We start from the raw sequence: 57,671 nt of genomic DNA on the forward strand, positions 1-57,671 counted from the left end.
TGGTGCTGCCGACCGAGCGGCTGATCGTCGACAGCGCGGTGATCGCCGAGTTCATCGAGCGCAGCGCCATCACGCACTGCTTCCTGAGCACCCCGCTCGCCGAGCAACTGTTCGCCCTCCCGGCCCCGCCCGTCGGCCTGGCCGTCCTGCTGACCGGCGGGGACCGCCTTCGGGTGAGCCCGCCGCCCGGCTTCCCCGCCGCGGTCTTCAACCACTACGGGCCGACCGAGGCCACCGTGGTGACCACCGCCGGCGCGGACCTGCGCCGTTGCCCCACCGAGGGCGCGCCGGCGATCGGACGCCCCATCACCGGCGCGAAGGTCCGGCTGGTGGATGCCGACGGGGCCGAGGTCGCCGAGCCCGGCGTACCCGGGGAACTGCTGATCGGAGGCGATGTCCTGGCCTTCGGCTACCGGGGCGACCCGGAGCTCACCGGCCGCAAGTTCCTCGCCGACCAGGACGGGAACCGCTGGTACGCCTCCGGCGACCTCTGCCGCTGGACGGCCGACGGCGAGCTGGAGTTCGTCGAGCGGCGGGACGCCCAGGTCAGCATCCGCGGTCACCGGGTGGAGCCGGCCGAGGTCGAGCAGGAGATCCTGGCTGTTCCCGGGGTGGACCAGGCGGCCGTCCTCCACGTGCCGGACCAGGACGGCGGATCGTTGCACGCCTTCTTCTGCGGCGAGGCCGAGCCGGGCGACATCCGCGCCGCACTGGCCGGTCGGCTGCCCGCGTACATGCTCCCCACCGGGCTGCACCGGCTCGCCGCGATGCCGCTGACACCCAACGGCAAGATCGACCGGAAGGCCCTGCCGGACACGCCGGTCGCAGCCGTGGCCGAGCCCTCCCCCCTCGGCGCCACCGAGGCGCGGATCGCCGAGATCTGGTCCGATCTGACCGGGAACCTCCCCCGCTCCGGGGACAGCTTCTTCGAGATCGGGGGCCACTCGCTGATCGCCGCCCGGGCGGTGTCCCGGACGCGGGCGCAGTTCGGCATCAAGATCGGGCTGCAGGTCATCTTCGACCATCCGGTCCTCGCGGACTTCTCCGCCGTGGTCGACGAAGCCGTCAGGAGTGCAGCGTGACGCAGGACCAACGGCCTCTCGTGATACTTGAGTTCGGGAACGAGGTGCCCCGGAGGAGCTTCGCCGGCATCCTGCCCGACGGTTGGCGCGAGCGGACCCTCAGGATCGACCCGCTGCACTACCCCGGCCTCGCCGACGGAGTCGTCGGGACGGCTGAGCAGGCCGCCCACTGGGCCGGGCGGATCACCGCCGCCGGGCCGCTCCCGGTCGCGGTGCTGGCCTACTGTTCGGCCACCGGCCTGGCCTCGGCGCTGGTGGAGGCGCTGCCCGGGCCGGACGTCCCGCTCATCGTGCTCGACCCGGCGCCGGCCGACCCCAAGGCTCCTCAGGTACTGCTGGACGACCTCGCCCTGGCCATGGACGAGTCCGCCGAGGTGCCCACGATCACCGGCCTGCCGCCCGGTGACGCGCTCACCCTGGCCGGCTCCTTCCTGCTCTCGGTGATCGACGGCTGCTCGCCCGGGCTCGACGAGGAGATCCTGGTCGAACTGACCGAGGGGCAGCGGGCCTGGCTCAGCTTCACCCTGACCGCGGCGGTGCCCCCCGAAGTCCCACCGGCTCCCACCCACGTCCTGCTGAGCGAGGCGCTCGACTGGCCGGGATCCGGGGTGGTGCACCGGGTCGATGCGACGGCGGAGGAGCTGTTCCACGCGCCCGCCGCGAAGGTCCTGCTCACCGACCTGCTGAGGTCTCTGTGAACCGGCCGCATCCGGTCCGGGCGTTCTGTCAACCGTCGATGTGAAGATTGGCTGGCCAAGTGGAAGACCCCTACGATCTCGAGGGTGACGGGGCCTGGTTCGAACTGTGGAACGGTCAGAGGGGGTTGTGGCTCCAGCACCAGCTGGACGAGGGCCGGGCGGACTCCAACCTCCCGTACTGTCAGCACGTGTACGAGGCGGTGGACATCGTCGCCGTGCGCCGTGCCGCGGCCTTCCTGGTGGACCGGCACCAGGCGCTGCGGCTGTCCTTCCGGGACACTTCGGAGGGTCCGCGCCAGCGTGTCCTGCCGGAGTTCGACCTGGACGTGCCGCTGGTCGACCTGACCGGCGCGGCTGATCCGGCGGTCGAACTGGACCGGTGCGTCCGGGTCGAGAACGCGACCCCCTTCGACGACCTCGCCACCCCGCCGGTGCGGCTCAAGGTGTTCAAGCTGGCCGCCGACCACCACTGCCTCTACGTGAACGTGCACCACATCCTCACGGACGGCACCAGCATGGGCATCTTCCTCCGCGAACTGCTGCTCTGCTACCGGGCTTTCGCCGCGGGCGCAGAGCCCGAGCTGCCCCCGCTCCCGACGACCTACGACGCCTTCGTGCGGGGCCGGCGGGAGTGGCTGGCGAGCGACCAGAGCAAGGCCATGGAGGCGTACTGGCTCGACCAGCTGGCCGCCCCGCTGCCGCGGCTGCGCATCGGGGACTACGACGCGCCCGCCGACGAGGTGGTGAACGAGACGCTGGAGTTCGACGTCGAGGCCGACACGGCCGCAGGGCTGGCGGCACTGGCCAGGAAGCTGCACGTCACGCCGCACATCCTGTTGCTCAGCGCCTACGCGGTCGCGCTGCGGGACATCAGCGCCGACGACGACATCGTGGTCTGCGTTCCGTTCTCCGGCCGGGACACCAAGGAGTTGGACGGGATGTTCGGCAGTTTCGTCAACCCGCTCTCCGTCCGGGTGCGGATGTCGGGCGCGGACCCCTTCGACGAGGTCGTGCGCCGGACCAGGGCCGCGAGCGTCGGCGCCTACGCGCACAGCCGCTATCCGTACACCCTGCTGCTCGAGAAGCTCGACGTGGAGGCCCGACCCGGCCGGAACCCGGTCTTCTCGACCTCCTTCCAGTTCGCGGACTTCCTGCCCCCGGCCCGGCAGACCTCGCAGCTCGACCTCTGCCTGTTCGGCAGGCCGGACGGCGACCGGCTCAGGATGCGGCTCAACTACAACTCCCGACGGCTGGCGAAGTCCGAGGCCGAGGAGGTCCGGACGGCCTTCCTGGCTGTCCTGCGGACGGTCGTCGAGGACGTGACGGTCTCGCTGGCCGCCCTGGCGGAGCCGCTGGCGCGGGCCCGGCGGGCGGCGCGGACCGTACCCGCCGGCCGTCGTCGGCTGGGGGCCCTGCGAGCCTCCCGCCCCGGGACGCCGGGCGCCTGAACCGGTATCCCGCCATCTCACCGAAAGGAAGGGCCCCATGGACGGACAGCGCGACGACGACGGCTATGTCGTGGTGATCAACTCCGAGGAGCAGTACTCCATCTGGCCGCAGGGCCGCGAGCTGCCCGCCGGCTGGCGGGAGACGGGCGCGCGGGGCTCGAAGGAGGCCTGTCTCGCGCACGTCGACGAGGTGTGGACGGACATGCGTCCGCTGACCCTGCGCCGGGAGCTGGCGGGCGGGACCGGCCGATGAGGGTGACGGTCAGGCCGCTCGCCGAGCGGCCACAGGCGGCCACCCGGCTGTTCTGCTTCCCGTACGCCGGCGGCGGTGCCTCGGTGTTCCGCGGCTGGGCCGCCGGCCTGCCCGCCGACATCGAGCCGTGGTCGGTACAGCTTCCGGGCAGGGAGGACCAGTTGGGCGCTCCGCTGTTCGACCGGATGGGCGCGGTGCTCAACGACCTGGTGCCCTCGGTCATCCAGCACCTGGACCGTCCGTTCGCGTTCTTCGGGCACAGCATGGGCGCCCTGGTGGCCTGGAACCTCACCCGTACCCTGCAGCGGATGGAGATCGGCTCGCCCGCCCGGCTGTTCGTCTCGGGGTGCGTACCGCCCCAGGCCCGGCAGGAGACCGCGTACCACGCGGGTTCGGAGGAGGAGCTGGTCGGGAGACTGCGTTCCTGGTCCGCGACACCGGAAGCGGTGCTGGCGGACCCGGAACTGATGCGCCTGACGCTCCCGGTGATCCGGGCCGACCTCGCGGTGGTGGAGACCTACCGGTTCACCGGCGGGCCGCTTCTGACCTGCCCGGTCACGGCGTTCGGCGGGACCGAGGACGATCCCGCGGGCGTCGCGGCGATGCCGCGCTGGGGCGAGCTCACAGCAGGCGGCTTCGACCTGCGGATGTTTCCCGGCGGCCACTTCTTCCTGCACTCCGCCCGGCCGGCCGTGCTCGCCGAGATCGCCGGGCGACTCGCCGCCGTGCCCCGGCAGAACGGTCACTGACCCGAAGCCCTTCAAGACGACCATCCTCTCGATCGACGGATTCAGGTGGAACGACATGTCGCAGCGGTCCGTGATGGACGTGGTCTCGGATGTGTGGGCGGCCGTCCTGCACACCGAGATCTCCGGTCCTGACGCCAATTTCTTCGCGTTGGGCGGGAATTCACTGAAAGGCGCCAGAGCGATCAGCCGGCTGCGCGAGGAGCTGGGCATCCGGATCCCGCTCGGCGTGATCTTCGACGCGCAGACCCTCGTCGAGCTGACCGCGGCCATCGAGGCGATGCGGGAGACGGAGCCCGGGGCGGAACAGACCATCGAGCCGTTCGAGGGGCGCTCGGGCGAGATCTTCCACGCGCCCACCTCGTTCACCCAGCAGCGGCTGTGGGTCGACGAGCACATCCAGGGCCCGAGCTCCCGCTACAACATCCCGATGGCGAACGAGCTCGTGGGCCCGCTCGACGTCACGGCCCTGGGGCAGGCCGTCCAGGCGCTGGTCGACCGGCACGAGGTCTTCCGCACCACCATCGAGGCGGTCGACGGCATCCCCGAGCAGGTGATCCGGGCCAGGGCCGAATCGCCGCTGACCGTGGTCGACCTCCGGGACGAGCCGGAGGAGAAGCAGGAGGAGGTCCTGGCCGGTCTGCTCCTCGACTCCGCCCAGCGGCCGTTCGACGTGGAGCGGGGGCCGCTGCTCCGGGTCGAGCTGTACCGGCTGGACGCGCAGTGGCACGTCCTGCTCATCAACCTGCACCACATCATCACCGACGTGTACTCCTTCGAACTCGCCATGGCCGAGCTGCTGGAGCTCTACGCCGCCGCCGCCGGCGGGGGGATCCCGGCGGCCGCGGAGCCGCCGGTGCAGTACGCCGACTACGCCGCCTGGCAGCGGCGCACGGTCACCGGGACCACGCTCGAACGCCAACTGGACTACTGGAAGGACCGCCTGCGCGGCCCGCTCCCCGTGCTGGACCTTCCGACCGACCTGCCGCCCCGGGAGACCGGCACGAGCCGGGGGGCGTCGGTGGACATCGAGCTGCCCCGAGCGGTGTCGCGCAGGATCCGCGAGCTGTCCAGGGAGCACAACGCCACGCCGTTCATGACCGTGTTCACGCTGCTCAACGTGCTGCTCAGCCGGTACAGCGGCCAGACGGACATCGTGGTCGGCATCCCCAGCGCCAACCGTGACCTGCCGGAACTCGAGTCCATGCTCGGGTGCTTCCTCAACACCCTCGCCGTGCGCAGCGACCTGTCCGGCGACCCGACGCTGGCCGAGCTGCTCGGCCGGGTCCGGGGCAGGGTCCTGGAGGCCTTCGCCCACCAGGACGTCCCCTACGAGCGGGTGGCCAACGCGGTCTCGACCGACCGTTCCTCCCGGCAGGGCCCGTTCCGGGTCATGCTGGCCTACCAGCACGCGGTCCCGGCGCCGGAGCTGGCCGGGATCACCGTCAACGACGTCGAGTTGGGCCTGAACCTGAAGGCGGTCAAGTTCGACCTGGTGTTCCGGGTCGTCGAGACCGAGTCGACGTACCGCCTCGCGGTCGACTACAACACCGACCTGTTCCTGGAGGACAAGGCCTGGCGCATCCTCGACCACCTGGCCGTACTCGCGGCCGACGCGGTGGCCGCCCCCGCCAAGCGCCTCTCCGAGCTCACCATCCTCCCCGAGGAGGAGCGCCGCCGGCTCGAGGAGTGGTCCACCGCCGGCTGCGGTCCCTACCCCACGGACCTCTTCCTGCACCGGCTGTTCGAGGAGCAGGCGCTCAGGACCCCGGACGCGGACGCGGTGGAGAGCCGCGACGAGCGGGTCGGCTACCGCGAACTCGACGGCAGGGCGTCCCGGCTGGCCGACGAGTTGACGGCGCGCGGCATCGGCACCGACGATCTGGTCGGCCTGTGCGCGGACCCGTCGGTGGACCTCATCGTCGGCATCCTCGGCATCCTGAAGTCCGGTGCCGCCTACGTGCCGATCGATCCGCTCGCCCCCGTCGACCGGATGTCGTACGTCGTCGCGGACAGCGGGATGAAGGTCCTGGTCACCACCCCGGAACTGCGGGACCAGCTGCCGACGGCCGTCCTGGAGTGCGTGGACGTGGTGAGCACCGCGCAGGACGGCGCGCGCGGCGGCACCCCGGGGTCCGCGCTGCATCCCTCGCAGCTGGTGTACCTGATGTACACGTCCGGGACCACCGGCCGGCCCAAGGGCGTCGGCCTGCCGCACACCGCGATCACCCCGTGGATCCAGTGGGCCCAGGACATCCGCCCGATCGGGCCCGGAACCCGGGTGGTGCACAACCTCTCCTACCACTTCGACTGGTCCGTCGAGCAGATGTTCCACGCCCTGACCGCGGGCGCCTGCCTGGTCATGCTGCCCCGTGAGGTCAAGGCCGACGGCGCGGCCACCGCCCGGTTCATCAACGAGCGGTCGATCCACATGCTGTACCTGACCCCGACCCAGATGCGCGGCATCACCGACGCCGGCCTCGACATGCCGACCCTGCGGCACGTGTCCATGGGCGGCGAGAACCTGGACGCCGACCTGGTGGCGCGGACCCGTGCGGTCGTCTCCGCCGGGTGCGAGATCTGGAACGAGTACGGGCCGACGGAGACCGCGGGCGCGGCCCTGGTCGGCCGGATGGGCGACGAACCGCTGGAGCGCAGCTCCATGCCGCTGGGTGAGCTGATCGCCAACGCCTCCTGCGCGGTGGTCGACCGCTGGGGGAACCCGCAGCCCATCGGCGTGCCCGGCGAGCTCTGGATCGGCGGTGACGGAGTCGCCCGCGGCTACCGCAACCAGCCCGCCCTGACCGCCGACCGGTTCGCCCCGGACCCGGCCCGGCCCGGCCGACGCCTCTACCGCACGGGCGACCTGGTGCGCCGCCTGCCCAACGGGGAGATGGAGTTCCTGGGCCGGGTCGACAGTCAGGTCAAGATCCGCGGCGTGCGGGTCGAGCTGGAGGAGATCGAATCGGTGCTGCGCGGTCACCCGGAGGTGGCGAACGCCGTGGTGGTCCTGGAGCCCGACCAGCGGCTGGTCGCCCACGTGGTCAGGACGCCGGGCAGCGGGCTCGACGAGGCCGCGCTCCGTGCCCACCTCGCCCCGAAGCTGCCCATCGTCATGCAGCCGGCCGTGTTCATGTGGCTCGGCGCCATGCCGCTCTCCCCGACCGGCAAGGTGGACCGCCGGCGGCTGCCCCGACCCGAGCCGGTTCCCGTGCTCCCGGCGGCCGTGACACCGCCGAGCACGGAGACGGAGCGCACCGTCGCGGCGGCCTGGGCGGAGGTGCTCGGGTTCGCCGAGGTGGACGTGCGGGCCAACTTCTTCGAGGCCGGCGGGGACTCGTTCTCCCTGCTGGCGGTCGTCAGCCGACTGCGGGCCGAGCTCGGACTGGACATCCCGGTGCGCGCCCTGGTCGACGCGCCGACCGTCGAGACGCTGGCCGCGCACATCGAGGCACTGCGCCGGGCGGCCGTCCAGCCGTCCGCAACGCCCCTTCCGTAGCCGGCCTCACGGTGCGGCGGTCTGTTCGACAACGATGGGAAGTGACGTCATGAGCGACACCGCGGCTCACGACACGGCGGCAGAGACCCTGCCCGATCTGTTCGCGGCCCAGGTGGCCCGTACCCCTGACGCCGTCGCGCTCGTCGGCGCCGGTGTGTCCCTCACGTACGCCGAGCTGGCTGCCAGGGCCGGCCGACTGGCGCGGTCGCTCATGGCGAAGGGGGTGGGGCCCGAGACGACCGTGGCGGTCGCGGTGCCGCGATCCGTGGAACTGGTGGTCGCCCTCCACGCGGTGCACAGGGCCGGGGCCGCGTACCTTCCGGTCGATCCGCTGCTGCCCGCCGAGCGCGTACGGGAGATGACCGAGGACGCGCGGCCCGTGCTGACGCTCGACAGCGAGGACGTCCGGCGGATGTCGGAGGAGGGCGCGCCCGAGGAGGACGGGACGGGGTGGCCCTCGCCGCACCCGTCGAGCACCGCCTACGTCATCTTCACCTCGGGATCCACCGGTCGGCCCAAGGGGGTGGCCGTGTCCCAGGAGGCCATCGTCAACCGCCTGCGCTGGATGCAGGCGGAGTATCCGCTGGGCCACGACGACCGCGTCCTGCAGAAGACCCCCGCCGGGTTCGACGTCTCCGTGTGGGAGTTCTTCTGGCCGCTGTGCGTCGGTGCGCGCCTCGTCCTGGCCGGGCCGGACGAGCACCGGGATCCCGCCCGGATCGCCGAGCTGATCCGGGCGGAGCGGATCACGACCGTGCACTTCGTCCCGTCCATGCTGCGTCACTTCCTCGAAGAGCCGACGACGGCCCGGTGCGATTCGCTGCGCCGGGTGTTCGCGAGCGGCGAGGCGCTCTCGGCCGATCTGCGGTCACGGTTCTTCCGCCTCCTGGGCGCCGAACTGCACAACCTCTACGGGCCCACCGAGGCCGCGGTGGACGTGTCCTACTGGCGCTGCGGCCCCGACGACCCACCCGGCCCGGTGCCGATCGGTGCCCCGGTGCGGAACACCCGGCTGTACGTGCTGGACGAGCGGCTGAACCGGGCCGCGCCCGGTGCGGCCGGCGAGCTCTACATCTCGGGTGTCCAGCTGGCCCGGGGGTACGTCAACCGGCCGGGGCTCACGGCGGAGCGGTTCGTCCCCGACCCCTACGGCCCCGAAGGCAGCCGGATGTACCGGACCGGGGATCTCGCCCGGCAGGACCCCGACGGCGTCCTGCACTACCTGGGCCGCGCCGACCACCAGGTCAAGGTGGGCGGCGTGCGCATCGAACTCGGCGAGATCGAGGCGACGCTGGCCCGGCACGCCGCGGTCGCCGACGCGGTGGTGGCCGCCAGGCCCGACGAGGCCGGCGAGACGCGGCTGACCGCCTACCTCGTACCCGACCCCGTCGAGGCCGCCGCACTGCGGAACCTGTGCCGCCTCGAGGAAGCCGGGCTCCTCGACCGGAAGGACCTGCAGACCCTGCCGAACGGCATGGCCGTGGTCGCGTCCAACCGCTCGGAGGCGGACTTCCTGTACCGCGAGATCTTCGAGGAGGGCGAGTACCTGCGGCACGGGATCACGCTGCCCGAAACCGGGGCCTGCGTCTTCGACGTGGGCGCGCACATCGGGTTCTTCTCGCTCGCGGTGGCCCGCTCCCGTCCCGGCAGCGTGGTCCATGCGTTCGAGCCGATTCCGCAGCTGTTCCGCATGCTCGAACTCAACACCCGGCTGCACGGAGTCGACGCCAGGCTGTTCCCGTGCGGCCTCGCCGAGGCGGCGGGCACGGCGTCGTTCACCTACTACCCGCAACTCTCGATCATGTCGGGGCGCTTCGGTGACACCGCCGAGGAGCGCGGCGTCCTGGAGGCCTTCGTCCGCAACGAGCAGCCGGTGCGGGAAGCCCTTCCGCGGAGCGGTTCGGCGGATCTCGACAGTCTGCTCACGGAGCGGCTGCGACACACCGACGTGACCTGCGAGCTGCGCACGCTGTCGGACGTCATCGACGAGACCGGTGTGGAACGGATCGACCTGCTCAAGATCGATGCGGAGAAGAGCGAACGGGAGGTGCTTCTGGGGCTCCGTGAGGAGCACTGGAACCTGGTCCGCCAACTGGTGATCGAAGTGCACGACGCCCCGGGCCGGATCGACTGGATCCGGGGCCGGCTGGAGGAGCGGGGGTACCGGGTCACCGTCGACGGGCTGGCGATGCTCTCGCAGACCGGTCTGGTCACCCTCTACGCGGTCCGCGGCGGGCAGCCGGCCTCCGGTGGAGGGACGGGTGCCGCACCGGCGTCCCGTGGGCCGGGTTGGTCGTCCCCGGAACTGTACGTCGAGGACGTGCGGCGGGAAGCGGGGCTCCGGCTGCCGCCGCAGATGGTTCCGGACCACTTCGTGATCGTCGACGCGCTTCCCCTGACGGCCAACGGCAAGCTCGACCGGGCGGCACTCCCCGCGCCCCGGCGCGGGCCGACCGGGAGACCGGCCGCCCCGCGCGACACGACCGAGGTGCTGCTCCGCTCCTTGTTCGCCGACGTGCTCGCGGCGCCCGACATGGGGATCCATGACGACTTCTTCCGCCTGGGCGGCAACTCGTTCGACGCGATCCGCCTGGTGGCCCGGATCCGCGAGGCGCTGGGTGTCGCGGTGAGCGTCCCGAGCCTGTTCAAGGCCCCGACCGTGGCCGCCTTCGCCGAACTGCTGGCTGATGGATCCGACGGAGCCCCGTTCCCGCCCGACGCATGACCCGTCCGGGCACCTGGACGGGAGGGGCACGCAGCACGGCGGCCCCCTGGGAAGCTGCCAGGGGGCCGCCGGCACCGGCGTACGGCGGGCACGTCAACGGGTGGTCATGCCGGAGCTTCCGAGGAGGAGCGGGGCGTGGCCGCCGGGGCGAGTTCGGCGAGTCGGCGGTCGAAGGCGCGCAGCAGATCGGGGAGCCGTTGCGACCAGGAACCGGCCAGCGGGGCCTGGACGACGCAGGTCAGGGTCCCGTCGGGCAGTTCGCACACCTGGAGCTGGACCTCGGCGACCGCGCCGACCGGCGGCACCGGAACGGCGCGCATCCTCACCGGACCGGCCGGATGCTCGACGCGCTGCCAGTTCTCGAAGGCGAACAGCGCCTGGTAGACGGGCATCCGGCCACCGGCGACGGTGTCCACGACCCGGACGATGTCGTAACGGGGCAGCGCGGAGCCCGCGATGCTCTCCCGCACGGCAGCCCAGACCCGCTCGACCACCCCGGGTGCGGACAGCTCGGGCATCCGCACCGGCAGGATGTCGATCAGGCAGCCGAGTTCGTCCTGCTGCCCGGCCGAGCGGGTGGCCACCGGCGTGCCGACGCAGAAGTCGGAGCCGCCGGTGATCTCGGCCAGGGCCCGGCCGTACGCGGCCAGCAGCACCGCGAACGGTGAGCAGGCGCTGCGCCTGGCCTGGTCGCGCACCGCCTGCCGGGTGCTGGGCGGATAGCTGGTTCGGAGCTCGGCCGACCCGCCCACGGCGAGCTCGTGCTGGTTCGGCGCCGGGCCGCCGTCCGGGGTGGGCAGGTCGGCCGCCCCCGCCAGCACGGCGCGCCAGTGGGTGGTGAGCTCGGCGTGTCGCGCCGGCGTGAGTTCTGCGGGCTCCCTGCGTTCCAGCACGGGCAGATCGGTCGCGACGCCGTCGACGGCCCGTGCGTATGCGCGTGCCAGATCGGCGGCGAACACCTCCTGGGAGAGACCGTCGAAAGCGATGTGATGGACCGCCAGGAAGACGGTGGCGCCCTGTGCGTCCGGGGCGACCGCGGCCCGGTGGACGCGGCCGGTGGCGAGATCGAAGGTGTCGGCGTTCAGCAGGGTGGCGGCCGCCTCCTCGAAGCCGGTGCCGGACCCGAGCTGCAGCAGCGGCTCCGCGACCGGCTCCGCGAGGACCCTGCGGACCACCTGCTCGTCCTCGAAGTCGAAGGCGGTGCGCAGCGCCTCCTGGCGGCGCGCCACCGCCGCCAGCGCCGCGTCGAGGGCGGAGAGGTCGAGCGGGCCGTCGACGCGGACCTGGGCGAGGATCCAGCCGGCGCGGCTCGCCGGGGCGATCTGCTCGGCGAGCCAGAGCTGCATCTCCAGGGCGGAGGCCGGCTGGACCCGCACCGTCGCGTGGTCAGTCACAGGAAAGCTCCTTGTCCGTGCCTGCGGGGTTGTCGGTGTTGAGCGGAACGTCCGTGTCGCGCGGCTCGCGGTGTTCAGGCACGTCCGCACCGTCGCAACGCGGCGCTCATGCGTTCCAGGGTCTCTGTCACGACCTGCGGGGACGTGCCGAAGTTGAGCCGTACGAATCCGTCGCCGCCGGCTCCGAAGGCCGGACCGGAGAAGAGAAGCACCTTGGCCTCGTCGCGGAAGAAGGGCATGGGGTCCGGACCGGTCCCCAGCTGCCGGCAGTCGAGCCAGGCGAGGAAGGTGGCCTCCGGAGTCCGACACCGGATCCCCTCCGGGAGCCGCTCGGCCAGCAGTCGCCGGTTCCGGCCCAGGACGGCCATGACGTCGTCCAGCCAGGCGTCGCCCGAAGTCCAGGCGGCCTTCAGGGCCTCGACCGCGAGCACTCCCACTTGGCCGAAGAGCAGCCCGCGCTGCGCGTCGACGGCGTCCCGAACGGCCCGCGGTCCCATGTGTGCCAGCGCGCAGCGGATCCCGGCGAGGTTGAACGCCTTGCTCCCCGAGGTGAGGGTGACGGTGCGGGCGGCGATCTCCGGGCTGAGCGAGGCGAACGGGATGTGCTGGTGCGGGGCATGGGCCAGATCCGCGTGCACCTCGTCGGAGACCACCAACAGGTCGAACCTGAGCACGAGTTCCGCGAGTGACTCCAGCTCGTCACGGCGGAACACCCGGCCGGTGGGGTTGTGGGGGTTGACGAGGAAGAGCACCCGGCAGCGCCCCGAGCCCCCGTCCGCCGCGGTCCGCTCCATGAGTGCGGGATCGAACTCCCACCCGCCCTCGCCCTCCTGGATCGGAACGGTCAGCGCCCTGCGGCCGATCCTCTCGATGACATCGACGAACGGCGGGCAGGCGGGGGTGTGCAGGAGTACCGCGTCGCCGGGGTCGGTGGCGATCCGGATCGTCGCGAGCATCGCCTGGTTGATGTCCGTGAACAGCCGGACGTGCGTGGGATCGGGCCTGTGGCCGTACCGGTGCCGCGTCCGCTCGGCGAACACCTCGCCGAGCGGGCCGCCGCCGCTCTGGTCGAACCACGGGGGGTAGCCGAGATCGCCGTCGACGCGGCGCAGCAGGGCCTCGCGTATCGCGGGTGCGGTCGGGAAGTCCATGTCCGCGACCCAGGAGGCCAGCATGCCGTCGCCCGCGGTGGCCCACTTCTCCCCGTCCCGCTGGGACAGGTGGCTCAGTTCGAGGGCGTCGAGAGCGGTTGACGAAGTTTCGGCGTTCATAGTCCTGTTCCGTGTCGGTTCGATGGCGCAGAGTTGCGCGGACGAATGTCGGTGCGGTGCCGCACGACGGAGAGGAGGCCGGTACGGAAAGCGTGCGGCAGTAAACCGATCGCTCGGCGGAATTCCTGCGGTTCCGCCGGTCCTCCAGTCGCATCCCCACCGTCCAGCCGGCCACTGGGGAGTTCCCCGAGTACCTCAAGGGGAGCACACAAGGTTATGCGGCAGCCTTTGGCCCATGATGTGTGATGTCGGTCACATTGCGGCGTTCGCAACCCCCCGGTAATGTCGCCAACAGCGCCTTCCTCAGCCCGGATTAGACGCTGAGGCTAGTCGCTCGCAAATCTCGGAGCCTCCTGGCCCGGCAGTCGGTGCGCACATGCGCCCATCCGATATTCACAGTCGAATTACATCTGCGATGTCGAGAATCTGTGACAGGAGTCAGGAATTGTCCTCCCGTGCTGCCCAATTCCCTGCGGACCGGCCGCGTGGCGTCGACGCACCCCGTTGCACGGGGGTGTTACGCCGAGACATTCCCGGTCTTTACGCCGGCGCCGTCAGGGATGTGGCGGCGTCCTGTGCGACCGCCCCGGAGAGTGTGCTGCTGGCCGGCTTCGCCGCGTTGCTGTACCGGTATTCCGGCCAGAACCAGGTCGAGTTCCAGGTGCACCGCGAAGGCGGTGGGGACTCGCTGCTCCGCTTCTCCGTCACCGGGGAGAGTACGCTCCGCGGGCTGACCGGTGCGGCCGGCGCCGTGGCGGGCCCCGGTAAGGAGCCCGCGCGCATCGGTGTACGGCTCGGTGCGGACCGGGCCGGCGGGGACGATCGGCCGTACGAGGTCGAGCTCGTGCTGCCGGTGGCCGAGGCGGCCTCCCGGTCGGTCGCTCTCCACTTCGACGAGCGACTCTTCGAGACGGCGACCGGCGACCGGCTGCTCGCCCACTTCCAGAACCTGCTCGAGGACGGCGCGGACCGGCCGGACCAGGCACTGGCGGACCTCGTGCTGCTCACCGGGCCCGAGGTGCACCGGATCCTCGTGGAATGGAACGACACCGCTGTCCGGCTGCCCCGTGAGGAGGGCTGCCTGCACGAGGCATTCGAGGAGCGGGCCGCGCGGTCCCCCGAGGCCGTCGCCGTGGTCCAAGGAGCGACCCGGCTGACGTTCCAGGAGGTCAACGCCGCGGCGAACCGGCTGGCACATCATCTGAGGGACCTGGGCGTCGGCCCCGACGACCGCGTCGGCCTCTACCTCGAGCACTCGCCCGACCTGCTGATCGCGATGCTCGGGGTGCTCAAGGCCGGCGGGGCCTATGTCCCACTCGACCCCGGCTATCCGCGGGCCAGGGTGTCCACCATGATCACCGGTGCCTCCTGCGTGGCTCTGATCAGCCGGAGCGAGCTCGCTGCCGCTCTGACCGGCGAGGACTCCGTGCGGCGGGAACGCCTGGTGCTGCTGGACCGCGAGTCCGCCGCCCTGTCCGCTCGGCCCGATCACGATCCGAAGGCCCAGGCGGGGCCGGACAACCTCTGCTATGTCATGCACACGTCAGGTTCTACCGGGAAGCCGAAGCCGATCGCGCTGCGCCACCGGGGCGTGGTGAACAACATCGAGGATCTCAACTCCCGCTTCGCCGTGGGCATCGGCGACAGTGTCCTCGGCCTGTCGTCCCCGAGTTTCGACATGTCGGTCTACGAGTTCCTCGGGATGACGGCGGCAGGCGGCACCCTCGTCCTTCCCGCGCCCGGCCGGGCCAAGGATCCGGCGCACTGGGCCGAACTGGCGGCGGAGCACGGCGTCACGGTGTGGAACACCGCGCCGGCACTGCTGGAACTGGTACTCGACCACGTCGAGCACGGCGGGGGTGGCGCGCCCTCACCGGTGGGCGCACTGCGACTGATCATGGTCGCCGGAGACTGGATCCCGCTGAAGCTGCCCGGACGCGCCCGCGGGGCCGCGCCCGGTGCCAGGTTCATCTCCCTCGGTGGGGCCACCGAGGCCTCGATCTATTCGACGATATTCGAGGTCGAGGCCACCGAACCCACCTGGAGGAGCATTCCGTACGGGCGCCCGATGGCCAATCAGCGCACGTACATCCTGGACGAGTCGCTTCAACCCGTTCCGCCGGGTGTGACGGGCGAGTTGTACCTCGCCGGCGTCGGCCTCGCGGTCGGCTACCTGGACCAGCCCGCCCTCACCGCCGAGCGATTCATCGAGTGGAGCTGTGGCCCGGTGGCCGACGAGCGGCTGTACCGTACCGGCGACCTGGCGAGGTTCGGTGCCGACGGACTGATCGAACTGATCGGCCGGACCGACCTCCAGGTGAAGATTCACGGACTGCGGGTGGAGCTGACCGAGATCGAGTCCGTCCTGCGCGGCCATCCCCAGGTCAAGGATGCGGCGGTGACCGCACGGACCGATGCCGTCGGCGTCCCGGTCCTGGTCGGATACGCCGTGCCGCGTGACGGCGAAGTGCTGGACCCGGAGGACGTCCGCAGGACCCTCGCGGCCAGCCTCCCGGCTCACATGGTTCCCGGCACCGTGCTCGTGCTGCCGGCCATGCCGCTGAGCCCCAACGGGAAGCTGGACCGCAAGTCGCTTCCCGCGGCCCCCTCGCTCCACGAGGAACGCCGTGGCGGCACCGTGCCCGTGGATGCCGAGCCCAGCGGTCCGTGGGAGGAGCGGATCGCCGCGGCGTGGCGGGACGTTCTGGGCATCGACGCGATCCGGCGCGACGACGACTTCTTCGCCCTGGGCGGCGATTCGATGACGGCCATGCGCAGTATGGCGCAGGTGCCCGAGCTGACGTTGGTGGCTCTGCACAGCCATCCGACGCTGCAGAGCCTGGCCGCGTATCTTCAGGCCACGGCCGCCCTGCCCGGGGCGGGGGACTCCGACCCGGGGCGGAGCGGCGCGGCGTAACGGGGCGGGCCCGGGGACGAGGCGCGGACGCCTTGCCGTCCGCCGGGCCCCGTCGGGCCTCGGCCGGTCGTCGAGCAGCGTACGGTCCGTGCCGGGGCAGGCGTCCCGGGAGTCGGCAAGCGTCCTCGCCGAGGGGCTCGCGGTGAACGGCCGGCACGCCGCGGTGGAAGCCGGGACGGTGGAGCTCCGCGGCCGGGGCGTACGCGCGGCCGGTGCGGCGGCGAACTGCTTCCGCCGCCTGCCCGGTCCGACGGGCCGGGCGGGAACCGGCCGCGACGGTCCTCGCGGCCGCCACGAACACGCCTGCTGATCGCGCCGGCCCACGGGAATCCCCGGGGCTCGGCCGGCCGGTTCGCGTGCGTTCCCGGAAACCCCGTCGGAGCCCTCGGGCCGGCCCGGACGTGAATGAATGAGAAATGATGCGGACGTGACATTTTCGAAGACACGGCCTGGTGAGGTCGAGTAAGATCACGGGTGAGTTCGAGGTCGTACCGGGGGAGCCCTCGATGGAAGAGCCGCTGGACCGCCACGGGATGAATGCGGCCAGGCTCTGGGAAGTCCCGGCCTTTTGACGGACTGGGATGGGTGTTTTCGGGGAGCAGAAGGACGGGAATGTCCATCGATGGCCCGCCGGAGTAGTTCGTCATCGATGTCCGTGTTCGGGGACAAGACCCTGGAAGACAGAATCCGGAGGACTGATGGCCACGCACGCTATTCAGAAGGTGCATTCGGGGGGTGGCGACATTCAGATGCATCGCCCGGGAGGAGTGTCCGATCCGGACGCGTTCCGGGAACGGCGTCTGACACGCAGGCGCCGGCTGTCGGCGGACCTGGCGAGTGCGAGAACGGGCACCCGCTATTTCCCCGTGCTGTCGGTACTGGCGCCCGTCATGACCCAATCCGAGGGTGAAATCACCTATCCGGGCGACCCGATGTGCCTCTACACGGCGCTGAGCGTCGCCGTGCACCGTGCGGTGGCGGACGCCGGCCCGCTGGAGGACGCCGTCCACTACAGCGACCTCGCGCCCGAGTGGACCCGGTTCCCGTCCAAGGAGTACCGGCTTTCCGTCAGTGACGACGGATACCGGGCCTACGGCACGTCACCCAACACCGACCAGACGGTGTTCGACCCCCGGGTCTGGGACGACGCGGCGCGCGCGCGATGGGTGCGGCTACTGCGCGAGGTCCAGCCCAGGGTCGTGCTCATCAGCGCCGTGTCACCCGCGCACCGCTACGCGCTCGACATCGCGAGACTGGCCAAGCGCGAGGTCCCGGACGCCTTCGTCGTACTCGGAGGCCGGCATGTGGACGAGACCGTCACCTGCACCCCCGACGGCCAGGCCCTCCTGCTCGAACCCAGCAGCACGGTGGCGGTCATCCAGGAGGGCAGGGCTCCCGGAGTGGTCGACGCCGTCGTCGGCGGCGAGGCCTACTTCGCAGTGGACCTGCTCATGCGGGCCCTCGCCCTCGCCACCGACCTCGACCGGCGTTGGGTGGACCGTGACCAGGTTCTGCCGTGCCTGCAGGGGCTGCTCGCCGAAGAGGGTCCCGTGCCCGGCGTGTCGGTCGTCGTCCTGGCGGCGGGGGAGACCTTCGACGCCGTCGCGCTCCGTGGCCGAACGCTCGACCTCGCGACCTTACCCTCGCCGTACGAGGCGTTCGCGATCCGGTCCCGGTTCCCCATCTTCACCCGCCCCGGGACGGGGGAGGTGCTGCGCACCGCGCACTTCATGGTGTCCAACGCCTGTCCGTACCGATGTAATTTCTGCTCCGAGTCGTCACAACTCACCGGGCTCAAGCGGTTCAAGGACGATGCGATAGGTGCGGCGGCGGAGCGGGTCTGCGAATACGTCGGCTATGGCGCCGAGTCGCTCTTCTTCGACGACTCCGTCTTCTGGAGCGGTCGGTACCGGGACATCGAGAACTTCTGCGAGGAGCTCAGCCGGATCCGCCGGGACGAGAGCGGTTCGCTCGAACCGCGCTACCGCAGATTCGTTCGCGGGGAAGACGACGTCCAGCGGCTGCGCGACCTCCAGTGGGGTGCCCAGCTGACCGTGGACACCCTGGTCGCGCTCCATTCGGCTGAGGAGTCGTCAAGGATCCTGCGGAAGATGAAGGATGCCGGGTGCAGCTACATCTACATCGGCATCGAGAGCATGTCGACGCAAGTCATGAACAACATCCACAAGAACCTCCGCCGGGACGAACGGAAGCCCTGGAGGGAAAAGGTCCGGGAAGCCGCGGCCCTGGTCAAGGCACAGGACCTGCAGCTGGGAACCTCCGTTCTCTTCGGCCTCGACGGTGAGACGCGGGACAGCATCGACGAGACCATCCACGAGGTGGGCCGTCTCATCGACGACGAGCTGGTCGATCTGGCCAGCCCGAACATCCTCACCTATCACCCCGCGACACCGGTCACGCGCCAGCACGGCATGCGGGACCGACTCGACTACCACTCCCCGCGCATCGACAACCGGGAGCCCTACATCTATTTCGAGGAAGCTTTCCCCGGTGTCGTCTCCGTCCTCCTCACCGAGGACGACATCTGGCACATACACCGGGAGACCGAGAAGCGCTGGGGCGGGGCCCGCAACGACGCCGCCGCGGTTCCGGTCCAGGAAGAGCCGGCCGACACCGCTTCCTAGCCGCTGTCCGGACAGCACGGCAAGGATGGCGAGCACCCGTCCGCGTGGCGCAGACTGGGGGCGATGACTCTTTCGGACCCGAGGACGGATCACATGGCCGACCGGCCGTTGACGCTGATGGCAGTGCACGCCCACCCCGACGACGAGGCCACCGGGACGGGCGGTGTCCTCGCCCGGTACGCGGCGGAGGGCATGCGCACGGTGCTCGTGACGTGTACGGACGGCAGGTGCGGCGACGGACCGGGCGGGGCCAAGCCGGGCGAGCCCGGCCACGACCCGGCGGCCGTCGCCGCCATGCGCCGGCAGGAACTGGAGGCCAGCTGCGAGGTGTTGAACGTCGGCCACCTGGAGCTGCTGGAGTACGCCGACTCCGGGATGATGGGCTGGGCGAGCAACGACGAGCCCGGCTCCTTCTGGCGCACGCCGGTGGCGGAGGGCGCCGCCCGGCTCGCCGAACTGATGCGGCACTACCGGCCCGACGTGGTCGTCACCTACGACGAGAACGGCTTCTACGGCCACCCCGACCACATCCAGGCCCACCGGATCACCATGGCGGCCCTGGAGCTGGTCGACCTGACGCCGAAGGTCTACTGGACGACGGCGCCGCGCTCGGCGATGCAGCGGTTCGGGGAGGTCATGCGCGAGTTCGGCGCGGACTTCGAGGAGCCGGACCCGGGGTCGGCGGAGGCGGTCGAGCTGCCGGAGATCGGCCTGCCCGACGAGGAGATCACCACCTGGGTGGACACCACCGCCTTCGCCGGGCAGAAGTTCGACGCCCTGGCCGCGCACGCCAGCCAGGGCGACAACATCTTCTTCCTGAAGATGGGGAAGGAACGGTTCGCCGAACTGATGGGCGTGGAGACCTTCCTGCGGGTCCGGGACACCACCGGCGCGGCCGTCCCCGAGAACGACCTCTTCGCCGGCCTGCGCTGACCCCGGCACCGGCCCGGCGCGCCGGCTGCGAGGCGGACGGGCCTCGCGGCCGGCGCGGTCACCGCCCGGCGGCCTCGTAGCCGGCGCGGTCACAGCCCGGCCAGGACGGCGAGCAGCCGGTCGACCTCCTCCGGGCTGTTGTAGACGTGCAGGCTCACCCGCACCGAGCTCTCGCTCTCCCCGGCCCGCCCCTGGCAGTGCCCGTCGGCCCGCACCATCAGGCCGTGGCTGGCCAGGACGAACCCCAGGTCGTTGGAGCCGATCCCGCGGTGCCGGAAGGTGACGATGCCCTCCCGCCGCTGGACCTCGGAGTCGGCGGCCAGGCTCCGTTGGCAGCCGAGGACCTCGTACGGGGCCAGCGTGCGCAGCCCCTCGGTGAGCCGGGCGGCCAGGGCGGTGTTCCAGAGCCGGACGCGCTCCGGCCCGGCGGCGTCGAGCCAGTCCAGGGCGGCCTCCAGGCTGGCGATCCCGCAGGTGTTGGGCGTGCCGGTCCAGCCGCCGGGGGTGAACTCCGGGCCCCGGGTGTTGCGGGCCCACACCGCGCCGGTGCCGGGCAGGGCCATCGCCTTGTGCCCGGAGAAGACCACGAAGTCGACGTCCAGGGTGCCGACGTCCACCGGCAGGTGGCCGACGCCCTGCGCGGCGTCCAGGCAGATCGGCACGTCGGGTCCGACCGCCGCCCGGATGCGGTGGACGTTCATGTCGCCGCCGTACACGTGGTGCACGTGGGTGGCGGCGACGAACGCGGTGCGCGGGGTGACGAGCCGGGCCAGCGCGCGGTGGTCGTAGTCGTGCGAGGCCGGGTCGTACGGCAGCTCGCGCACCGTGACGTGGACGCCCTGGCGGGCCAGCAGTCGCCGCGCCTCCAGCCAGGGCAGCGCGTTGGCCTGGTGGTCGGCGAACGGCACGAGGATCTCGTCGCCGTCCCGCAGGTGGCGGGGCAGCCAGTCCCGGGCCACCGTGCGCAGCCCCTCGGTGGCGCCGCTGACGAAGTGGACGCCGGAGCGCTCCTGCGGGTCCGGGTCGCCGAGGAAGCGGGCCACCCGGACGCGGGTGCGCTCGACCAGGGCGGTGGTGGCGTTGGCCCAGGTGTAGGTGCCGCGTCCGGCGTTGGCGTTGGCGGTGGTCAGGTAGCGCTGGACGGTGTCGAGCACCGCCCGGGGCTTCTGCGAGGTGGCCGCGCTGTCCAGGTACGCCTGGTCCGGGTTGCCGGTGATGATGGGGAACTGCGCCCGCAGCTCGCGGTGCCAGTCGCGGAGTCCGTCGAGGGCCCGGTCGGGGGTGGTCATGGCCGTCCCCGCTCAGTTCCGGACCAGCGGGGCGCCCGCGTCGCGCCAGGCGATGACGCCGCCGGTCAGGCTGCGGGCGTCCCGGTGGCCCATCCGGGTGAGCAGCGCGGCGTACCGGACGGACTTCTCGCCGACCGGGCAGGCCAGCAGCACCGGCTGGTGGGTGCCGAACGGCAGCCCGCCGTGCAGGAGTTCGTCGAAGACCTCGTCGACGATGTTGATCGAGCCCTCGATGTGCAGCGCCGCGTAGGCGTGGGGCCCGCGCAGGTCGACCACCAGCGGCCGCTCCTCGGCGATCCACTTGCGGGCGGCGTCGACCTCGACGGTCCGGGCGGCGGCCAGTTCGGCCGGGGTCACCGAACCCACCGAGTTCGGCCGGGCCGGCTGGTTGAACAGCTCGGGCCGCCGGTGGCGGATGTAGCTCAGGTAGCTCTCCACCCGGTCGCAGACGATGAAGACCGCCGTGTGCCGTTCGCCGGTCGCCCGTTCCGCCAACTCGGCGTCCACGGTGCGCAGGTGGCGCAGCGCGCCGTGGAAGGCGCCGCCGCCGGTCGGGCCGGCCGGCAGGCCGCAGCGGCGCACCAGGGTGAGCATGCCGTCGATGGCCTGGTCGGCGGTCACCGACTCGATGGCGTCGTAGGTGGCGGGGTCGAACAGCCCGACCTCGTGGACCTCGTCGATGGTGCGGATGCCGGGGATGAAGTCGGACTTGTGGGCGACCAGTCCGAGCACGTCGACGGCCGGGTTGTGGGCGCGCAGCACGGCCGCCACGCCGGTGGACGAGCCGGCGGTGCCGACGCAGGCGACGAAGTGGTCCGGGGCGCGGCCGTCGAGGTCCCGGACGATCTCGGGGCCGGTGCCGGTGAGGTGGGCGTCGACGTTGAGCCGGCTGTAGTACTGGTCGGTGTGCAGGTAGCCGGAGTCGGCCTCGGACAGCATCCGGTGGATGCGGGTGAGCGGGTCGTCGGTGTCGGTCGGGTCGAGGCACTCGGTGCGGCCGGGCAGTTCCTCGATCTCGGCGCCCAGCAGCAGGAGCAGGTCCTTGATCTCGGGGACCCGCATCCGGTTGGTGACGCTCCTGAACGGCAGTCCGTGCAGGCCGGCGATCAGCGCGAGCGCCTTGGCGGTGTTGCCGCTGGACAGCTCCACGACGGTGTCGCCGCGCTCGACGGCCCCGGGGAGCGCCTCGCGGGTCATGTTCCAGGCGGCGCGGTCCTTGACGGAACCGAAGGGGTTGAGCATCTCCAGCTTGGCGTACAGGTCGATGTGCCGCAGGCCGGTGACCGCCGGGTCGATCCGGAGCAGCGGGGTGTTGCCGATCGCGTCGGTGATGCTGTCGTACCTCATGCCCGTCCGTCCCCCCGGTCTCCCGCGGCCGCCGTCGCGTCGACGGGCCAGTACTGCTCGTCCAGGCGCCACCGCCAGGCGCCGTCCCGCCGGTACGCGGCGACCTTGCGCGCCACGGGCTGGCGCAGCGCCCGGCCGGCGCTGAAGTCCATCAGGTAGCCCGCGGTGTTGGCGAAGGCGAGCAGGTCGCCGGGGGCGGGCAGGCGGGGCAGGAAGACCTTCCGGCGGGTGATCAGGTCGGTCTCCAGGCAGAGGTTGCCGATCAGGTACACCCCGACCGGGTCGTCCGGTGCGTCCGAGCCGACCGGGCCGTCCGGCGCACCGGGCCGGGGGACCAGCAGCGGGTCCATCAGCACCCCGTGCTCCTCCAGGCCCACGTCCCGGGCGTTCGCCTCCAGCCGGACCAGGCGCTCGCCGGCCGGGGTGTGCCGGACCTCCAGGACCCGGGCGAGCGTCGCCCCGCACTGGTCGGCCAGCGCCCGGCCGGGCTCCACCACCAGGTCGTACAGGTTCTCCAGCAGCAGGGTGCCGAGCGGCCGCCCGAGGGTGGGCGCCGGGTGGGAGAGCAGCTCGTCCAGGTAGGCCTCGGCGGCCACCGGGCGGTGCGCCGGGTAGAGGCCGAGGGCGCCGCGCAGCCGGCCGGACTCGGCGCGCAGCCCGTAGCCGTGGCCCTGCCAGGTGAGCGGGGGCCGCCGGCCCAGGACGGCGTCGGTCAGTTCGGTGGTGTACCGCTCCCACTGGGCCGCGTCGGCCAGGTAGTCGACTCCGAACCCGCCGCCGATGTCGACGGTGTGCGGCCGCAGGCCCCGGCGCCGGCACTCGTTCAGCACGGTGACGCAGGTCTCCAGGGCGACGGCCTTCTCGGCCACGCCGGTGGTGTCCAGGTGGTAGGCGACGCCGGTGGTCTCGACGGCGTCCCGGTGGCGTTCGAGGGCGTCGAGCAGGTCGTCGAGCTCGGCGGCGTCGGTGCCGAACCGGCTCGGCCGGGTGAGCACCGTGACCCCCGGCGCCCGGAAGCCGGACAGCCGCGGCAGGACGCGCACCGGTGGCAGGGCGTGCTTGCGCACCAGGTCGGCCAGGTCGTCGAGTTCGGCGCGGGAGTCCAGGTGGACGGTGACGCCGGTGCGGGCCGCCAGCCAGAGGTACTCGCGGTTCTTCGGGCCGGTGGCGATGATCCGGTCGGGCGGGCAGCCGGCCCCGAGCACGTGCTGGAGTTCGGCGAGCGAGGCGACGTCCATCCCGGCGTCGGTGGCGGCGAGTCGGCGGACGAGGGCGCTGGAGCGGTTCGCCTTGTGGGCGAAGTGGATCCGGCCGGTGAGGCGGTGCTTGCGGTAGACGGCCTGGAAGCGCGCCAGGTTCTCCGCGATCTGCTCGGGCAGGAGCAGGTTGAGCGGGGAGCCCAGCGCGTCGGTGAGGGTGTGCAGGAGGTCGCGTTCCTCCAGGAGGGAGCGGAGCGGAGTCTCCAGCCGTGGTTCGAGATACAGCGGTAGGGGCCGCATGCGAAACCAGCTCTCCATGAGAAGTCGGCATGAGGGGGGCCGAGCCGAGGGAAACGGTAACCGTTTCCCCGGGTGATCGACAGGGCGCTTCTGTCACACCATCGCAACGACTGTGCCGATCGGGAATCCCGCGCTCCGGACGTCTTCTGACGGATCGTCAGCGAAGGGCGACCAGGACGGAGCTGGTGCCGTACTGCCACACCGGGCCGGCCTGGCGGAAGCCGGCCTCGCGCAGCAGTTCGCCGTGCCGGGCCGCCGAGAGGCCGTTGCCGGGTCCGTCGGTCGGGGGCAGCTGGCGCTCGCGGGCCGTCAGCAGGTCGGCGAACTCGGGGACCCGGCCGGCCGCGGCCCACCACTGGGACCAGTCCTCGGCGGCGGCGGTGCCCCGGCGCTGGGCGCGGCGCCGGCCGATCGCCAGGGCGAGTTCGGCGAGCGGCCGGTCGTCGGGGATGAGGTGGTCGCCGTTGACCAGGACGCCGCCGGGCCGCAGCAGGCCGGCGAGGTCGCGGTAGATCCCGAGCAGCGCGTCCGGCGGAGGGTAGTGCAGTGCCGTGGTGGACATCACGGCGTCCAGCGGGCGGTCGAGTTCGAGCGCCTCGACCCAGCCCGGGCGGCCGATCAGGGTCTCCACCCAGCGGGCGATCCGGGGGTGCCGGGCGCGGCCGAGGGCGAGCAGCAGCGGGTCGATGTCGACGGCGAGGATCTCGGCGTGCGGCAGCCGGGCCGCGACGCGCGCGGACAGCGAGCCGGGGCCGCTGCCGAGGTCCGCGACGAGCGGGCGCTCGCGGTGGCCGACGGTCTGCTCCAGTACGTCGGCGATGACGGTGAACCGCTCCTCGCGCTCCACCGCGTACCGCTCCTGCTGGCGCTCCCAGCGGTCCACCCAGGCGCCGGCCAGGGCGGCGTCCACTCGCATCCCGACTCCCGCGGTGTCCCGTGCGCGTTCGAGGCTCGACTTCCCGCCAGTGTTTGTCATGTCCATCCAGCTCTGCAACCGGTTCGGCGTGAGGTTCCCGCGAAACTTTTCCAGCGAAACGATATCCGTTTTCATCTGAAGCTTTCCACCGGGCCCCGCCCGAGCGCCGGATCGTGGTCGGGGCGGACGGTTCGGAGTCGTCCGGACGGGCGCTGCGCCGGGCCGTGCGCCGGGCGGAGCCCACCGGCGGCGCGCTGGTGGCGGTGATCGCCTGGGAGTACCCGACCTGCCACGGCGCGCGCGGCTGGTTCCCTCCGGCGGGCACCGACGAGGCGGCGCCGGAGTCCCGGGCGCGGCAGGAGGTCGCCAGGGCCGTCGAACGGGCCGCCGGGGAGGACCCGCCGGTCGAGGTGCGCACCGAGGTGCGCTACGGCACCCGGGTGGGCGCGCTGGTCGAGGCGTCCAGGGGAGCGGACCTGCCGGTGGTCGGCAGCCGCGGCCTCGGGGGCTTCGCGGGGATGCTGCCGGGCCCGGTGGCCCAGCACTGCACCCGGCACACGACCGTCCCGGTCGTGGTGGTCCGCGGTGGGGAGTGAGCGGCCGGCCGTCGCCGGGCCGGCCGCGGCCGTCAGACGAAGACGACGCTGGACGCCGCCGGGACGGCCACCGAGCCCGCCCGGCGGGGCACGCCCGTGACGGGGTCCACGTCGAACCAGGTGACGTCGCCGGAGTGCTCGTTCGCCGCGTACAGGCGGGTGCCGGACGGGCCCAGCACCAGGTCGCGCGGCCAGCGGCCGCCGCAGGGCACCGAGGCGACCACGTGCGCCCGCTCGCCCGTCCCGTCGAGGGCGAGCACCACGACGGTGTCGGTGCCGCGCTCCGCCGCCCACAGGAACCGGCCGTCGGGGGAGACCACCGGGGCCGACGGCGAGACCGGCCCTTCGACGCCGTCCGGGAACAGCGGGGCCTCCCCGACGGTGTCCAGCGCCCCGGCCGCCGCGTCCCAGCGGCAGACCGTCACGACGGGGCGCAACTCGCCGAGCACGTACGCGTGCCGGCCGGAGGGGTGGAAGGCCAGGTGCCGCGGCCCGGTGCCGGGCGGCAGCGCGGTCTCGGCGTGCACCGCCAGCTCCCCGGTCGCCGGGTCCAGGGCGCAGACCCGCACCGAGTCGGTGCCGAGGTCGACGCTGAGCACCCAGCGCCCCGACGGGTCGGGGAGCACCTGGTGGGCGTGCGGGGCGAGTTGGCGGTCCGGGTGCGGCCCGCTGCCCCGGTGGTGCAGGACGGCGCTCGGGGGCCGCGGGGTGCCGTCGGCGGCGAGCGGCAGCACGCTGACGCTGCCGGAGCCGTAGTTGGCGGTCAGCAGGTGGCCCCGGGCGAGGCTCAGATGGGTGGGGTGGTCGCCGTCCACCGGCACGGGGGCGCCCAGCGGGCGGGGGAGCGGCCCGGCGAGGTCGTGGGCGGTGACGGCGCCGGGCTCCGTCTCGGACACGGCGTAGAGCACCGGGGCGCCCGCCACCTGCCCGACGGTGAGGTAGGAGGGGTCGACGGCGTCCACGGCGCCGGTCACGGTCAGGGCCCCGGTGCCGGGATCCAGCGAGGCCAGCACGATCCCGCGCCCGCCCGTCGAGGTGAACGACCCGATGAAGGCCCGCTCCACGCCCCTGTCCACCACAGCAACCTCCGCCGTCCGCCGTTGCGTTCGGACCCTAGCAGGTGCCCGTGGGGCCGGTCGGACCGCACGGACGCCGTACCGGCCCCCGGCGTGCTCGTCGACGCGCCCCTGGAGCTGTTGTCGGGCCGGGGCGGTCCCACTCGCGGCCCATCCGACCGATTCCGTCGCGTTCCGGCACAGCCGCCCCAGCCATCCCAGTCGTCACAGCAGCCCGGGAAATCACTCGGATATTTCCGCGAATAGTTGTTCGAGTGGATGGTGAGGTCTGAACCCCATATTTTCGGCCAAAGAATTCGCACTCGGCATCGGGTTGTTCCGGGTGTGGCCGGGAGGCAACCAGGGATTTTGTGGTTCCGATTCCCGGTGGAGCCGCTTTCCGTTCAATCGGAAGGGGTTGCGAGCGACTGGGCCGCCGTGAAGACTGTTGCGCGTTCGTCGTCCGGACGTTCGGGACGGCAAGGATTCCGCGACTTCCCGGCCGTGTCGGCGCGTTCCGCGCGACGGTTGCGGGGGCGGATCGCCAATAAGGGGGATGGACATGCCGGATACGGGTAATGGGCAGGTGGCGGCCGGGAGAGCGGCCGGTCGGCGGGGCACGGGTTTCTGTCCGAGCGTTCCGGCGGGGTAAGGGTATTCGGCCGTTCCCGGTTCACCGGGCGCCGTTGCGCGGTCCGCCGTTCATCGGGCCGCGGGGAATTCCGGTCGCATTCGCACCGTCCGCTCCCGGACGCGCCGGGGCGGCCGCGGAACGGCTCCGCGAGGGCGGGTCGGATGCCCGGGGATTCCCGTTCCCGGGCCGCCCGGCCGCCGTCGCCGACCGGTCCCGCGCCGATTCCGCCTCGTTCCCGCACGTCCTGAAGCGGGCGGTGCCGAGGGCCGGGAATTCCCCGCCGTGCCGTGACCCGATCCGCGATTCCATGCGGGCGCCCGGCGCGCCCGCACCCGAGAACCAGTCGACGGGAGCTTCAGCCATGCCGTACGCCAGTCCGGCGCCCACCCGCGAGCGGGCGCCGCTCCTCCCGCGCCGCGAACTGCGGCACCGCCTCGACGTCCTCGCCCGCGCCCACCGGGTGCCCGGAGCCCAACTGGCGCTGGACACCGGCTCGGAGGCCGTCGTCCTGCACACCGGGGTGGCCGACACCGGTACCGGGGCGCCCTTCACCGGGGACACCGCCGTCCCGGTGGGATCGCTCACCAAGCCCTACACGGCGGCCCTGGTGATGCTGCTCGCCGACGACGGCGACCTCGATCTGGACGAACCGGCCGCCGAGCATCTCCCGGAGCTCCGGCAACTGCCCGCAGTAACGATTCGTCACCTGCTGGGCCACACCGGCGGACTGCCCACCGGACCGGACTCCGACGCCGCCGCCCGCACCACCGCGACGCGCTACCTGTCCGCCGTGTGCACCGCCCGGGACGCGCTGTTCCCGCCCGGGACGGACTTCTCCTACTCCAACGCCGGCTACGTCGCCGCCGGGCGCCTGGTCGAGACGGTGACCGGGATGCCCTGGCACGAGGCGGTGCGCGCCCTGCTGCTCGAACCCCTCGGCACCGGACCGGTGTTCGTCGACACGGCCGCCCCCGGCCGGCCGGTCGCCGCCGGGCACGCGCTCAACGCGGCGACCGGCCGGGCCCGGGCCGTCCGGCAGAACCTGGCCCCGCTGGAGGCCCCGGCCGGGGCCCTGCTGGCGAGCGCCGCGGACCTCGCCGCGCTCGGCGCCGCCCTGGTCGGCCGGGCCGAGGCGCTGCCCCCGGAGGTCGCCGAGCGGATGCGCCGCCCGCAGCCCGGCGCCCGGCCCGGAACGCTCGCGGACGGCTGGGGCGCCGGGGTCGCGCTCTACCGGCAGGACGGGCGGCTGTGGTGCGGCCACGACGGCAACGCCATGGGCACCTCCTGCCACCTGCGGGCCGACCCGGACAGCGGCGTGGTGGTCGCCTTCACCGGCAACGCCGGCGCCGCCACCGCCCTCTGGCGCGAACTCGCGGCCGAACTGGACGAGTTGGCCGGGATCCGGGTGCCCGCGGCGATCCCGCCGGTCGGTGCCGGCGGTCCCGTGCCGCTCGCCGGGCCCGCGACCCTCGCCGAGTGCGCGGGCGACTACCGCAACGGCGCGGTCCGCTACCGGGTCGAGTGGGCCGGCGACGGACCGGCCACCCTCGCGGTGGACGGCGACCTGCCGATACCGCTGCGCTGCCACGCCGACCTCCGCTACGACCTGATCGCCCCGGACACCGGCCGGCCCGAGCCCGGCGGCCGCTTCCACCGGGACCCGGCCACCGGCCGGATCGACCGGGTGCAGGTCTCCGGACGCACCGCCCGCCGGACCGCCGCCGGCTGAGCCGGTCGGCCCGCCGCCGCAGAACCGCCACCGCACCGCCTCGCACCACCGCCGTAGAGCCGCCACCGCACCCACCCCGCACCGCCGCCACCGCACCGTTCCCGGGCCCGAGGGCCGGCTACCGCCTGCCCCGGTGCCCGCGTCGTCGCCCCCCTCGGAAGGACCTTCCGCCATGGCCGACCGGCCTGCCCAGCCCGTGCGTCCGTCCGCTCCGCCGCAGGCCGGCGGCACCCCCGCGACCCCGGGGGACGGCGCCCCCCGGACCCTCGACGCGCTGTTCGCCGACCAGGCCGCGCGCACCCCGCACGCGCCCGCGCTGACCGACGGCCGGCGGAGCTGGACCTACCGCGAACTGGCGGAACGCGTCGAGCGGCTGGCCCGCGACCTGCACCGGCGCGGCGCCGGACCGGAACGGACGGTGGCCCTGGTGCTGCCGCGCTCCATGGAGCTGATCGCCGCCGAACTGGCCGCCGCTCGCGCCGGCGCCGCCTTCCTGCCCGTCGACCCGGCCTACCCCGCCGAGCGCCGGGCGCTGATGCTCGCCGACGCCGCCCCCGCGATCGTGCTGGACGACCCGGCCGCGGTCCGCGAGGTCCTGGAGACGCCGGAGACGCCCCCGGCGGGTGAGCCGCACGCCCCGGCCACGGCCGGCACCGACCACCCCGCGTACCTGATCTACACCTCCGGCTCCACCGGCACCCCCAAGGGCGTGGTCGTCACCCACCGCGGGATCGCCGGCTTCACCGCGGCCGCCGTCGAGAACTACGCGGTGGGCCCCGGCGACCGGGTGCTCCAGTTCTCCTCGCCCAGCTTCGACGCCTCCGTGCTGGAGCTGTTCGTCTCCGTCCTCATCGGCGCCACCCTGGTGATCCCCCCGGACGGCCCCTGGCTGAGCGAGGAACTCGCCGCCGTCCTGGACGAGCACCGGATCACCCACGCCCTGATCCCGCCCGCCGCCCTGGCCACCGTCCCCGCCGGAGCCGGCCGCCACCTGCGCACCCTGATCGTCGGCGCCGAGGCCTGCCCCGCCGAACTGGTCGACCGCTGGGCGCCCGGCCGGCGCATGGTCAACTCCTACGGCCCGACCGAGGCCACCATCGTCGCCACCTGGACCGGCCCGCTCACCGCCGGCACCGGTTCGCCCACCATCGGCGGCGCCCTGCCGCACGCCCGGGCGTACGTGCTCGACGAGGCCATGCGGCCCCTGCCGCCCGGCGCCGACGGCGAGCTGTTCCTCGGCGGCGAGGGCGTCGCCCGCGGCTACCTGGCCCGCCCCGGCCTGACCGCCGCCCGCTTCGTCGCCGACCCCTTCGGCCCGCCCGGCGCCCGGCTCTACCGCACCGGCGACCGGGCCCGCCGGAACGCCGACGGGGAGCTGGAGTTCCTCGGCCGGCTCGACCGGCAGGTCAAGGTCCGCGGCTTCCGGATCGAGCCCGGCGAGATCGAGGCCGCGCTGCGCGCCCACCCCGCCGTCGACCAGGCCGTCGTGGTGGTCCGCGAGGACGAACCCGGCCACCCCCGGCTGGTCGGCTACGCCACCCCCGCCGACCCGGAGCGCGCCCCCGACCCGGCCGAACTGCGCACCGCCCTGGCCGCCGCGCTGCCCGCCCACCTGGTGCCCGCCGCCGTCGTCGTGCTGGCCGCGTTCCCGCTCACCCCGCAGCTCAAGATCGACCAGCGGGCGCTGCCCGCACCCGCCCGCCGGGCCGGCACCGGACGGCTCGCCCCGCGCACCGAACGGGAACGCGCCCTGGCCGCCGTCTGGGCCGAGGTCCTCGGCCTCGACGCGGTCGGCGCCGAAGACGACTTCTTCGACCTCGGCGGCGACTCGATCCTCGCCGCCCGCACCCTGACCCGGACCGCCGAGCGGCTGGGCGTCCGGCTCACCCTGCGGGACGTCTTCACCGCCCGCACCGTCGCCGCCCTCGCCCCGCTGCTCGACCGGCCGGCCGCCGCCGCACCGGCCGGGCCGATCCCGCCCGCCCCGCCCGGCGAGCCGCTGCCGCTGTCCAGCGCCCAGCGCCGGCTCTGGTTCCTGGACGACCTCACCCCCGGCGGCACCGGGAACAACACCGGCGTCGCCCTGCGGCTGCACGGCCCCCTCGACCAGGACGCCCTCGGCCGGGCCCTGCGCCGGCTCACCGCCCGGCACGACTCGCTGCGCACCACCGTCGTCACCCTCGACGGGCAACTGGTGCAGCGCGTCGCCGACCAGGCGGAGCTGCCGCTGCGCACCGAGGACCTCGAAGCCCGGCCCGCCGGGGAGCGCGCCGCGGCCGCCGAACGGCTGCTGGCCGAGGAACTGGAGCGGCCGTACGACCTGACCCGGGGCCCGCTCGCCCGGGTGCTGCTGGTCCGGCTCGCCGCCGACGAGCACCTGCTGCTGCTGGCCCAGCACCACATCGTCACCGACGGCTGGTCGGTGGGCGTGCTCACCCGCGAACTGGCCGCCCTCTATCGGGCGGAGGCCACCGGCGAGCCGGACGGCCTGCCCGCCCCCGCCCTCCAGTACCCCGACTTCGCGCACTGGGAGCAGCACCACCGCACCGACCACGCGGCGGACCTCGCCTACTGGAAGCGCGCCCTGGCGGACCTGCCGACCCTGCGGCTGCCCACCGACCGCCCCCGGCCCGACCGGCGCACCGGCAACGGCGCGGCGCACCGCCACCACCTCCCGGCCGACCTGGCCGACCGGCTGCGCCACCTCGCCGCCGGCCGCGGCACCACCGTGTTCACCCTGTTCGCCGGCGCCTGCGCGCTGCTGCTCTCCCGCCACACCGGCCAGCGGGACGTCGCCTTCGGCACCGTCACCAACGGACGGGACCGCCGCGAACTGGAGGAGGTGACCGGCTTCTTCGTCAACACCGTGGTGCTGCGCGGCGACGTGGACGAGCGGGCCACCGTGGACAGCTTCGTGGAGGGCATGCGCACAACCCTGCTGGACGCCTTCGCCCACGCCGGGGTGCCCTTCGACCGGGTGGTCGAGGAGCTGGCACCGCCGCGCGACCCCAGCCGGACCCCGCTGGTCCAGGTCGTGGTCGTCCAGCAGACCTCCGCCGCCCCGGCGCCCACCGGGGGCCTGCGGTTCACCGACCACCCGCTGCCGCGCGCCGCCGCCCGCTTCGACCTGGTGCTGGAGTTCGCCCCGGACCAGGCCGGCGGCTGGGTGCTGACGGTGGAGTACAACACCGACCTGTTCGACCGGCGGACCGCGGCCGCCCTGGCGCGCCACCTCCACCGCCTGCTGGCCGGGATGGCGGACGGGCCGCAGCGCACCCTCGCCGAACTGCCGATGATCCCGGGCGACGAGCAGCGCGCGCTGCTGGACGCCGGGCGCACGCCCGTACCGCCCGAGGGCGCCGCCCGGCCCGGGTGGACCCGCGGCTACGTCCTCGACCGCGGGTTGCGCCCCCAACCCGACGGCGTCCCCGGCGAGCTGTACCTCGCCGGCGGCCTCCCCCCGCAGCCGGGGGAGAGCGCCGAGCGGTTCGTCGCCGACCCGTACGGCGCGCCGGGGGAGCAGCTGTACCGCACCGGCGAGCTGGTCCGGTGGACCGCCGACGGCGAGCTGGAGCACCTCGGCCGGGTCGAGCAGTGGGCCCGGCCCCGCCACCAGGAGACCGACCCCGAGGAGGTCGCCGAGGCGCTGCGGCGCTGCCCGGGCGTGGCCGAGGCGGCCGCCGTCCTCACCGAGGGTACCCGGCGGCTGGTCGGCTACGCGGTGCCCGTCCCCGGCGGCCGGATCGACCCCGAGGCGGTGCGCCGCACCCTCGCCCTGACCCTGCCCGACCGGCTTGTCCCCGCCGTCGTGGTGCCGCTGCCCGCCCTGCCGCTCGACCCCGACGGCACGCTCGACCGCGGCCGGCTGCCCGACCCCGGCCCGGCCGCGCCCGCCGTCCGCCACGTCGCCCCCCGCACCCCCGCCGAACGCGCGCTGGCCGGCATCTGGGCCGAGGTGCTGCGGCTGGACCGGGTCGGCGCCGACGACAACTTCTTCGACCTCGGCGGCGACTCCATCCTCGGCATCCAGGTGGTGGCCCGCTCCCGGCAGGCCGGGCTGGCGGTCACCTCCCGCGACCTCTACCGCCACCAGACGGTCGCCGCGCTGGCCCGCGCCGCGGAGGACGCCGAGGCCCCGGCCGCGCCCGCGCCGGTGGCCGCCACCGGGCAGGCCGTGCCGACCCCGATCCAGCGCTGGTGGCTCGGCCGGGCCGGCGCCCGAGCCGGCCACTTCGGCCAGGCGCTCTCCCTGCTGCTGCCCGGCGACCTGGACCGGGCGGCCCTGGAGGAGGCCCTGAACGACCTGGTCGCCCACCACGACGCGCTGCGCTCCGCCTTCACCACCCCGGACGGAACCGGGGCCGTGCACTGGCGGATCCAGGAGCCGACGCGCCGGATCACCCTTGCCCGGCACACCGGCCCGGACGACGACACCCCGCACTTCGGCCCGTACGACCTGGCCGGCGGCGCGCCGCTGCTGCGCGCCGTGCTGCACGAGCGCGCCGGGGGCCGGCCCCCGGTCCTGCACCTGGCCGTGCACCACCTGGTGGTCGACGGCGTCTCCTGGCGGGTGCTGCTGGAGGACCTCGACACCGCCTACCGCGCCCGCCGAGAGGGCCGGGACGGCGCGCGGGCCCTGCCGGCGAAGTCCTCGCCGCTGCGCCAGTGGGCCGAGCGGCTGAGCGCCTTCGCGGCCGAGGGCGGCTTCGAGGACGAGTGCGGGTACTGGGCGCGGGCGGTCCCCCCGCGGAGCGCCCCCGAGGCCTTCCCCGCCGAACTCGACGGCCCCGACACCTACGCCTCCGAACGCTCCGTCACCGTCCGGCTGAGCCCCGCCGACACCGCCGCCCTGCTGCGCACCCTGCCCGACACCTACCGCACCCAGGCCAACGACGTGCTGCTGAGCGCGCTCGGCCGGGCGCTGTGCGGGGCGAGCGGGCTGGAGCAGGTCGTGGTGGACGTCGAGGGCCACGGGCGCGAGGAGCTGTTCCCCGAGCTGGACCTCGGCCGTACGGTCGGCTGGTTCACCACCCGCCACCCCGTCGCCCTGGCCGTCCCCGCCGGAGCCGACTGGGACACCGTCCTCAAGCAGGTCAAGGAGCGGCTGCGCGCCGTCCCCCGGCGCGGCCTAGGCTTCGAGGCGCTGCGCCACCTCGGGCGCCCCGGCACCGCGCCCGACGTGCCGGCCGCCCGGATCGGCTTCAACTACCTCGGCCGCATCGCCTTGCCGGACGACCCGGACGGGCTGTTCCGCGGCACCTTCCGGCCGCTGGAGCTGGACGCCGACCCGGCCGTCGAACGCCCCCACCCGCTGGAGGTGGTCGGCCGCCTCGACGGCGACGCGCTGGAGTTCACCTGGTTCCACTCCGCCGCCGTCCACCGCCGCGCGACCGTCGAGGCGCTGGCCCGGCGTTTCGCCGAGGAGCTGGCCGACCTCGCCCGCCACGCGGCCCGGCCCGGCTCGGCCGGGCGTACCCCGTCCGACTTCCCGCTGGCCCGGCTCGACCAGGCGGCGGTGGACCGGATCACCGGCGCCGACCCGGGCGCGGTCGAGGACGTCCTGCCGCTCACCCCGACCCAGTCCGGCATGCTCTTCCACGGCCTCGCCGAGGAGGACAGCGGCGCCTACTTCCAGCAGCTGGACTTCGTCCTGGACGGGGTGCCCGACCCGGCGCGCCTCGCCGAGGCCTGGCAGTGGGTCACCGACCGCACCGCGGTGCTGCGCGCCCACGTCCGCTGGCAGGAGGTGCCCGAGCCGCTGCTGGTGGTGCACCGCCGGGTGGCGGTGCCGGTCACCCACCTGGACTGGCGCGAGCTGCCCGAGCGGGAGCGCCGGGACCGGCTGGCCGAGCTGCTGGACCGCGACCGGGCCCGCGGCCTCGACCTCGGGCGGGCCCCGCTCCAGCGGCTGCTGCTGATCCGCCTCCCGGAGGACCGCGTGCGGGTGCTCTGGTCCTTCCACCACCTGGTCCTGGACGGCTGGAGCCTGTTCCAGGTGCTCTCGGACGTCTTCGCGGCGCACGCCGCCCTGGCCCGCCCGGGAGCGGACGGCGACGTCCCGTACGGCACCGTGCCGGAGCGCCGGCCCTACCGCGACTACCTGGCCTGGCTGGCCGGGCGCGACCACGCGGAGGCCGAACGGCACTGGCGCGACCGCCTCGCCGGGCTGGCCGAGGCGACGCCGCTGCCGTACGACCGCGAGCCGGTGCAGAGCCACCGCGCGGAGTCCACCCGGGCCGTGCCGTTCGCCCTGCCCGCCGCCGCGACCAGGGCGCTGGAGGACCTGGCACGCGGCTCCGGGCTGACCCTCAACACCCTGGTGCAGGGCGCCTGGGCGGTGCTGCTGGGCCGCCAGGCCGGGCGCGCCGACGTCGTCTTCGGCACCACCTCCTCCGGGCGGCCGCCCGAGCTGCCCGGCGTCGAGACGATGACCGGCCTGTTCATCACCACCCTGCCGACCCGCACCACGGTGCCCGCCGACGGCACCCTGCTCGACTGGCTCCGGGCCCTGCAGCGGGAGCAGAGCGAGGACCGGCGGCACGGCTTCGTCCCGCTCACCCGGCTGCGGGCCGGCACCGGACTGCCCGAGCAGACCGCCCTGTTCGACAGCCTGGTGGTCTTCGAGAACTACCCGGTCGACGAGGACGCGGCCGACGCCCACGGCCTGCGGCTGCGCGAACTGGACGGCATCGAGACCACCAACTACCCGCTCGCCCTGCTGGCCTACCCGGGCCCGGAGCTGTCCCTGCGGCTCTGCTACGACCCCCGGCTGTTCGACGAGTCCACGGTGCGGAGGCTGGCCGGGCAGCTCACCGCCGCGCTGACCGCGCTGCCCGAGGGGGCCCACCGGCCGCCCGCGCGGCTGCCGCTGATGACCGCCGAGGAGCGCCGGCGCGTCCTGGTCGACTGGAACGCCACCGCCACCGGGGAACCCGCCGCCGACATCGCCGAACTGTTCGCCGCACAGGTGCTCCGCACCCCCGACGCGGTCGCCCTGGAAACCGCCGAGGAACGCCTGACCTATCGCGAACTCGACGCCCGCGCGGCTGAGTTGGCCGGACGGCTGACCGCGCGGGGAGTCCGGGTGGAGCAGCCGGTCGGGGTGCTGGCGGAGCGCTCCGTCGAGCTGGTCGTCGCCCAGCTGGCGCTGGTCCGCACCGGCGGGGTCCACGTGCCGCTGGACGGCCGGGCGCCGCGCGAGCGGCTGCACCGGATGCTGGCCGAGGCCGGCGCCGAACTGCTGCTCACCGACGCCCACCGGGCCGGGCAGGCCCTCGAACTGCTCCCCGCCGAGCGGGTGCTGCGGGTGGACCGGCCCGACGGCGCCGCGCCGGCGGCGGCCCCGGCGGCCGTCCACCCCGACAACGTCCAGTACCTGATGTTCACCTCGGGCTCCACCGGCACCCCCAAGGGCGTCGCGGTGCGCCGCCGGGACGTCGCGGCGCTCGCCCTGGACCGCGCCTTCACCGGCCACGACCGGGTGCTGGTGCACTCCCCGCACGCCTTCGACGCCGCCACCTACGAGCTGTGGGTGCCGCTGCTGCGCGGCGGCACCGCCGTCCTCGCCCCGCCGCACGACCTGGACGCCGCCGCCGTCCGGCACGCCGTCACCGAGCAGGGCGTACGCTGCCTGTGGCTGACCGCCGGCCTGTTCCGGCTGCTCGCCCAGGAGGACCCGGGCTGCCTGCGCGGCGCCCGCGAGGTGTGGACCGGCGGCGAGGCGGTGCCCGCCGCCGCCGTCCGCAAGGTCCTGGCGGCCTGCCCCGGCCTCACCGTGGTCGACGGCTACGGACCGACCGAGACCACCACCTTCGCCACCCGCCGGGCCTTCCGGGCCGGCGACGAGCTGCCCGCCGCCCTGCCGATCGGCCGCCCGCTGGACAACACCCGGGTGTACGTCCTGGACGGCGCGCTCCAACCGCAACCCCCGGGCGTCACGGGGGAGTTGTACATCGCCGGAGCCGGCCTCGCGCGCGGCTACGCGGGCCGCCCCGGTGAGACCGCCGCCCGCTACCTCGCCGACCCGTTCGGCCCGCCCGGCGAGCGGATGTACCGCACCGGCGACACCGTCCGGTGGAGCGAGGACGGCGAACTGCACTTCGTCGGCCGCGCGGACGACCAGATCAAGATCCGCGGCTTCCGGATCGAACCCGCCGAGATCGAGGCCCGGCTCACCGCCCACCCGGCCGTCGCCGAGGCCGTGGTCTCGCTGCACCAGGACGGCGGGCGCAAGCGCCTCGCCGCCCACCTGGTGCCGGCCGAGGGCGCCGAACCCCCCGGAGCCGCCGGACTGCGCGCCCACCTGGCCGCCGACCTTCCCGACTACATGCTGCCCGCGGCCTTCGTCACGCTGCCCGAACTCCCGCTCACCGCCAACGGCAAGGTGGACCGCCGGCGACTGCCCGCCCCCGACTGGTCGGCGGGCGGCGACCGCCCCCACCGCGCCCCCGGCACCGCCCGCGAGCGGCTGCTCGCCGGGATCTGGGCGGAGCTGCTCGGGGTCGAACGCGTCGGCCTGGACGACGACTTCTTCCTGCTCGGCGGCGACTCCATCCTGAGCATCCAGGTCGTCTCCCGGGCCCGCGCCGCCGGACTCGCGCTCTCCCCGCGCGACCTGTTCCGGCACCCCACCGTCGCCGCCCTGGCCGCGGCGGCCGGCAGCGCCGTCGCCGTCGCCGGGACCGGACCGGTCAGCGGCGAGGTCGGCCTGACACCGATCCAGCACTGGTTCCTCGACCCGAACCCGCCGTCCGCCAAGCACTTCGACCAGTCCCTGGTGGTGGAGGCCCCCGCCGGGGTCGACCCGCGGGCCCTGCGCCGCGCGCTGGCCGCCCTGTGGGCCCACCACGACGCGCTGCGCTCCCGCTTCGTCCGGGCCGAGGACGGCGGCTGGCGCCAGCACTGCGCCCCCGCCGAGGAGGCGGCCCCCGAGCTGCTGGAGGTCCACGACGCCGCCGACGAGGCCGCCGTGACCGGGGCCGCCCACGCCTCCTTCCGACTGGACGGCGGCCCGCTGCTCACCGCCCGGCTGTTCACCGCCGCCGACGGCACCCGGCCCGACCGGCTGCTGCTGGCCGTCCACCACCTGGTGGTCGACGGCGTCTCCTGGCGGGTGCTGCTGGAGGACCTGGAGACCGCCTACCGGCAGGCCGTCGAGGGCCGTCCGCTGCGGCTGCCCGCCCGCACCAGCTCGGTGCGGGAGTGGACCCGCCGGCTGGCCGAGCACACCGCGGCCGGCGGCTTCGCCGGGCAGCGCGCCCACTGGGCCGCCGCCGCCCGGGCCTGCGCCCGGCCGCTGCCGGTGGACGGCGACGGCGGCAACACCGCCGCCGACCTGCGCGAGGTGACCGTCCGGCTGGACCGCGAACGCACCGACGCCCTGCTGCGCGAGGTCCCCGGGGTCTACCGCACCCGGATCGACGACGTGCTGCTCACCGCCCTCGGCCGGGTGCTCGCCGAGTGGACCGGGCACGCCACCGTCGCCGTCGGCCTGGAGGGCCACGGCCGCGAGGACCGGCTGTTCGACGGCCTCGACCTGTCCCGTACGGTCGGCTGGTTCACCTCGCTGTACCCCGTCGCCCTCGACGTCCCGGCGGGGGACTGGGGCACCGCCCTGAAGGCCGTCAAGGAGCAGCTGCGGGCGGTGCCCGACCGCGGCCTCGGGTACGGCGCGCTGCGCCACCTCGCCCGGGACGAGGCGCTCGCCGACGCGCCCGCCCCCGGCATCAGCTTCAACTACCTGGGCCGCTTCGACTGGTCCGCCGACGGCGCCGCCCTGGTCCGCGCAGTCCCCGGCGGCCTCGGCGGCGCGCAGGCCCCCGGCGCCGAGCGCCCCCACCTGCTGGACGTGGTCGCCCGGGTCGAGGACGGCCGGCTGGAGATCGGCTGGTACTACAGCGCGGGCCGGCACCGTCCGGACACCGTCGAGGGGCTGGCGCGGGCCGTGCTGCGCGCGCTGGAGGAGATCGTCGCGCACTGTGCCGAGCCCGGCGCCGGCGGCCGCACCCCCTCCGACTTCCCGCTCGCCCGCCTGGACCAGGCGGCGGTGGACCGGATCGCCGGGGACGGCCGGTCGGTCGCCGACGTCCTCCCGCTCACGCCGATGCAGGCCGGGATGCTCTTCCACAGCCTGCTCGACCCGGACGGCGACACCTACGTCAACCAGGTCCAGCTGGTGCTGACCGGCGTCACCGACCCGCACGCGCTGGCCGAGGCCTGGCAGCAGACCGCCGACGCCAACGCGATCCTGCGCACCCGGCTCAGCTGGCAGGACGGCGCCGAACCGCTCCAGGTCGTCCAGCACCGGGCCGCCGTCCCGGTGACCCACCACGACTGGACCGGCCGCCCCGCCGGGCAGGTCGAGCGGGACACCGCCCGGCTGCTCGCCGAGGACCGGGCCGCCGGGATCGACCTCGGCGCCGCGCCGCTGCTGCGGCTGGCCCTGATCCGGCTGGCGCCGGGCCGGGTACGGATGGTGTGGACCTTCCACCACGTGCTGCTCGACGGCTGGAGCGCCGCCCAGGTCTTCGACGAGGTCTGCGAGCGCTACGCCGCGCTGACCGCCGGCCGCCGCCCCGCCCCGGCCGAGCGGGCCCCCTACGCCGACTACCTGCGCTGGCTGGCCGGCCAGGACCGGGCGGGTGTCGAACGGTACTGGCGGGACGTCCTGGCCGGCTTCCCCGCCCCCACCGAACTGCCCCGGGACCGCCGCCCGGCCGGCGCCCACCGCGCCTCCTCCTCGGCCTCGGTACGGGTCGCCCTCGGCCCCGAGCTGTCCGAGCGGTTGCGCGGCACCGCCCGGCAGGCCGGGCTGACCGTCAACACCGTGCTCCAGGGCGCCTGGGCGCTGCTGCTCTCCCGCTACGGCGGCGGTGACGACGTGGTGTTCGGCACCATCGTCTCCGGCCGGCCCGCCGAACTCCCCGGCGTCACCTCGATGGTGGGCCTGTTCATCAACGCCCTGCCGACCCGGGTGCGGATCGACGCCCGGCGCCCGCTGCTGGAGTGGCTGCGGGAGGTGCAGGACCACCAGTCCGAGGCCCGGCGGCACGACGCCGTCTCGCTGGCCCAGCTCCAGGGCTGGAGCGAACTGCCCGGCGGCACCGCCCTGTTCGACAGCATCGTGGTCTTCGAGAACTACCCCTTCGACGCCCGGTCGCCGGCCCGGCACGGCCTGGGCGTGGAGACCGAGCACGTCCTGGAGCCGACCAGCTACCCGCTCAGCGTGGTGGTGGCGCCCGGCGAGTCCATCGAGATCGGCCTGGACCACGACCCGGCCGCCTTCGACACCGCCACCGTCGAAGGGCTCGGGGCGAGCCTGCGCACCCTGCTCGCCGGGATGGCGGCCGGCCTCGACCGGCCGGCGGGCGAACTGCCGCTGCTGGACCCGGCCGAGGGGCGCGCCCTGCTGGAGCGCCTCGGCGGGGCGGTGCGCCCGGCGCCCCGGGACACCCTGCCGGCGGCCTTCGCCCGGCAGGCCGCCCGCACCCCCGACGCCCCGGCGGTCCGCTCCGGCGGCGAACAGCTGACCTACCGGGAACTGGACGAGCGCTCCAACCGGCTGGCCCGGCTGCTGATCGAGGCCGGGGCCGGCCCCGAGCGGTTCGTCGCCCTCGCGCTGCCCCGCACCGTCGAACTGGCCGTGGCACTGCTCGCCGTGCTCAAGAGCGGCGCCGGCTACCTGCCGGTCGACCCCGGGTACCCGGCCGAGCGGATCGCCTACCTCTTCGAGGACGTCCGGCCCGACGCCGTGGTCACCCGCGCGGCGACCGCGGAGCGGCTGCCCGACGGCCCGTCCACCCGCATCGTGCTGGACGACCCGGCCTGCCGGGAACGGCTGGCCGCCGCCCGCGCGGACGCCGTGACCGACCGGGAGCGGCACGGCGCCCTGCGGCCGGAGCACCCGGCGTACGTCATCCACACCTCGGGCTCCACCGGCCGGCCCAAGGGCGTGGTGGTCGCCCACGCCTCGGTGCTCGCCCTGACCGACTGGGCCGCCGCCGAGTTCGCCGGCCGGGGCCTGGAGCACGTGCTCGCCGCCACCTCGCTCAACTTCGACGTCTCGGTGTTCGAGATCTTCGCGCCGCTGCTGTCCGGCGGCCGCGTGGAACTCCTGCGCGACCTGCTCGCCCTGGCCGAGCACCCCGCCGGCGCCGGGCCGGAGCCGGGCCCCCGGCGGGCCGGCCTGCTCAGCGCGGTGCCCTCGGCGCTCGGCGGACTGCTCGCCGACGGCACCGTCCACCTCGGCGCCGACACCGTGGTGCTGGCCGGCGAGGGACTGCCCGCCCGCACCGTGCGCGTGGTCCGCGAGGCAGTCCCCGGCTGCCGGGTGCTGAACGTCTACGGCCCCACCGAGGCCACCGTGTACGCCACCGCCCACCTCTGCGACCCCGCCGACCCGGACCGCGACCCGCCCATCGGCCGACCGGTCGGCGGCGCCCGGGCCTACGTCCTGGACGAGCGGCTGCGCCCGGTGCCCGTCGGCGCGCCCGGCGAGCTGTACCTGGCCGGCACCGGCGTGGCGCGCGGCTACCTGCGCCGCCCCGGGCTGACCGCCGGGCGCTTCCTGTCCGACCCGTACGGCCCGCCCGGCAGCCGGATGTACCGCACCGGCGACCGGGTGCGCTGGAGCGCCGACGGCGGGCTCGACTACCTCGGCCGCGCCGACGACCAGGTCAAGGTGCGCGGCTTCCGGATCGAACTCGGCGAGGTCGAGGCCGCGCTGGCCCGCCACCCCCGGGTGTCGGCGGCGGCCGCCCGGGTGGTCGACCAGGACGGCCACCGGCGGCTGGTGGGCTACGCGGTGCCCCGCGACGGCGCCGCCCTGCCCGACCCGGCCGAGTGGCGCGCCTTCCTCGGCCGCACCCTCCCCGACCACCTGGTGCCCGCCCTGGTGGTGCCGCTGGAGCGGCTGCCGCTCGGCGCCACCGGCAAACTGGACCGGCGCGCCCTGCCCGTCCCCGCCCCCGCCGCCGGGGGCACCGGCGGCGAGCGGCCGCCGGGCACCGACACCGAGCGGGCCCTCGCGGCGATCTGGCGCGAGGTGCTCGGCGTGCCCGACGTCCACGCGGACGACAACTACTTCGCCCTCGGCGGGGACTCGATCCTCGGCATCCAGGTCGTCTCCGCGGCCCGCCGGGCCGGCCTCGCGCTGACCCCCCGGCACCTGTTCGCCCACCAGACCCTGGCCGAACTCGCGGCCGCCGCCGAGCGCTCCCCGCTCCCGGGCACCGCCGCCGAACAAGGCGCCGTCACCGGCGAGGCCCCGCTCACCCCCGTCCAGCACTGGCTGCTGGACACCCTCGACGGCGACCCGGCCCGGCTCACCCAGTCCGTCTCCTTCACCCTCGCCCCCGGCACCGACGAGGGCACCCTGCGGGCCGCACTGACGGCCGTCCTGGACCACCACGACGCGCTGCGGATGCGCTACGAACCGCTCGCCGACGGCCGGTGGCGCCAGTACGGCACCGAACCCGGCCAGGCCCCCGAACTGCACGTCCACGAGGCGGCCGCGGGCGAGGCGCGGGAGACCGTCCTGCACGACCTCGCCGAGCGGCTCGCCGAGGGCTTCGACCTGGCCGCCGGACCGCTGCTGCGGGCCGCGCTCTGCCGCTTCGCCGGCGACCCCCGCCCGGTGCTGCTGCTGGCCGCCCACCACCTGGTGGTGGACGCGGTGTCCTGGCGGATCCTGCTGGAGGACCTGGAGCGCGCCCACCGCGCGCTGGCCGCCGGCGAGCGGCCCGACCTGGGCGCCAAGAGCACCTCCTTCCGGGCCTGGGCCGAACGGCTCGCCGAGCACACCGCGGCCGGCCGCTTCGACGCCGAACTCCCGTACTGGCAGGGCCTGGTGGACGACGACCTGCCGATCGACCTGGACGGCGCCAACACCGCCGACACCGAGGAGTCGCTGACCGTCGCGCTGGGCGCCGAGGACACCCGCCGGCTGCTCCAGGACGTCCCGGACGCCTACCGCACCCGGGTCAACGACGTCCTGCTCTGCGCCCTCGGCCGGGTGCTGACCCGCTGGACCGGACGGCGCCGGGTACTGGTCGCCCTGGAGGGCCACGGCCGCGAGGACCTCTTCGACGGCCTCGACCTGTCCCGCACCGTCGGCTGGTTCACCGCCATGTTCCCCGTTGCCCTGGAGGTGCCCCGGGCTGCGGGCACCGGCACCGCCCTGAAGGCCGTCAAGGAGGCGCTGCGCGCCGTCCCGGGCGGCGGCCTCGGCCACGGCGCCCTGCGCCACCTCCGGCCGGTCCCGGGGCTGGACCTGCCGCGGATCGGCTTCAACTACCTGGGCCGTCAGGACCGCGGCGCCGCCCCCGGCAGCCTGCTGCTCGCCCCGGCCGGCCCGCTCACCGGCGGGATGGACCGCACCGCCCGCCGCCCCCACCTGCTGGACGTGCTCGGGCAGGTCGCCGACGGCCGGCTCTCCTTCACCTGGTCCTACTCCCGCGCGGTGCACCACCGCCGGACGGTCGCCCGGCTCGCCGCCGAACTCCGGGACGAACTGCGGGAGATCGTCCGCCACTGCGCCGAACCCGGCGCCGGCGGGCGCACCCCCTCCGACTTCCCGCTCGCCGGGCTCGACCAGGCCGCCGTCGACCGGCTGGCCGGCACCGGACGGGAGGTGACGGAGATCCAGCCGCTCACCCCCACCCAGACCGGCATGGTGGTGCACGGCCTGGACGAGGCCGAACACGGCCTGTACGTGGAGCAGATCACCTTCGTCCTGGACGGTGCCCGCGACCCGGGCCTGCTGGCCGCCGCCTGGCAGCACGTCGTCGACCGCACCCCGGTGCTGCGCACCTCGGTGGTGCTGCGCGACGTACCGGTGCCGCTCCAGGTGGTCCACCGGCACGCGGTGCTCCCGGTCACCGAGCACGACTGGAGCGGCCTGACCGAGGCCCGGCGCGCGGCCCGGCTGGAGGAACTGCTCGCCGACCGGCGGGCCCGGCCGCTGGACCTGGACCGCGCCCCGCTGCTGCGGCTCGACCTGATCCGGCTCGGGCCGGACGCGGTCCGCGTCGTCTGGGCCTTCCACCACGTGCTGCTGGACGGCTGGAGCGTCTTCCACGTCCTCGGGGACGTGCTCGCCGCCCACGCCGCGCTCGCCCGGGGCGAACGGCCGGCCCTGCCCGAGCGCCGGCCCTTCGCGGACTACGTCGGCTGGCTCGCCGCCCGCGACACCGGCGCCGCCGTCGAGCACTGGCGCGGCGTGCTGGCCGACCTCACCGCCCCCACCGCGCTGCCCTACGACCGCCGGCCCGCCCCGGGTGACACCGCCCGCTCCGGGCAGTGGCTCTCGCACCGGCTGGACGCGGCCGAAACCGAGCGGCTCCAGGAGTTCGCCCGCCGCCACCGCCTCACCCTCAACACCGTGGTGCAGGGCGCCTGGGCGCTGCTGCTGTCGCGCTGGAGCGGCGAGCGGCGGGTCTGCTTCGGCACCACCGTCTCCGGCCGGCCCGCCGACCTGGCCGGCTCCGACGGCATCGTCGGCCTGTTCATCACCACCCTGCCCGCCCGGGTCACCGTCGACGGTGCCCGGCCCTGCGCCGACTGGCTGCGCACCCTCCAGGAGGAGCAGGCCGAGGACCGCCGGTTCGACCACCTGCCGCTGGCGCGGATGCACGGGCTGAGCCGGGTCCCGCCGGGCACCGAGCTGTTCGACAGCCTGGTGGTCTTCGAGAACTACCCGGTCGGCGACGCCACGGCCGGCGCGCACGGCCTGCGGGTGCGCGAACTGGACGCCCGGGAGGCCACCAACTACCCGCTCACCGTGGTCGTCTCGCCCGGCGAGCGGCTCGCCGTGGAACTCGGCCACGACCCGCGCTTCCTCGACCGGGAGACCGCCGGGCGCCTCGCCGACCAGCTGCTGCACACCCTGTCCGCGCTGGCCGCCTCTGGCGGCACCACCCGGCTGGACGAGCTCGACGTGCTGCCGCCAGGCGAACGGGAGCGGCTGCTGCGCGGCCCCGCCCGACCGGCGACCGCCCCGGTGCCCCCGGCGACCCTGCCCGCCCTGGTCGAGGCCGCCGCCGACCGGTGGCCGCAGGCCGTCGCGCTGAGCGCCGCCGACCGGCAGCTGACCTACGCCGAGGCCGAGGCGCACGCCAACCGGCTGGCCCACCGGCTGATCGCGCGCGGAGCCCGCCCCGGGGAGACCGTCGCCCTGCTGCTGCCCCGCTCGGCCGACACGGTGCTCGCCGAACTCGCGGTGGCCAAGACCGGCGCCGCCTTCCTGCCCGTCGACCCGCACCACCCCGAGGAGCGCATCGAGGCGATGCTGCGCGACGCGGCGCCCGCGCTGACCCTGGACGCCAAGGAGGTCGCCGAACTCCTGGCCGCCGACCCGGCCGGCGCCCCCGGCCACCGCCCCACCGACGCCGACCGCGGCCGCCCGCTCGACCCGGACGACCCGGCCTACGTCATCTTCACCTCCGGCTCCACCGGCACCCCCAAGGGCGTCGTGGTCACCCACCGCGGCCTCGCGGCCTTCGCCGCCGCCGAGGCCGAGCACTACCGGCTCGCCCCCGGCGACCGGGTGCTGGCCTTCGCCACCCCCAGCTTCGACGCCTCGGTGCTGGAACTGTGCCTGGCCCTGCCGCACGGCGCCCGGCTGGTGGTGCCCGAGCCCGGCCCGCTGCTCGGCGCCCAACTGGCCGGGCTGCTCCGGGCGGAGCGGATCACCCACACCCTGCTGCCGCCCGCCGCCCTCGCCACGCTGCCCGCCGACACCCCCGGCAGCCTGCCCGCGCTGAAGACCCTGATCGTCGGCGCGGAGGCCTGCGGCGCCGACCTGGTCGCCCGCTGGGCCCCGCACCACCGCATGGTCAACTCCTACGGCCCCACCGAGGCCACCGTGGTCGCCACCTGGTCCGCGCCGCTGACCGCGGACGGCGCCGCCCCGCCGATCGGCCGCCCGCTGCCCGGCACCGGCGCGTACGTCCTGGACGCCCGGCTGCGGCCGGTGCCCGACGGCGTCCCCGGCGAGCTGTGGCTGAGCGGACCGGCCCTGGCCCGCGGCTACCTCGGCCGCCCCGGCCTGACCGCCGCCCGCTTCACCGCCGACCCGTACGGGCCGCCCGGCAGCCGGATGTACCGCACCGGGGACCTGGTGCGCCGCGACCGCCACGGCGAACTGCACTACCTGGGCCGCACCGACCACCAGCTGAAACTGCGCGGCCACCGGATCGAGGCGGGCGAGGTGGAGGCCGTGCTGACGCGCCACCCGGCCGTGCTGGACGCCGTGGTGAGCGTCCGGGAGGACGAGCCCGGGCTGCCCCGGCTGGTCGCCCACCTGCTGGCGGCCCCCGGCACCGAGCCGCCGACCGGCGCCGAACTGCGCGCCCTGGCCGCCCGCTCGCTGCCCGGCCACATGGTCCCCGCCGCCTTCGCGGTGCTGGAGAGCTTCCCGCTCACCGCGAGCGGCAAGACCGACCGGGCGGCCCTGCCCGCCCCCGGCCCCGGCGAGGCCGAACCGGCCGGACGGGTCGAACCCCGCACCCCCACCGAGGAGGCGGTGGCGGAGATCTGGGCCGCGGCCCTGCACACCGCCGTCGGCGCCACCGACGACTTCTTCCAGCTGGGCGGCGACTCCGTGCGCGCCCTGCTGATCGCCTCCCGGGCCAACGATGCCTTCGGCGTCACGCTCACCCCCCGCGACGTACTGGTCTCCCGCACCGTGGCCGCCCTGGCGGACCTGGTGGAGGACCTGGTGCTGAGCGAACTCGAAGCCGCCGCGCTGGGCGGACCCGACGAAGCCGCCGCCCCCGGCAGCCCCGACGATGACGAACGGTGAGGAGCCGACCATGACGCCTTCGACGCCTCCGACACCCTCGACGCCCTCGAAGCGGGACCGCGCCGCCGCGCTGCCCGCCGACCTGCGCGAGGCCCTGCGGCAACGGCTGGCCGGCCGGGCCGGCGGCACCGGGGCCGCCGCCGAGCGGGCCATCCCGCGCGCCGACCGGGACCGCCCGCTGCCGCCCTCCTTCGTCCAGCAGCGGCTCTGGTTCCTGGACCGGCTGCGCCCCGGCGACCCGCGCTACAACAGCGCCGTCGCCCTGCGGTTCACCGGACCGCTGGACCGCACGGCGCTGGCCGCGGCGCTGACCACCGTGGTCGCCCGCCACGAGGCGCTGCGCACCGTCTTCGCGGAGCACGACGGCCGGCCGGTGCAGACCGTCGAGCCGGCCGGGCCGGTGGAGCTGCCGGTCCTGGCCCCGGCCGCGGGGGAGAGCCTGGACGACGTCCTGCTCCGGGAGTACTCCCGGCCCTTCGACCTCGCCCGGGGGCCGCTGCTGCGCGCCCTGCTGGTCGCCGAGGCGGAGCACTCCCACGTGCTCCAGCTGACCGCCCACCACATCGTCACCGACGGCTGGTCGATGGGCGTCGTCCTGGACGAACTGCGCACCGCCTACGACGCCCTGGCCCGCGGCGCCGAGCCGCGGCTGCCCGAGGTCGCCACCCAGTACCCGGACTTCGCGCTCTGGCAGCGCGAACAGCTCTCCGGCGACCGGCTGGAGCGCCAACTCGCCCACTGGCGGGAGAAGCTGGCCGGCGCCGTGCCGCCCGAACTGCCGCTGGACCACCCCCGGCGCGGCGAGGAGGCCGGCCCCGGCGGCCTGCACGCCTTCACCGTCCCCGCGCCGCTCACCGCCCGGCTGCGCGAGCTCGCGGCCGAACGGCAGGGCACCCTCAACACCGCGCTGGTGGCCGGCACCCAGGCGCTGCTGGCCCGCTGGTCCGGCCGGCCGGACGTCACCGTCGGCACGCTGATGGCCGGGCGCTCCCGCACCGAGCTGGAACGGGCCGTCGGCTGCTTCGTCAACACGGTGGTGCTGCGCACCCGGGTGGAGCCCGACGGCTCCTTCCGCGACCTGCTCGCGGCCGCCACCGAGACCGGCAACGACGCCCTCGCGCACGGCGACACGCCCTTCGAACGGCTCGTCGAGGCGGTCGGCGCGCCCCGCGAGGCAGGCCGCAACCCGCTGTTCGACGTCCTGGTGCTGCTGCACCCCGCGCCGCCCGCGGCCGGCGACCCGCAGGGCCTCGCCACCGCCCCGGTCACCGTGCCCCGGCAGGCCGCCACCTTCGACCTCAGCGTGGAGTTCGTCCCCGACGGCGAGGCGCTCGCCGGCGTCCTGGAGTACCGCGCCGACCTCTTCGACGCGCCCACCGCCCGCCGGATGGCCGACCAGCTGCTGCGGCTGCTGGAGGGCGCCGCCGCCGAACCGGACCGCCCGCTCGCCACCCTGCCGCTGCTCTCCGCGAGCGGGACCGCGCAGGTCACCCGGGAGTGGAACGCCACCGAGCTGCCCGTCGAGGCCGTCAGCCTCCCCGAACTGTTCCGCCGCCGGGCCGCCCTGACCCCGCACGCCCCGGCCCTGGTCGCCGGGGACGAGCGGCTCGACCACGCCACCCTCGACGCCCGCGCCGAACGGCTCGCCCGTCACCTCGCCGCCCGCGGCGCCGGCCCCGAGCGGCTGGTCGCGCTGCGGCTGCCGCGCACCGCCGACCTGGTGGTGGCCGTCCTCGCGGTCTGGAAGGCCGGCGCCGGCTACCTGCCGCTGGACCCGGCGCTGCCCGAGGAACGCGTCCGCCGACTGCTGGAGGACGCCCGCCCGGCCCTGCTGCTGGACGAGGAGACGCTGCGGGCCCTGCCGGACACCGACCCGCAGGACGCCGGCCCGCTCGCCCCGCCTGACCTGTCGACCACCGCGTACGTGCTCTACACCTCCGGCTCCACCGGCCGCCCCAAGGGCGTCACCGTCCCCCACGGCGCCCTGACCCACCTGCTCGCCGCCCACCGGGCCGGCTTCGTCGCCGACGCCGGCGGCGGGCCGCTGAACGTCGCGCTGACCGCCTCGTTCTCCTTCGACACCTCGCTGGAGGGCGTGCTGCTGCTGGCCGACGGCCACCCGCTGCACCTGGTCGACGAGACCACCCGGATGGACCCGGCCGCCCTGGTCGGGTACGTCGTGCGCCACCGGATCGACTTCCTCGACCTCACCCCCTCCTACCTGCGCCAACTGCTGCCCGCCGGGCTGCTCGACGACCCCCGCCACCGCCCCCGGGTGCTGATGCTCGGCGGCGAGGCGGTCACGCCCCGGCTCTGGCGCGAACTCGCCGCCCGCCCCGAGGTGGCCGCCTACAACTACTACGGCCCCACCGAGTGCACCGTCGACGCGCTCGCCTGCCGGATCGACGACGGCGACCGGCCGCTGGTGGGCCGCCCGCTGCCCAACGTCCGCGCCTACGTCCTGGACGGGCGGCTCCAGCCGGTGCCGCCCGGGGTGAGCGGCGAACTCCACCTGGCCGGCGAGCAGGTCGCCCGCGGCTACGCCGGCCGCCCCGGCCTGACCGCCGCCCGCTTCACCGCCGACCCGTACGGCCCGCCCGGCAGCCGGATGTACCGCACCGGCGACCTGGCCCGCTGGACCGCCGACGGGCGCCTGGAGTACCTCGGGCGCGCCGACGACCAGGTCAAGGTGCGCGGCCACCGGATCGAACCCGGCGAGGTCGAGGCCGCCCTGCTCGACCTGCCGGAGGTCGCCGGAGCCGCCGTCCTCGCCGTACCCGACGCCCAGGGGCACCACCGGCTGGCCGCCTACCTGGTGTTCGCCGACGGCGCCGCCCGTCCCGCCGCCGACCTGCGCGCGGCCCTGCGCCGGGTGCTGCCCGACCACCTGGTGCCGTCCTCCTTCACCGTGCTGGACACGCTGCCGCTCACCACCAGCGGCAAGCTGGACCGGCGCGCCCTGCCGGCCGCCGAAGTCGACGTCCGGGATGGGGAGTTCATCGCCCCGCGGACCCCCGAGGAGGAGACCCTCGCCGCCGTCTGGGCCGAGGTGCTGGGCGTGCCGAGAGTGGGCGTCACCGACAACTTCTTCGAACTCGGCGGCGACTCGATCCTGAGCATCCAGGCCGTCTCCCGGGCCCGCGCCGCGGGCCTGCGGATCGCGTCCCAGGACGTCTTCCGCCACCAGACCGTCGCCGACCTCGCCGCCGCGGCCCGCACCACGGCGGCGCCCGCCACCGCCGAACCGCGGCACCAGGCCGGGCCCGCCCCGCTCACCCCGGTCCAGGAGTGGTTCCTCGCCGCCCACGGCCCGCTGCGCCACTTCACCATGTCGATGCTGCTCGACCTGCCGTACCGGCTCGACGAGGACGCCCTGGAACGGGCGCTGGCCGCGGTGGTAGCCGCCCACCCCGCGCTGCGCACCCGCTTCACCCGCACCGGGGCCGCCTGGCGACAGGAACCGGTCGCGGACGCCGGAGGGCTGCTCGCCGTCCTCGAACCGGGCGCGGACCGGACCGGGGCCGCCGAGGCCGCCCGCGCCGCACTGGACCCGGCCACCGGCACCCTGCTGCGCGCCGTCCTGTTCCGGCCCGCCGCCGACGCCCGGCCCCAGCTCCTCCTGACCGCCCACCACCTCGCCGTGGACAGCGTCTCCTGGCGGGTGCTGCTCGCCGACCTGGAGCGGGCCTACCGGCAGGCCGCCGAGGGCGCCGCCCCCGACCTGGCTCCCGAGCCCACCGCGTTCACCGACTGGGCCCACCGGCTCGCCGAACTGGTCCGGGCCGGCGGCCTGGACCAGGACCTGCCGTACTGGACCGCCGAGACCGGCACCCCCGCCGAGCCGCTGCCCGTCGACCTGCCCGGCACCCCCACCGCCGGCTCGGTGCGCACCCTGCGCACCCGGCTCGACCGGGCCACCACCGAGGCGCTGCTGCGCAAGGTCCCCGAGGTCTACCGCACCCAGGTCAACGACGTGCTGCTCAGCGCCCTGGGCCGGGCCCTCGCCGACTGGACCGGCACCGGGCGGGTCACCGTCGCCCTGGAGGGCCACGGCCGCGAGGAGCTGTTCGACGACCTCGACCTCTCCCGCACCGTCGGCTGGTTCACCATCCAGTACCCCGTCACCCTCGCCCCGGCCGGCCCGGCCGACGCCCCCGACTGGGCCGCCACCCTCAAGCAGACCAAGGAACGGCTGCGCGCCGTGCCCCGCCGCGGCCTCGGCTACGAGGCCCTCGCCCGGCTCGGCTCGCCCGCCCCCGGCGCCGCGGCCCTGCGGGACGTCCCGCTGCCGCAGGTCTGCTTCAACTACCACGGGCAGTGGACCGCCCCCGCCGGCGGCGACTTCGCCCCCGCCGGCGAGGCCCCGGGCCGGGACCTCGCCCCGGACGAACCGCTGGACCACCTGCTCGACGTCTCCGCCGTCGTCGCCGACGGCGGGCTGGAACTCACCTGGCACTACAGCGACCGGACGCACCGGGAGGACACCGTCCGGGCGCTGGCCCTGGCCACCACCACCGCGCTGGGCGCCATCGTCGAGCACTGTGCCCGCCCCGGCGCCGGCGGCCGCACCCCCTCCGACTTCCCGCTGGCCGGCCTCGACCAGGCCGCGCTGGACCGGCTCGTCGGCGACGGCCGGGACGTGACGGACCTGCTGCCGCTCACCCCGCTCCAGGAGGGCATGCTCTTCCACCGGCTGGTCGGCGGCCCCGACGACGTCTACCTGGACCAGGCCGCCCTGCTGCTGGAGGGCGTCGCCGACCCGCAGGCCCTGGCCCTGGCCTGGCAGCGGGTCGCCGACCGGACGCCCGCGCTGCGCACCTCGGTGGTCTGGGAGGGCGTCCCCGCCCCGCTCCAGGTGGTCCGACGGAGCGTCCGGCTGCCGGTGACCCACCTCGACCTGCGGGACGCCGACCCGGCCGAACGCGCCGAACGGCTGGCCCGGCTGCGCGCCGACGACCTCGCGCTCGGCCTGGACATCGCCACCGCCCCGCTCACCCGGCTCACCCTGGTCCGGCTGCCCGAGGCCCGGCTCCAGCTGCTGTGGACCTCCCACCACCTGGTCCTGGACGGCTGGAGCCTCGCCCAGGTGCTCACCGACGTGTTCGCCGAGTACGCGGCGCTCACCACCGGCGGCGCGCCCGCCCCGGCGGTGCGCCGCCCCTTCGCCGACTACGTGCGCTGGCTGGCCGAGCAGGACACCGGGGCCGCCCGCGCCCACTGGCGGCAGGTCCTGGACGGCTTCGCCACCGCCACCCCGCTGCCCGCCGACCGGGTCCGCCGCGAGGCCCACCGGGCCCGCTCGGCCGGCGTCCACAGCGCCGCGCTGTCCGAGCGGGTGTCCGAGCGGCTCGCCCGCACCGCCCGGAGCTCCGGGCTGACCCTCGGCACCGTGGTGCAGGGCGCCTGGGCGCTGCTGCTGTCCCGTTACAGCGGCGAGCCGGACGTGCTGTTCGGCACCACCGTCTCCGGCCGGCCCGAGGAACTGCCCGGCGTCGAGTCGATGATCGGCATGTTCATCAACACCCTGCCCACCAGGGTCCGGGTGGACGGCGACCGCACCGCCGCCGACTGGCTGCGGGAACTCCAGGAGGCGCAGGCCGAGGCCCGCCGGCACTCGGCGGTCTCGCTCGCCGAACTCACCGGCTTCAGCGACGTCCCGTCCGGAAGCGCGCTGTTCGACAGCATCGTCGCCTTCGAGAACTACCCCTTCGACGACGCCGGCGCCGCCGGCACCGGGGTGCGCCTGGCCGAGGTCTCCTCCCGGGACGCCACCAACTTCCCGCTGGTGCTGCGCGCCCACCAGGGCGGGCAGCTCGGCTTCGACCTCGGCTACGACCCGGAACTGTTCGACGCCGAGACCGTGAGCGCCCTCGCCGAGCGGCTCCGCCTGCTGCTCACCGAGCTGGCCGACGGGCTGGAGCGCCCGCTGCGCGCACTGGCCTGGACCACGGCCGAGGAGCGGCGCCGCCTGCTGGTCGACTGGAACGGCACCGCCCAGGGCCGGCCCGGGCACACCCTGGTCGAGCTGTTCGAGGCGCAGGCCGCCCGCACCCCGCGGGCCGAGGCCGTCACCTGCGGCGAGGAGCACCTGGACTACGCCGAACTGGACGCCCGCGCCGACCGGCTCGCCCACCGGCTGGCCGAGCTCGGCGCCGCCCCCGAACGCTACGTCGCCCTCGCGCTGCCCCGCACCGCCGACCTGGTGGTGGCCGTCCTCGCCGTCCTCAAGACCGGCGCCGCCTACCTGCCGCTCGACCCGGGCCTGCCCGCCGGACGCCGGGACGAACTGCTGCGCGACGCCGCCCCGGTGGCCCTGGTGACCCTGACGGAGCCGGCCGGCGTGGACGTCCCCGTCCTCGCCCTGGCCGACCCGGGGGTGCGCGCCGACCTGGCCCGCCGCCCGGCCGGCCCGCTCGGGCCCGGCCACCGCCCGCTGCCCGAGAGCCCCGCCTACGCCATCTTCACCTCCGGCTCCACCGGCCGTCCCAAGGGCGTCGTGGTGCCGCACGCCAACGTGGTGCGGCTGTTCGAGCGGACCCGGGAGCTGTTCGGCTTCGGCGCCGAGGACGTCTGGACGCTCTTCCACTCCTACACCTTCGACTTCTCGGTCTGGGAGCTCTGGGGCCCGCTGCTGCACGGCGGCCGGCTCGTGGTGGTGCCGGAGGACACCGCCCGCTCCCCGGAGGACCTCCTGCGGCTGCTCGCCGACGAGCGGGTCACCGTCCTCAACCAGACCCCGTCCGCGTTCCACCAGCTGGCCCGCGCCGACGCCCAGCACCCGGACGTCTCCGGCAGGCTGGCGCTGCGCACGGTGGTCTTCGGCGGCGAGGCGCTGGACGTCACCCGGCTCGCCGACTGGTACCGGCGCCACCCCGAGGACTCACCGCGCCTGGTGAACATGTACGGCATCACCGAGACCACCGTGCACGTCACCCACACCGCGCTGGACCGGCGCACCGCCGCCGCCGGCGGCCCCGGCCCGATCGGCACCGGCATCGCCGACCTGCGGCTGTACGTGCTCGACGGCGACCTCGCCCCGGTGCCCCCCGGCGCGGTCGGCGAACTGTACGTGGCGGGCGAGGGCCTGGCCCGCGGCTACCTCGACCGGCCCGGCCTGACCGCCACCCGCTTCCTCGCCGACCCGTTCGGCGCCCCCGGCACCCGGATGTACCGCACCGGCGACAAGGCCCGCTGGCAGGCCGACGGCACCCTGCGCTACCTGGGCCGGGCCGACCAGCAGGTCAAGATCCGCGGCTACCGGATCGAACCCGGCGAGATCGAGGCCGCCCTCCAGACCCACCCGGGCGTGGCCCTGGCCACCGTCGGCGTCCACGAGGACGCTGCCGGCACCCGCCGGCTGGTGGCCCACGTGGTCGGCCGGGACCCGGCGCGGGCCCCGTCCGCCGCCGAGCTGCGCGCCCACCTGGAACGGCTGCTGCCCGCCTACCTGGTGCCCGCCGCCTACGTCCCGCTGGCCGCCCTGCCGCTCACCCCCAACGGCAAGCTCGACCGGCGCGCCCTGCCGCTGCCCGGCCCGGACGGCTACGCGGCCGGCCGCGAGCGCACCGCGCCCCGCACCCCCGCCGAGCGGCTGGTCGCCGAGGCCTGGACGGAGGTCCTGGACACCGACGGGATCGGCGCCGAGGACGACTTCTTCGCCCTCGGCGGGGACTCCATCCTCGCCGTGCGGGTCACCGCCCGGCTGCGCGCCGCCTTCGGCTCCGCGGACCTCTCGCCCCGGCTGCTGTTCACCCACCCGGTGCTCGCCGACCTCGCCGAGGCGCTCGGCGCACCGGGCCCGGAGACCGTACCGGCCGTCATCCCCGCCGCCGACCCGGGCACCGAGCCGCCGCTCTCCCACGCCCAGCAGCGGCTCTGGTTCCTCGACCGCTTCGAACCCGGAAGCACCGAGTACACCGCGCTGTCCGTGCTGCGGCTGCGCGGCCCCCTCGACCGGGCCGCGCTGGGCGGCGCGCTGGACGCCCTGGTCGAACGGCACGAGGCGCTGCGGACGTGCTACGCCGAGCGGGACGGCCGGGCCCGCCAGGTGGTGCGCCCGCCGCACCCCGTCGCGCTGCCCTGCGAGGACGTCCGGCCGCAGGACCTGGACGCCCTGCTGGAGCGGATCGCCGCCACCCCCTTCGACCTCGCCGAAGGCCCGGTGCTGCGCGCCCACCTCGCCCGCACGGCCGCCGACGAGCACGTCCTCGCCCTGGCCGTGCACCACATCGCCACCGACGGCTGGTCGATGGGCGTCCTGGGCCGCGACCTCGGCGAGCTGTACGCGGCCGCCGTCGAAGGGCGCCGGCCGCGGCTGCCCGCCCTGCCCGTCCGGTACACCGACTACGCGGCCTGGCAGCGCTCCCGCACCGCCGCCGCCGAGGCCGACCTCGACCACTGGCGCCGGACGCTGGACGGCCTGGCCCCGCTGGAACTGCCCACCGACCGGCCGCGCCCGGCGGTGCGCACCCGGCAGGGCGCGCTGGTCACCTTCACGCTGCCCGCCGGGCTGACCGCCCGGCTGCGCGAGCGCGGCCGGGAGGCCGACGGCACCCTCTACACCGTCCTGCTGGCCGCCTGCCAGGTGCTGCTGGCCCGCTGGTCCGGGCAGCGGGACATCGCCGTCGGCACCGTCACCTCCGGCCGCGAGCAGGGCGAACTCCACGACGTGGTCGGCATGTTCGTCAACACCCTGGTGCTGCGCGGCGACATCCGCCCCGAACTGTCCTTCCACGAGCTGCTGACCGCCGCGCAGCGCACCGTGCTGGACGCCCTCGCCCACCAGGAGGTGCCCTTCGAACGGCTGGTGGACGCCCTCCAGCCGGAGCGCGACACCAGCCGCACCCCGCTGTTCCAGGTGATGGTGGCGCTGCACAACCTCGGCGCCGAGGCGCCCCGGCTGCCCGGCCTGACGGTGGAACCCGTCACCCCGCCGGTCCGCAACGCCACCTTCGACCTCTCCTTCGACTTCGCCGAGCACGACGGCGGCCTGACCGGCTACCTGGAGTACGACACCGGGCTGTTCGACGCGCGCACCGCAGAGCAGCTGGCCGACCGGCTGACCACCCTGCTGGCCGCCGCCGCCGAGGCGCCCGGAACGGCCGTCGGGGCGCTGCCGCTGATGACCGGGGAGGAGCGGCGGCAGGTGCTGCGCCAGGGCCGGGGCGAGCCGCTGCCCGTACCGGACACCACCTTCACCGCCCTGTTCGAGGCCCAGGCCGCCCGCACCCCGGACGCCACCGCGGTGGTCGCCCGGGACGCCGCCCTGGACTTCGCCGCCCTCAACGCCCGGGCCAACCGGCTCGCCCGCCACCTGGCCGCCCTCGGCGCCGGCCCGGAGCAGGTGGTCGCGGTCCGGCTGCCGCGCACCTCGGAGCTGCTGGTCGCCCTGTTCGGGGTGCTCAAGGCCGGCGCCGTCCTCCAGTTCGTCGACCCGGACCTGCCCGAGGAGCGGGCCGACCTGCTGCTCGACGACACCCGGCCGCGCACCGTGCTGACCGAGCGGGCGCTGCGCGAGGTGCCGTGGGAGGAGCTGCCCGGCCACGACCTGACCGACGCCGAGCGGACGTCGCCGCTGCTGCCCCGGCACGCCGCCTACCTGATCCACACCTCCGGCTCCACCGGCCGCCCCAAGGGCGTGGTCGTCGAACACCGCCAGCTGGTCAACCTCGCCCACGACCACCGGGAGGAGCTGCTCGCCCCGCACACCGCCGACGGGGCCCGGCTGCGGATCGCGCTCAGCGCCTCCTTCTCCTTCGACACCAGCTGGGAGGGCCCGCTGCTGCTGGCCTTCGGCCAGGAGCTCCACCTGATCGACGAGGACGTCCGGCTGGACCCGCAGGCCTTCTGCGCGACGATCGTCGACCAGCGGCTGGACCTGGTCAACGTCACCCCGTCCTACCTGCGCGAACTCACCGCCGCCGGGCTGCTCGCGCCCGCCCCGCACCACCCGCGGCTGCTGCTGGTCGGCGGCGAGGCCGTGCCCGCCGCCACCTGGCGCGAACTGGCCGCGGCCCGGGCCGGGCTCGGGATCACCGCCTACAACGTGTACGGCCCCACCGAGTGCACCGTCGACGCCGCCTACACCCGCTGCGCGGACCACCCCGAGCGCCCGGTGATCGGCCGGCCGGGCCGCAACCTTGGCGCGTACGTGCTGGACGGCGCGCTGCGCCCGGTGCCGCCCGGCATGCCGGGGGAGCTGTACCTGGCCGGGGCGCAGGTCGCCCGCGGCTACCTCGGCCGGCCCGGACTGACCGCCGCCCGCTTCCTCGCCGACCCGTACGGCCCGCCCGGCGCCCGGATGTACCGCACCGGCGACCTGGCCCGCTGGGACGCGCAGGGGCAGCTGGAGTTCCTCGGCCGGACCGACGCCCAGGTCAAGATCCGCGGCTTCCGGATCGAGCCCGGCGAGGTGGAGGCCGCGCTGCTGACCCACCCCGGCGTCGCGGACTGCGCCGTCGCCGCCCGCGAGCAGGGCGGGCGGACCCTGCTGGTCGGCTACCCCGTGCCGGCCGGCGACCGGGTGCCGCCCGCCGAGGAGCTGCGGGCCTGGCTGCGGCGCACCCTGCCCGACCACCTGGTGCCCACCGCCTTCGTCCCGCTGGCCCGCATCCCGCGCACCACCGGCGGCAAGACCGACCGCCGCGCCCTGCCCGCCCCGCCCGCCCAGCCGGACCGCACCACCCCGTACGTGGCACCGCGCCCCGGCACCGAGGAGCGGCTCGCCGCGATCTGGGCCGAGGTGCTGGGCGTGCCGCGGGTCGGCGCCCGGGACAACTTCTTCGCGCTCGGCGGGGACTCCATCCTCAGCATCCAGATCGTCTCCCGGGCCCGCTCCGCCGGGCTCGCCCTCACCACCAAGGACGTCTTCCGCTACCAGAACATCGCCGAACTCGCCCTGTGCGCGGGGGAGTCCGCGCAGTCCCCGGCGGGCCGGGAGGCCGAGCCCACCGAGGCGCCGCTCACCCCGATCCAGCACTGGTACCTCGACGGCCGCCGGCCCGGCGAGGCGCTGCGCTTCACCATGACCCAGCGGCTGGCGCTGGCCCCCGGCACCGACCCCGCCGCCCTGCACCGGGCGGTGCTGGCCCTGGTGGAGCACCACCCGGCGCTGCGCACCCGGTTCCGCCACGGCGCGACGGGCTGGCACCAGGAGGTCCTGGCCCAGGCGCCGGACGGCGCCTTCACCCACCACC

Annotated in this window: 20 protein-coding genes and 1 pseudogene (2 of these 21 cut by a window edge); 14 read left to right on the top strand and 7 right to left on the bottom strand. The window is 75.0% G+C overall.

The features are described 5' to 3' along the window. From ACFY0X_RS28480 to ACFY0X_RS28510, 7 genes and pseudogenes are all read left to right on the top strand, one after another. On the top strand, positions 1-1,082 hold the 3' portion of the coding sequence (locus ACFY0X_RS28480) for an amino acid adenylation domain-containing protein (protein ID WP_387758762.1). 649 nt of this gene lie to the left of the window's left edge; 1,082 of the gene's 1,731 nt are visible here — the last part of the coding sequence; its start codon lies off the left edge, out of view; its stop codon occupies positions 1,080-1,082. A 20-nt stretch (positions 1,083-1,102) separates the two neighbouring features. Beyond that, entirely contained in the window at positions 1,103-1,780 is a 678-nt protein-coding gene (locus tag ACFY0X_RS28485; RefSeq protein WP_387758763.1) for a hypothetical protein, read from the top strand. A 59-nt stretch (positions 1,781-1,839) separates the two neighbouring features. Next, positions 1,840-3,228 carry a condensation domain-containing protein gene (locus ACFY0X_RS28490; RefSeq protein WP_387758765.1) on the top strand — a complete coding sequence of 463 codons (1,389 nt, stop codon included), beginning with the start codon at positions 1,840-1,842 and terminating at the stop codon, positions 3,226-3,228. Between the two features lie 37 nt (positions 3,229-3,265). Further along, positions 3,266-3,481 carry an MbtH family protein gene (locus tag ACFY0X_RS28495; RefSeq protein WP_387758767.1) on the top strand — a complete coding sequence of 72 codons (216 nt, stop codon included), beginning with the start codon at positions 3,266-3,268 and terminating at the stop codon, positions 3,479-3,481. Further along, positions 3,478-4,230 carry a thioesterase II family protein gene (locus ACFY0X_RS28500; protein WP_387758769.1) on the top strand — a complete coding sequence of 251 codons (753 nt, stop codon included), beginning with the start codon at positions 3,478-3,480 and terminating at the stop codon, positions 4,228-4,230. The genes ACFY0X_RS28495 and ACFY0X_RS28500 overlap by 4 nt, the downstream gene beginning before the upstream one ends. 55 nt (positions 4,231-4,285) lie before the next feature. Next, the gene (locus ACFY0X_RS28505; RefSeq protein ID WP_387758771.1) at positions 4,286-7,726 is read left to right on the top strand and encodes an amino acid adenylation domain-containing protein; all 3,441 of its coding nucleotides are present in this window, start codon (positions 4,286-4,288) and stop codon (positions 7,724-7,726) included. Positions 7,727-7,790: 64 nt separating this feature from the next. Beyond that, positions 7,791-10,451 (top strand): annotated as a pseudogene (locus ACFY0X_RS28510) (amino acid adenylation domain-containing protein); the annotation flags it as partial. A 104-nt stretch (positions 10,452-10,555) separates the two neighbouring features. Here ACFY0X_RS28510 and ACFY0X_RS28515 read toward each other — a convergent pair. Both ACFY0X_RS28515 and ACFY0X_RS28520 read right to left on the bottom strand, forming a co-directional pair. Further along, positions 10,556-11,845 carry a condensation domain-containing protein gene (locus ACFY0X_RS28515; RefSeq protein ID WP_387758773.1) on the bottom strand — a complete coding sequence of 430 codons (1,290 nt, stop codon included), beginning with the start codon at positions 11,843-11,845 and terminating at the stop codon, positions 10,556-10,558. 74 nt (positions 11,846-11,919) lie between these two features. Beyond that, positions 11,920-13,116, bottom strand: a complete 1,197-nt coding sequence (locus tag ACFY0X_RS28520; RefSeq protein WP_387758774.1) for a MalY/PatB family protein — start codon at positions 13,114-13,116, stop codon at positions 11,920-11,922. Positions 13,117-13,561: 445 nt separating this feature from the next. Between ACFY0X_RS28520 and ACFY0X_RS28525 the strand changes: the two genes are divergently transcribed. From ACFY0X_RS28525 to ACFY0X_RS28535, 3 genes are all read left to right on the top strand, one after another. Continuing rightward, entirely contained in the window at positions 13,562-16,033 is a 2,472-nt protein-coding gene (locus ACFY0X_RS28525) for an amino acid adenylation domain-containing protein (protein ID WP_387758776.1), read from the top strand. A 767-nt stretch (positions 16,034-16,800) separates the two neighbouring features. Continuing rightward, on the top strand, positions 16,801-18,678 hold the full coding sequence (locus ACFY0X_RS28530; protein ID WP_387758777.1) for a B12-binding domain-containing radical SAM protein: 1,878 nt from the start codon (positions 16,801-16,803) through the stop codon (positions 18,676-18,678). A gap of 93 nt (positions 18,679-18,771) precedes the next feature. Continuing rightward, complete coding sequence (locus ACFY0X_RS28535; protein WP_387758778.1) at positions 18,772-19,611, top strand: PIG-L family deacetylase; 840 nt, start codon at positions 18,772-18,774, stop codon at positions 19,609-19,611. An 89-nt stretch (positions 19,612-19,700) separates the two neighbouring features. Here ACFY0X_RS28535 and ACFY0X_RS28540 read toward each other — a convergent pair whose 3' ends face one another. The 4 genes from ACFY0X_RS28540 to ACFY0X_RS28555 all read right to left on the bottom strand — a co-directional run bounded on the left by ACFY0X_RS28540 (position 19,701) and on the right by ACFY0X_RS28555 (position 24,662). Further along, entirely contained in the window at positions 19,701-20,900 is a 1,200-nt protein-coding gene (locus ACFY0X_RS28540) for an aminotransferase class V-fold PLP-dependent enzyme (protein ID WP_387758779.1), read from the bottom strand. Between the two features lie 12 nt (positions 20,901-20,912). After that, positions 20,913-22,247 (bottom strand): pyridoxal-phosphate dependent enzyme, encoded by a 1,335-nt coding sequence (locus ACFY0X_RS28545; RefSeq protein WP_387758781.1) that lies wholly within the window; start codon positions 22,245-22,247, stop codon positions 20,913-20,915. Continuing rightward, positions 22,244-23,746 carry a Y4yA family PLP-dependent enzyme gene (locus tag ACFY0X_RS28550; protein ID WP_387758783.1) on the bottom strand — a complete coding sequence of 501 codons (1,503 nt, stop codon included), beginning with the start codon at positions 23,744-23,746 and terminating at the stop codon, positions 22,244-22,246. Before ACFY0X_RS28550 ends, ACFY0X_RS28545 begins: the two co-directional genes overlap by 4 nt. Before the next feature lie 157 nt (positions 23,747-23,903). Further along, entirely contained in the window at positions 23,904-24,662 is a 759-nt protein-coding gene (locus ACFY0X_RS28555) for a class I SAM-dependent methyltransferase (protein WP_387758784.1), read from the bottom strand. A gap of 173 nt (positions 24,663-24,835) precedes the next feature. Between ACFY0X_RS28555 and ACFY0X_RS28560 the strand changes: the two genes are divergently transcribed. Beyond that, positions 24,836-25,258, top strand: coding sequence for a universal stress protein (locus ACFY0X_RS28560; RefSeq protein WP_387758786.1), 423 nt, complete (start codon positions 24,836-24,838; stop codon positions 25,256-25,258). 32 nt (positions 25,259-25,290) lie between these two features. On the opposite strand, the gene ACFY0X_RS28565 is transcribed toward ACFY0X_RS28560, so the two are convergent. Beyond that, complete coding sequence (locus tag ACFY0X_RS28565) at positions 25,291-26,337, bottom strand: lactonase family protein (protein ID WP_387758788.1); 1,047 nt, start codon at positions 26,335-26,337, stop codon at positions 25,291-25,293. A 971-nt stretch (positions 26,338-27,308) separates the two neighbouring features. On the opposite strand from ACFY0X_RS28565, the gene ACFY0X_RS28570 reads away from it, so the two are divergent. The 3 genes from ACFY0X_RS28570 to ACFY0X_RS28580 form a co-directional block, all read left to right on the top strand. Then, positions 27,309-28,676 carry a serine hydrolase domain-containing protein gene (locus ACFY0X_RS28570; protein ID WP_387758790.1) on the top strand — a complete coding sequence of 456 codons (1,368 nt, stop codon included), beginning with the start codon at positions 27,309-27,311 and terminating at the stop codon, positions 28,674-28,676. Positions 28,677-28,848: 172 nt separating this feature from the next. Next, positions 28,849-46,476: a non-ribosomal peptide synthase/polyketide synthase gene (locus ACFY0X_RS28575; RefSeq protein ID WP_387758792.1), complete on the top strand. Its 17,628-nt coding sequence runs from the start codon at positions 28,849-28,851 to the stop codon at positions 46,474-46,476. A 10-nt stretch (positions 46,477-46,486) separates the two neighbouring features. After that, positions 46,487-57,671, top strand: partial view of a non-ribosomal peptide synthase/polyketide synthase gene (locus ACFY0X_RS28580; protein WP_387758793.1) — the 5' portion only. It continues 8,648 nt past the right edge of the window; only the first 11,185 of its 19,833 coding nucleotides appear in the window; the start codon lies at positions 46,487-46,489; its stop codon lies beyond the right edge, outside the window.

This window comes from Kitasatospora sp. NPDC001547 (assembly GCF_042894165.1).
Taxonomy (GTDB): Bacteria; Actinomycetota; Actinomycetes; order Streptomycetales; family Streptomycetaceae; genus Kitasatospora.

Coding starts and splice junctions, on each gene's coding strand:
- ACFY0X_RS28535 (WP_387758778.1), top strand. CDS start 18,772: ATGGCCGACCGGCCGTTGACGCTGATGGCAGTGCACGCCCACCCCGAC.
- ACFY0X_RS28520 (WP_387758774.1), bottom strand. CDS start 13,116: ATGAACGCCGAAACTTCGTCAACCGCTCTCGACGCCCTCGAACTGAGC.
- ACFY0X_RS28575 (WP_387758792.1), top strand. CDS start 28,849: ATGGCCGACCGGCCTGCCCAGCCCGTGCGTCCGTCCGCTCCGCCGCAG.
- ACFY0X_RS28550 (WP_387758783.1), bottom strand. CDS start 23,746: ATGCGGCCCCTACCGCTGTATCTCGAACCACGGCTGGAGACTCCGCTC.
- ACFY0X_RS28555 (WP_387758784.1), bottom strand. CDS start 24,662: ATGCGAGTGGACGCCGCCCTGGCCGGCGCCTGGGTGGACCGCTGGGAG.
- ACFY0X_RS28545 (WP_387758781.1), bottom strand. CDS start 22,247: ATGAGGTACGACAGCATCACCGACGCGATCGGCAACACCCCGCTGCTC.
- ACFY0X_RS28495 (WP_387758767.1), top strand. CDS start 3,266: ATGGACGGACAGCGCGACGACGACGGCTATGTCGTGGTGATCAACTCC.
- ACFY0X_RS28500 (WP_387758769.1), top strand. CDS start 3,478: ATGAGGGTGACGGTCAGGCCGCTCGCCGAGCGGCCACAGGCGGCCACC.
- ACFY0X_RS28505 (WP_387758771.1), top strand. CDS start 4,286: ATGTCGCAGCGGTCCGTGATGGACGTGGTCTCGGATGTGTGGGCGGCC.
- ACFY0X_RS28570 (WP_387758790.1), top strand. CDS start 27,309: ATGCCGTACGCCAGTCCGGCGCCCACCCGCGAGCGGGCGCCGCTCCTC.
- ACFY0X_RS28540 (WP_387758779.1), bottom strand. CDS start 20,900: ATGACCACCCCCGACCGGGCCCTCGACGGACTCCGCGACTGGCACCGC.